This window comes from Aeromonas rivipollensis (assembly GCF_010974825.1).
GTDB classification, from domain to species: Bacteria; Pseudomonadota; Gammaproteobacteria; order Enterobacterales; family Aeromonadaceae; genus Aeromonas; species Aeromonas rivipollensis.
In genome coordinates, this window is the sequence record NZ_JAAILA010000020.1 from 1 (window position 1) to 54,877 (window position 54,877).

Annotated in this window: 41 protein-coding genes and 3 tRNA genes; 17 read left to right on the forward strand and 27 right to left on the reverse strand. The window is 62.1% G+C overall.

Annotation, left to right across the window (positions count from 1 at the left end; all coding sequences use genetic code 11):
• The first annotated feature begins 275 nt into the window (after window positions 1-275).
• Window positions 276-365 (forward strand) — tRNA-Ser (locus tag G4923_RS13120).
• A gap of 480 nt (window positions 366-845) precedes the next feature.
• On the opposite strand, the gene G4923_RS13125 is transcribed toward G4923_RS13120, so the two are convergent.
• From G4923_RS13125 to G4923_RS13140, 4 genes are all read right to left on the reverse strand, one after another.
• Window positions 846-1,907: an NAD(P)-dependent alcohol dehydrogenase gene (locus G4923_RS13125; RefSeq protein WP_163137335.1), complete on the reverse strand. Its 1,062-nt coding sequence runs from the start codon at window positions 1,905-1,907 to the stop codon at window positions 846-848.
• A 100-nt stretch (window positions 1,908-2,007) separates the two neighbouring features.
• Window positions 2,008-3,201, reverse strand: coding sequence for an MFS transporter (locus tag G4923_RS13130; RefSeq protein WP_163137336.1), 1,194 nt, complete (start codon window positions 3,199-3,201; stop codon window positions 2,008-2,010).
• A 32-nt stretch (window positions 3,202-3,233) separates the two neighbouring features.
• Window positions 3,234-4,739 (reverse strand): cyclophilin-like fold protein, encoded by a 1,506-nt coding sequence (locus tag G4923_RS13135; protein WP_163137337.1) that lies wholly within the window; start codon window positions 4,737-4,739, stop codon window positions 3,234-3,236.
• Window positions 4,740-4,839: 100 nt separating this feature from the next.
• Window positions 4,840-5,976, reverse strand: a complete 1,137-nt coding sequence (locus G4923_RS13140; protein WP_163137338.1) for an alpha/beta hydrolase — start codon at window positions 5,974-5,976, stop codon at window positions 4,840-4,842.
• Between the two features lie 207 nt (window positions 5,977-6,183).
• Here G4923_RS13140 and G4923_RS13145 point away from each other — a divergent pair, with 207 nt between their 5' ends.
• Both G4923_RS13145 and G4923_RS13150 read left to right on the forward strand, forming a co-directional pair.
• Window positions 6,184-7,068, forward strand: coding sequence for a LysR family transcriptional regulator (locus tag G4923_RS13145; RefSeq protein ID WP_111910013.1), 885 nt, complete (start codon window positions 6,184-6,186; stop codon window positions 7,066-7,068).
• A gap of 459 nt (window positions 7,069-7,527) precedes the next feature.
• Window positions 7,528-8,355 carry an SPOR domain-containing protein gene (locus G4923_RS13150; protein ID WP_240455341.1) on the forward strand — a complete coding sequence of 276 codons (828 nt, stop codon included), beginning with the start codon at window positions 7,528-7,530 and terminating at the stop codon, window positions 8,353-8,355.
• A 23-nt stretch (window positions 8,356-8,378) separates the two neighbouring features.
• Here G4923_RS13150 and G4923_RS13155 read toward each other — a convergent pair whose 3' ends face one another.
• Complete coding sequence (locus G4923_RS13155) at window positions 8,379-11,816, reverse strand: hybrid sensor histidine kinase/response regulator (RefSeq protein WP_163137340.1); 3,438 nt, start codon at window positions 11,814-11,816, stop codon at window positions 8,379-8,381.
• Window positions 11,817-12,064: 248 nt separating this feature from the next.
• On the opposite strand from G4923_RS13155, the gene G4923_RS13160 reads away from it, so the two are divergent.
• A tRNA-Gly gene (locus tag G4923_RS13160) sits at window positions 12,065-12,140 on the forward strand.
• A 57-nt stretch (window positions 12,141-12,197) separates the two neighbouring features.
• Window positions 12,198-12,271, forward strand: a tRNA-Cys gene (locus G4923_RS13165).
• A gap of 87 nt (window positions 12,272-12,358) precedes the next feature.
• On the opposite strand, the gene G4923_RS13170 is transcribed toward G4923_RS13165, so the two are convergent.
• Window positions 12,359-12,652: a hypothetical protein gene (locus G4923_RS13170; RefSeq protein WP_111910060.1), complete on the reverse strand. Its 294-nt coding sequence runs from the start codon at window positions 12,650-12,652 to the stop codon at window positions 12,359-12,361.
• A 214-nt stretch (window positions 12,653-12,866) separates the two neighbouring features.
• Between G4923_RS13170 and G4923_RS13175 the strand changes: the two genes are divergently transcribed.
• Window positions 12,867-13,067 (forward strand): YbfA family protein, encoded by a 201-nt coding sequence (locus tag G4923_RS13175; protein WP_025327782.1) that lies wholly within the window; start codon window positions 12,867-12,869, stop codon window positions 13,065-13,067.
• Between the two features lie 193 nt (window positions 13,068-13,260).
• On the opposite strand, the gene G4923_RS13180 is transcribed toward G4923_RS13175, so the two are convergent.
• The 4 genes from G4923_RS13180 to G4923_RS13195 form a co-directional block, all read right to left on the reverse strand.
• The gene (locus tag G4923_RS13180; protein WP_163137341.1) at window positions 13,261-16,473 is read right to left on the reverse strand and encodes an ATP-binding protein; all 3,213 of its coding nucleotides are present in this window, start codon (window positions 16,471-16,473) and stop codon (window positions 13,261-13,263) included.
• 161 nt (window positions 16,474-16,634) lie between these two features.
• Window positions 16,635-17,402, reverse strand: a complete 768-nt coding sequence (locus tag G4923_RS13185) for a DODA-type extradiol aromatic ring-opening family dioxygenase (protein ID WP_163137342.1) — start codon at window positions 17,400-17,402, stop codon at window positions 16,635-16,637.
• 247 nt (window positions 17,403-17,649) lie between these two features.
• Window positions 17,650-18,120: a BamJ family beta-barrel-assembly machinery protein gene (locus G4923_RS13190; RefSeq protein ID WP_106886177.1), complete on the reverse strand. Its 471-nt coding sequence runs from the start codon at window positions 18,118-18,120 to the stop codon at window positions 17,650-17,652.
• 139 nt (window positions 18,121-18,259) lie between these two features.
• Window positions 18,260-19,414, reverse strand: coding sequence for a Na/Pi cotransporter family protein (locus G4923_RS13195; protein WP_163137343.1), 1,155 nt, complete (start codon window positions 19,412-19,414; stop codon window positions 18,260-18,262).
• A gap of 250 nt (window positions 19,415-19,664) precedes the next feature.
• Here G4923_RS13195 and G4923_RS13200 point away from each other — a divergent pair, with 250 nt between their 5' ends.
• Complete coding sequence (locus G4923_RS13200; RefSeq protein WP_106886179.1) at window positions 19,665-20,057, forward strand: hypothetical protein; 393 nt, start codon at window positions 19,665-19,667, stop codon at window positions 20,055-20,057.
• 78 nt (window positions 20,058-20,135) lie between these two features.
• Here G4923_RS13200 and G4923_RS13205 read toward each other — a convergent pair whose 3' ends face one another.
• The 4 genes from G4923_RS13205 to G4923_RS13220 all read right to left on the reverse strand — a co-directional run bounded on the left by G4923_RS13205 (window position 20,136) and on the right by G4923_RS13220 (window position 26,462).
• Complete coding sequence (locus G4923_RS13205; protein WP_106887887.1) at window positions 20,136-21,446, reverse strand: APC family permease; 1,311 nt, start codon at window positions 21,444-21,446, stop codon at window positions 20,136-20,138.
• Window positions 21,447-21,881: 435 nt separating this feature from the next.
• Window positions 21,882-23,261: an APC family permease gene (locus G4923_RS13210; protein ID WP_106886180.1), complete on the reverse strand. Its 1,380-nt coding sequence runs from the start codon at window positions 23,259-23,261 to the stop codon at window positions 21,882-21,884.
• Between the two features lie 206 nt (window positions 23,262-23,467).
• A complete protein-coding gene (gabT, locus tag G4923_RS13215) occupies window positions 23,468-24,766 on the reverse strand; it encodes a 4-aminobutyrate--2-oxoglutarate transaminase (protein ID WP_163137344.1) in 1,299 nt (432 codons plus the stop codon).
• Window positions 24,767-24,998: 232 nt separating this feature from the next.
• Window positions 24,999-26,462, reverse strand: a complete 1,464-nt coding sequence (locus G4923_RS13220; RefSeq protein WP_163137345.1) for an NAD-dependent succinate-semialdehyde dehydrogenase — start codon at window positions 26,460-26,462, stop codon at window positions 24,999-25,001.
• Between the two features lie 309 nt (window positions 26,463-26,771).
• Between G4923_RS13220 and puuR the strand changes: the two genes are divergently transcribed.
• On the forward strand, window positions 26,772-27,383 hold the full coding sequence (gene puuR / locus G4923_RS13225) for an HTH-type transcriptional regulator PuuR (protein ID WP_106886183.1): 612 nt from the start codon (window positions 26,772-26,774) through the stop codon (window positions 27,381-27,383).
• A 49-nt stretch (window positions 27,384-27,432) separates the two neighbouring features.
• A complete protein-coding gene (locus tag G4923_RS13230) occupies window positions 27,433-28,710 on the forward strand; it encodes an NAD(P)/FAD-dependent oxidoreductase (protein WP_163137346.1) in 1,278 nt (425 codons plus the stop codon).
• 463 nt (window positions 28,711-29,173) lie between these two features.
• Here G4923_RS13230 and G4923_RS13235 read toward each other — a convergent pair whose 3' ends face one another.
• From G4923_RS13235 to G4923_RS13255, 5 genes are all read right to left on the reverse strand, one after another.
• A complete protein-coding gene (locus G4923_RS13235; RefSeq protein WP_163137347.1) occupies window positions 29,174-30,367 on the reverse strand; it encodes a transporter in 1,194 nt (397 codons plus the stop codon).
• 62 nt (window positions 30,368-30,429) lie between these two features.
• Window positions 30,430-31,089 (reverse strand): hypothetical protein, encoded by a 660-nt coding sequence (locus tag G4923_RS13240; protein ID WP_163137348.1) that lies wholly within the window; start codon window positions 31,087-31,089, stop codon window positions 30,430-30,432.
• A 7-nt stretch (window positions 31,090-31,096) separates the two neighbouring features.
• Window positions 31,097-31,774 (reverse strand): C39 family peptidase, encoded by a 678-nt coding sequence (locus G4923_RS13245; protein ID WP_106886187.1) that lies wholly within the window; start codon window positions 31,772-31,774, stop codon window positions 31,097-31,099.
• A gap of 53 nt (window positions 31,775-31,827) precedes the next feature.
• Window positions 31,828-32,925: a hypothetical protein gene (locus G4923_RS13250; protein WP_240455343.1), complete on the reverse strand. Its 1,098-nt coding sequence runs from the start codon at window positions 32,923-32,925 to the stop codon at window positions 31,828-31,830.
• An 87-nt stretch (window positions 32,926-33,012) separates the two neighbouring features.
• Window positions 33,013-33,591 carry a hypothetical protein gene (locus G4923_RS13255; RefSeq protein ID WP_234570209.1) on the reverse strand — a complete coding sequence of 193 codons (579 nt, stop codon included), beginning with the start codon at window positions 33,589-33,591 and terminating at the stop codon, window positions 33,013-33,015.
• A gap of 369 nt (window positions 33,592-33,960) precedes the next feature.
• Between G4923_RS13255 and G4923_RS13260 the strand changes: the two genes are divergently transcribed.
• Window positions 33,961-35,262 (forward strand): sigma-54-dependent transcriptional regulator, encoded by a 1,302-nt coding sequence (locus G4923_RS13260; RefSeq protein ID WP_106886188.1) that lies wholly within the window; start codon window positions 33,961-33,963, stop codon window positions 35,260-35,262.
• A gap of 134 nt (window positions 35,263-35,396) precedes the next feature.
• Here G4923_RS13260 and ybaL read toward each other — a convergent pair whose 3' ends face one another.
• Both ybaL and ggt read right to left on the reverse strand, forming a co-directional pair.
• Window positions 35,397-37,028 carry a YbaL family putative K(+) efflux transporter gene (gene ybaL / locus G4923_RS13265; protein ID WP_163137349.1) on the reverse strand — a complete coding sequence of 544 codons (1,632 nt, stop codon included), beginning with the start codon at window positions 37,026-37,028 and terminating at the stop codon, window positions 35,397-35,399.
• Window positions 37,029-37,388: 360 nt separating this feature from the next.
• On the reverse strand, window positions 37,389-39,170 hold the full coding sequence (gene ggt, locus G4923_RS13270; RefSeq protein WP_163137350.1) for a gamma-glutamyltransferase: 1,782 nt from the start codon (window positions 39,168-39,170) through the stop codon (window positions 37,389-37,391).
• A 115-nt stretch (window positions 39,171-39,285) separates the two neighbouring features.
• On the opposite strand from ggt, the gene G4923_RS13275 reads away from it, so the two are divergent.
• The gene (locus G4923_RS13275; protein WP_163137351.1) at window positions 39,286-39,900 is read left to right on the forward strand and encodes a GDSL-type esterase/lipase family protein; all 615 of its coding nucleotides are present in this window, start codon (window positions 39,286-39,288) and stop codon (window positions 39,898-39,900) included.
• A gap of 82 nt (window positions 39,901-39,982) precedes the next feature.
• On the opposite strand, the gene rdgC is transcribed toward G4923_RS13275, so the two are convergent.
• Window positions 39,983-40,894 carry a recombination-associated protein RdgC gene (rdgC, locus tag G4923_RS13280; RefSeq protein WP_106886192.1) on the reverse strand — a complete coding sequence of 304 codons (912 nt, stop codon included), beginning with the start codon at window positions 40,892-40,894 and terminating at the stop codon, window positions 39,983-39,985.
• Between the two features lie 180 nt (window positions 40,895-41,074).
• On the opposite strand from rdgC, the gene G4923_RS13285 reads away from it, so the two are divergent.
• The 3 genes from G4923_RS13285 to G4923_RS13295 all read left to right on the forward strand — a co-directional run bounded on the left by G4923_RS13285 (window position 41,075) and on the right by G4923_RS13295 (window position 46,586).
• On the forward strand, window positions 41,075-41,503 hold the full coding sequence (locus G4923_RS13285; protein ID WP_111910028.1) for a GNAT family N-acetyltransferase: 429 nt from the start codon (window positions 41,075-41,077) through the stop codon (window positions 41,501-41,503).
• A 107-nt stretch (window positions 41,504-41,610) separates the two neighbouring features.
• On the forward strand, window positions 41,611-42,837 hold the full coding sequence (locus G4923_RS13290; RefSeq protein ID WP_163137352.1) for an exonuclease SbcCD subunit D C-terminal domain-containing protein: 1,227 nt from the start codon (window positions 41,611-41,613) through the stop codon (window positions 42,835-42,837).
• Window positions 42,834-46,586 carry an AAA family ATPase gene (locus G4923_RS13295; protein WP_163137353.1) on the forward strand — a complete coding sequence of 1,251 codons (3,753 nt, stop codon included), beginning with the start codon at window positions 42,834-42,836 and terminating at the stop codon, window positions 46,584-46,586. The genes G4923_RS13290 and G4923_RS13295 overlap by 4 nt, the downstream gene beginning before the upstream one ends.
• Before the next feature lie 69 nt (window positions 46,587-46,655).
• On the opposite strand, the gene G4923_RS13300 is transcribed toward G4923_RS13295, so the two are convergent.
• The 5 genes from G4923_RS13300 to cysK all read right to left on the reverse strand — a co-directional run bounded on the left by G4923_RS13300 (window position 46,656) and on the right by cysK (window position 51,468).
• A complete protein-coding gene (locus tag G4923_RS13300) occupies window positions 46,656-47,201 on the reverse strand; it encodes a cytochrome b (RefSeq protein ID WP_163137354.1) in 546 nt (181 codons plus the stop codon).
• A 275-nt stretch (window positions 47,202-47,476) separates the two neighbouring features.
• Entirely contained in the window at window positions 47,477-47,986 is a 510-nt protein-coding gene (crr, locus tag G4923_RS13305) for a PTS glucose transporter subunit IIA (RefSeq protein WP_005325875.1), read from the reverse strand.
• 43 nt (window positions 47,987-48,029) lie between these two features.
• Window positions 48,030-49,757, reverse strand: a complete 1,728-nt coding sequence (ptsI, locus tag G4923_RS13310) for a phosphoenolpyruvate-protein phosphotransferase PtsI (RefSeq protein WP_111910032.1) — start codon at window positions 49,755-49,757, stop codon at window positions 48,030-48,032.
• Between the two features lie 44 nt (window positions 49,758-49,801).
• Entirely contained in the window at window positions 49,802-50,059 is a 258-nt protein-coding gene (locus tag G4923_RS13315) for an HPr family phosphocarrier protein (protein WP_005303128.1), read from the reverse strand.
• A gap of 440 nt (window positions 50,060-50,499) precedes the next feature.
• Window positions 50,500-51,468 carry a cysteine synthase A gene (gene cysK, locus G4923_RS13320; protein ID WP_106886198.1) on the reverse strand — a complete coding sequence of 323 codons (969 nt, stop codon included), beginning with the start codon at window positions 51,466-51,468 and terminating at the stop codon, window positions 50,500-50,502.
• A gap of 163 nt (window positions 51,469-51,631) precedes the next feature.
• Between cysK and G4923_RS13325 the strand changes: the two genes are divergently transcribed.
• From G4923_RS13325 to G4923_RS13335, 3 genes are read left to right on the forward strand one after another with little or no spacing between them, the layout of a single operon-like run.
• Window positions 51,632-52,474 carry an AAA family ATPase gene (locus G4923_RS13325; protein ID WP_163137355.1) on the forward strand — a complete coding sequence of 281 codons (843 nt, stop codon included), beginning with the start codon at window positions 51,632-51,634 and terminating at the stop codon, window positions 52,472-52,474.
• A complete protein-coding gene (locus G4923_RS13330) occupies window positions 52,475-53,638 on the forward strand; it encodes a vWA domain-containing protein (RefSeq protein WP_163137356.1) in 1,164 nt (387 codons plus the stop codon).
• A 55-nt stretch (window positions 53,639-53,693) separates the two neighbouring features.
• Window positions 53,694-54,815, forward strand: a complete 1,122-nt coding sequence (locus tag G4923_RS13335; RefSeq protein ID WP_163137357.1) for a beta-ketoacyl-ACP synthase III — start codon at window positions 53,694-53,696, stop codon at window positions 54,813-54,815.
• Window positions 54,816-54,877: the final 62 nt, after the last annotated feature.

Consider the following 54,877-nt stretch of genomic DNA (forward strand, 5'->3'; position numbering starts at 1 on the left):
TCGAGGGAAGCGCTTCCCTCCCCAAAAATGAGCGGAGATTGTCAACCAATCGACCGGGGATTACCAGCGCCGGACCACCCTTCTCCCGGGCTGGCTTGAGGCAGGTTGAGGGGGATTTTCGGCCCTCAGCCCCCGGTTTGTCGGGGAAAGGCGGATAAGCCTGAGTCGGTGCCGGGGTGGTCGGCACAGGCTGACGGTTTAATAGCCAGTCGTCTGATCTGCAACGAGATTTACGTTGATTTCCCGACTCGGGTTGGGTCAATATGAGGGCCCGCGGAGAGATGCCGGAGTGGCCGAACGGGATTGACTCGAAATCAATTGTGGCAGCAATGCCACCCAGGGTTCGAATCCCTGTCTCTCCGCCATTTATCAAACCCAATCTGTCAAACAGGTTGGGTTTTTTGTTTATGTGCTGTTTATGGCGCGCGACCAGAGCGCATGGCATTGAGTCTGGGGCATGACACCTGTGAGGACGTGGCAATACCGGCTCCTGCTGCCGTACTCGGTTCTGTGAAATCCACATGTCTTCATCGCCTGCGCACTCCTCATTCACCTGAGGGCAGCCCCTTTACCATCAGAAAATGGCAAAAAAACAGCCGCAAGGCGGCTGAAAAAGCGAGTCATCGACCATGACCCGGCTGTAGGCATTCGATCACACCGGTTGCACTGCGGCGCTCCAGGGCATCGGCATGCGATGGGGGCCTACTCCAGGCCCCTTGAATATCAGAGATGCCATGACTGCGCAGGTCATGGCTTCACGGCGATCGTCCCTGTGTGACTGGGCGCTCTTCTTCTCATGTGCGAAGACCCGAGCGGCCGCCACCTCGGGAGGCCGCCCGGGATTGTCAGGCTTCCACCTTGAGGGAGGCCATGTCGATGACGAAGCGGTACTTCACATCGCTCTTGAGCATCCGTTCATAGGCATCGTTGATATCTTGCATGGCAATCACTTCCACATCCGACACTATGTCGTGTTGGCCGCAGAAATCGAGCATCTCCTGAGTCGCAGCCATACCGCCAATCATGGACGCCGCTACCGCCTTGCCGCCGATCACCATGGGCATGCTGTCCAGGGCCGGTTCGAGCGGGCCAAGATAACCCACCAGCACCAGGGACCCCTTGAAACGCAGGGTGGGAATGTAGGCATTGAGATCGTGCACATAGGGCACGGTATCGACGATGAGGTGGAAGTGACCCGCAACCTGAGCCATCTGGGCGGCATCGGTCGAGATGACGACCCTGTCGGCGCCGAGCCGATGGGCATCCTCTTCCTTGCCGGGCGAGCGGGTAAACAGCGTCACGTCGGCACCCATCGCCTTGGCCAGCTTGATGGCCATATGGCCGAGACCGCCGAGTCCCACGACGGCGACCCGGCTGCCGGGGCCGATGTCGGCGTTTTTCAGGGGTGACCAGGTCGTGATGCCGGCGCACAGCAGCGGCGCCGCCCCCTGCAAGGTGAGGTTATCGGGAATGCGCACGACGAACGCCTCCTTGACCACGATCTTCTCGGAATAACCGCCTTGGGTCAGGCTGCCATCGATACGGTCGGGGGCGCCGTAGGTGTAGGTCGCTGTCTCGCTGCAATGTTGCTCATGACCCTCTTCGCACGCCTCGCAATGACCGCAGGCGTCCACCATGCAGCCGACCCCGACCCGGTCGCCAACCTTGAATCTGCTGACCTGGCTGCCGATGGCAACCACCCGGCCGATGATTTCATGGCCCGGCACTATGGGATAGTGGGTCCAGCCCCAGTCATTGCGGGCGGTGTGCAGATCCGAATGGCAGACGCCGCAGTAGAGAATGTCGATCTCCACATCATCGGGGCGTGGCAGCCGGCGAGTGATGGGATGAGGTGCCAGCGGTGCCGTGGCCGAGGCGGCCGCATACGCGTTGACGGATTTAATCATGGTGTTCTCTCCGATGGGGTGGCAACAGTTGCCGGGGTATCTCTGTGCAACGCTGGGGCTGCACGGCGTCTTGAGCGGGTTGAGTCACGGGATCGGAACCTCATCCGTTCACCTGGGAGGGGTGCAGCCGCTTGCCGCTGCCGACCACCAGCGTGGCCACCATCAACAGGGCGGCGCTGCCAATCAAGGTGGCGCCTATGGTGTAGTGATCGAGCAGCCAGCCACCGATGCCAGCCCCCAGCATGATGGAGAGCTGGATGGCGGCAACGATGAGGCCGCCGCCACTCTCGGGGGCATCGTGGATCCCCTGGGCTATCCAGGCTGACCAGGCAACCGGAATGGCAGCATTGATGGCACCCCACAGGGTCAGCATCAGCGCGACGCCCCAGAAGGAGTGCTGCATGGCGAGCAGGCCAAGGGTGATGAGTGCAAGCATCAGGGGCAGCCATCGCAGCAGCCGATAGAGGTGACGATGCAGGGTGGCGCTGGCCACAGTGGTGCCCACGAATCCGGCCATTCCCAGTGCCAGCAGCAGGGAGGAGAGTTCCGGCAGGCTGGTTTGGGTACGTGTCTCCAGAAACGGTCGGAAGTAGGTAAACGCACAGAAGGCGCCAGCAAAGGTGAGCATGACGCCGAGCATGGCCATCGCCACATTGGGTCGCTTGAGCAGCCCCAGAACTGGATCAGCACTGTGCTCGCTTCGCATAGAGGGCAGGCTGACGGCCATCCACAGCAGGTTCAGCACCACCAGCGGTGTCAGCAGCCAGAACACGCCCCGCCAGCCGATGATGCCACCCAGATAACTGCCGAGCGGAGCGGCAAAGGCGGTGGCGACGGCATTGCCGGTGTACATGAGGCCGAGGGCCCTAGGCACCGAGTCGGGGGACACCAGCCTCATGATGGTGGCGGTGGCCAGTGCCCAGAATCCACCGACCACCACGCCCAGCAGGGCCCGGGCCAGCATCAGCAGCGCAAAGTTGGGGCTCAGTGCGATCAGGATGAGGGAGAGCAGCATCACCAGTGCCAATACCATCAGCACATGACGCCGCTCATGGTGGGCGCAGACCCGGGTGACCAGCAGGCTGGCGACGACGGCGAAGAGACCCGAGATGGAGATGGCAAGGCCCGCCTGGCCATCGCTGGCACCGAGATCGCGGGCGATCGGGGTCAGCAGGCTGACCGGCATAAACTCGGCGGCGATCAGCAGAGCCACGCAGAGGGTCATGGCCCCCACGGCCCCCCAATGTTCTTGTACTGCGGGGAGGGATTCGACAGCGGCATGATGAGTCTTCATTTTACGACCTGATATTGAAGGATGGAGGTGCGTCATTTGACGGCTTCAATGGTGAGGGTGCCCGAAGGCTGGGCGGTCAAGGCATCCAGACCCGATGCAAGGCGTCCCAGTCGGATGAGGCCGCTCGAGTAACCGAAGTCCCGGTAGTAGATCGCCAGATTGCCCCAGGGTGCGTAGTAAGCGATGTCTCCGACTTGCGGGTCTATCCCCTCTGGCGCCGCCTGAGTCGTCAGCTTGCGCGGCAGGTAGGCAATTTTCTCCGTCTGCGCGTACTCCTCCAGTGCCAGGGTCAGGGGGAGCTGGGAGAAAAAGTCCCGGGCGCTCGGCGTATCGTCGAGCGTCGCCACGGCCGTGCGGCCATTGATGGTCATCTTGATGCGCATGTTGTCTTGTCCGTTGAGGCTGAGGGTGACGTTTTGAGCGAACTCCTGCTGCCACCAGGCCGTGGTGTCGGGGAGGCTAGCCATGGCGAGGGGCTGGCCGATTCGTGGTGTCAGCAAGCGATAGGGCTTGCCGTCGCTGGCAAGGCTGATCCGATCCAGCGGCGCCATCCAAGGGTGGTTGGCCAGGGCAAATTTGCCCAAATGAGCCGGCATCAGGGCACGGGCTTGCAGATCCTCTGCTGCCTTGACAGCCCCCTCCGGGGTCATGTGGATCAGTGGCCAGCGCGGGTCGTATTGCCCCATGTCCAGCACGGCCAGGTCGATTGGCCCCAGGCGCCGGCCGATATCGGCAAAGTGGCGACCGTAGCCGCTGTCACCGCTGAAGAACAGGGTTTGCCGGGCACTCTTAAGGGCGAAGGCGACCCAGAGCGTCTGGTTCTTCTTAAACAATCGCCCGGAGTAATGACGTGCAGGCAAGAGATGGATGGTCAGTTCGGGATCCAGTTGCAGGGTGCTGTTCCAATCCGCCTCATGTATGCGGGCCTGTGGGTAGCCAAAGCGCTCCAGATGAGCGCCGACACCGAGTCCGCTGACTACCGCCTTGACCCTGGGCAGCAGTGCCTTCAGGGTTGGGTAGTCGAGATGATCCCAGTGATCATGGGTGATCAGCAGGTAGTCAATGTCGGGAAAATCCCCGGCGCTATACGGATTACTGCCTGCAAAAGCTTCATTGGCATAGGGCAGGGGGGCAGCATTGTCACTAAAGATGGGATCAATCAGGATGCGCTTGCCCGCCAACTGGACGTAATAGGAGGAGTGTCCGAGCCAGATCAGCAGATCCGCATGGCGGTCGAGACGGTGAAGGTCGGTCTTGACGGCAGCGAGGGGGGCGGCGGGGGTCAGATCTTTAGCAGGATTCAGCCACCCCGACAGGATGATCGAGAGGGTACTGCTGTCACCGGTCAGTACAGGTGTGGGCTCTAGATTCTGAAATTCACCGCCTTGGTAATGGGGTGATCGGGTGATGGCATCAAGGCGTGCGCCGGAAGGGATTGCCCCCATCTGCGGTTGCCTAATAAAGAGCATGGCCGCGACGGCCAGTGCCACCGCGATCAACAGCAAGGCCGGCAGTATGGTGCGTGTTTTAGTGGTCATTGCCGATCTCCCGACATCAGCTTTCGTGCAGCAGACATGTCATGTGACACCGCATCCGATGGAAAACGCGCGGCGGTATGGCCCGCCGCGTGCTTGGTCTTTACTTCAGGTTGGTCTTGAAGAACTGCTCAAACTGACCAAAGGGGATCTTGCCTGCCACGTTATCGTAGAGATCCACATGGTTGGCGCCCGGTACCACGACCAGTTCTTTTTGCTGACTTCCCACGGCCTTGAAGGCATCTTCGGCAAAGTAGCGCGAGTGGGCGTTCTCGCCGGTGACGACAAGCGTAGGAATCGTGATTTCGCTGGCATAGCTCAACAGCGGCATGTTCATAAACGACAGCGGCATGGTGGTGGTCCAGGCTCCGTTAGAGTTCACCGAGCGAGAGTGGAAGCCGCGCGGGAGACGGTAGTAATCGAAGAACTCCTTGAGTACCGGATGCGGATTGTCCGGCAGGGCCTCTGGCAGGGTCCGGCTGGCTGCCGTGACCTTACCCTTCTGGTCGACATAGAGATCGTGATTACTATGGGCAAAAGAGCCACTTTCCGCGTCTTGCCAGCGTTGTTCGTTCAGGTGTTTCAATATGGCGCGGCGATCGGCAGTGGTGTAACGATCCTTGCCATCGCCCACCCCATGCCCCATGGCTCGACTCATGTCATACATCACGCTGGTCGCCACGGCTTTGACGCGAGTATCGGCGGCGGCGGCATTGAGGGCCATACCACCCCAGCCGCAGATCCCCAGCAGACCGATCCGGGTACGGTCCACCTCCTCTTGCAGGCCAAGGAAATCGACGGCGGCACTGAAATCTTCGGTGTTGATGTCGGGTGAGGCCACATCGCGCGGTTGGCCGCCGCTTTCGCCGGTGTAGGAGGGGTCAAACGCCAGAGTGACGAACCCGCGCTCGGCCAGGGTTTGGGCATAGAGGCCGCTCGACTGCTCCTTCACCGCGCCAAAGGGGCCGCCCAGGGCAATGGCCGCCAGCTTGGCGTTTCCCCGGTTCTTCGGCAGATAGAGGTCAGCGACCAGGGTGATGCCATAACGGTTCTTGAAGGTCACCTTGCGATGCTCGACTTTGTCGCTCTGGGCAAAGGTCTTGTCCCATTGGGTCACCATGGAGACGGGTTCAGTGGGATTGGCAGTTTGGGCATGGCTCATGGTGGAGACTCCGGTCAATGCGGCGCCCAGCAGCAGGGCAGACGCGATAGCGGTCAGCTTCTTGGGGATAACATTCATGGTAAAGCTCCTTGAAATCGGATTTCTGATTCGTGGTCCTGAGGGTGGTTTGATGGTGTTGTGAACCATGAGCTGCATTCTAGTTAGAGCTATTGATGATGATTAGATCGGGTTTTTTGATAACATTGATGCGCTTGTGTTCTTAATTAGGGCGTCCAATGGACGTTGAACAAACTCTGGCTGGCTGAAAAATGTGGGTGGAACAAGATGACAAGCCGCGAGAATTACAACGATCTCCACGTCTTCATGCTGGTTGCCCGGGAAGGCAGCTTTACCCGTGCGGCTGCCAGGCTGGGGCTGGCCCAGTCCGGGATCAGCCGCACCATCCGGGATCTCGAGGCCAGGCTCGGGGTGCAACTGCTGGTGCGCACCACCCGCAGCCTGTCACTGACCCAGGCTGGCGAGCAGTTATACCGCACGGCACAAAGCGGCTTTCAGTCTCTGGATGCGGGGCTCGCTACGCTAGCCCATTTTCGCGACATCCCTTCCGGCACTGTGCGGATCAACGCCAGTCAGCACGCCATCGACAAGGTGCTGCTGCCCAAGCTGGCCCTCTTCAGGCAACACTATCCGGATATCCGGCTGGAACTCATCAGCGAGAGCCGCTTCGTGAACATCATCGATGAGCGCTTCGATGCCGGCGTGCGGCTGGGGGGGGAGGTGGACGAAGGAATGGTGGCCGTGCGCATCACCCCGGATATGGAGATGGTGATGGTGGCGACGCCGGATCACTTTCTGCAATACGGCTTTCCGCAGACACTGGCCGAGCTGGCGGTGCATCCCTGCATTGCCTATCAGTTTGCCGATGGCAGCCTCTATCAGTGGGAGCTGTGGCAGGAGGGCAAACTGGTCAAGCATCGGCCAGAGGGGCAGTGGGTCTTCTCCGACAGCTACATGGAAGCGGCGGCAGCAAGAATGGGGTTGGGATTGGCCTATGTCCCTGAGGAGCTGGTCGCCGATGAACTGGTGCGAGGAACCCTGATCCGGGTGTTGCAGCGGTTCAGCCACCGCCTGGATGGCCTCTATCTTTACTACCCCCATCGCAACGTGTCGCCCGCCTTGAGAGCCCTCATCGACACGCTGAAACTGTGAGGAGAGAAGCCAGATGCCTTGGCATATGGCGCCGACAGGGTGAACGCCATGATGCCTCAACCCTGCTCGCAGGATGGACTCGGGCACGGGTGCTGATGGCGACATCGCCCATCAGGGCGTTTTTGGACAAATACCAGAGGAAACAAACTCCTGGTCAGGGTCAAGACCCCTGGATAGGCGCAGGATTCAGGCCAAGTTCAGCGCTACCCCGGTATGGTGCTCGGCGTCGATGGGAGGCAACGAATGGCAAGCGAGGTGGCTGCAGGTTGAGCCCTGCCCGTTTCTCTTCAAGCCCGCCAAGACGCTGAGGGACAGCGGTATGGGGTGACATCCTGACTCGGGCTTGCTCTCACGGACGACGTCCATTTTCTGCCGCGACGAGCGGCCGTCACTATGCCTGTCCATGATCTCTTTCTGCCGCACCGGCGGCCCCCATTCTCATGCCGTCCAGGAGGACATATGACCGAATGCCATCTGCCCAAGTGCAACCCCGCCTCTCTCATTCGCCAGATAGGGATAGGTCTGGCGGCCGGCGCCCTCTGCTTGCTGATGTTGAGCTATGTGAGCCCTGCTCGACAGAGTGCGCCCGAGACGGCCCCCGCGCCAGCAGAAGCCTCCTCGCCCCAATCCCTGACGAGCGGCGCCGCGGCAACCGACCGCCAAGGGGATGAGGCGAGCTTCCCCCTGCCTGCGCTGACGGCCGGGGCTGATGGGGAGAAAGGGGAGGGGATGACAGCCGGGGTGACAGTCACCCCCATGATGGGCGAGCCGAGCACGGCCGTCTTTACAGCGCCGCAAGAGAAGGCGGTCCATCAGCCGCCCATGGGGATACCGGCGAGCCTCCCCCCAGCAGCGCCTCAGCCTGAGGCCAAGGCTGTAGTCCCCTCCGAGCAGGTGCCCAAGCCCGCTGCCAAACCGGCGCCCACGTCTGAGAGCAAGCCCGAGATAAAGCCGGAGGCCAAGGCGCAAGCCACAACGCCCGGCAAGGTGAGTCTGACGCCAGCCAGGGTCCTGCAACAGAAGAACGACAACCACCTCAGCGTTCAACTGATGGGGTCCCGCAGCCTGGCGGCCATAGAGCAGTTTGTGCTCGCCAATCGGCTCGCTGGCCAGGTGTGGGTCTATCAGACCCGGTTCAACGGCAGCCCCTGGTACGTAGTGCTGAAGGGTGAGTATGCCGGCATGAGCCAGGCCCAGGCGGCCATTCGCACGCTGTCGCCAGCCCTGCAGAAGGCGGATCCCTGGCCCAAGTCATTCGCCCAGGTGAAGCGCGAATTGCAGCAGTAGCCCTGCTGCCAGGATGACGGGGCTCAGCCCTTGCGGCTGGCGAGCTGACGCAGCAGCTGGGTACTCTGGTGCAGGCTCTGCTGCTGCACCTCGCTCAGGGGGCACTGCTTGAGCACGTATTCGGCGCTGGCCACCACCGTCTTCCAGCGCGGTGCCTTGGGCAGGGTGTCCAGGCTCAGGTATTTGTCGAGGGTGCGGGTCTGGGGGCTGGATCTGTCCATGTAGACGCGCCACAGCTTGCTCTTCTCCGCCAGCACTATCTTGCCCTTGCCGGTGCTCTGCTGCCAGGTATCCAGGGTGAGGCGCATGGTGTCCACCAGGGCCCGGCGCAGAGGCTCGTCATCCTGCTGGCGAATGAGGTTGTCGGCCAGCGATCTGAACTCCCCCCCCAGCCGGCTCAGTTCACCCAGCAGTTGGCCATCTTCGATGATGGCCTGGCGCGACAGGCTCTTGAGGGCGTTCTCCAGCGCCATCACCCTGTTGTCATCCTGGCGCTGCTCGGTGCTGAGGGTGAGGGCGAAGGCGTGCTGACCCCCCAGGCTGATGGGCAGGGCCCGTGCATTGAGTCCGTCCTTCTGGCCCGCCACCAGGAAGCTCAGATCCTGCTCCGGCCGCGCCGTCATGTCGGGCCACTGGCTCGCCAGCGGGGTCGCCAGCCACTCGTCGAGGGGCAAGCCTTCCATGGCTTCCGGCTCCTGTCCCAGCAGGCGGGCCAGGGCGCGGGAGGCAAACAGCACCACCCCCTGTTCGTCGATGAAGACCATGGGATCGGCCCCCTCCCCGAGCAGCGCCAGCAGCCGCTCCTGATCCTGATGCAGCTGGGCCTGCAGGCGCAGGCGGTGCTCTATCTCCTGCTTGAGCAGGTGATTTTCCACCAGGGAGGCGCGGCCGGCGCTGGCCTCCAGCAGGGCCCTGACCCGGGCAAACAGCTCCTCCTTGCAGAAGGGCTTCACCAGGTAGTCGTTGGCCCCGGCGTTGAAGCCCTCTTCTATGTCCTTGGGCTGGTTGAGGGCGGTGAGCAGCAGCACCGGCAACTTGTCCTTGGGATGCTGCTGGCGCAGGCGGCGGCAGACGTCGAAGCCAGACAGGGTCGGCATCATCACATCCAGCAGTATGAGGTCCACCGGCTCCTGGGCCAGCTTGGCCAGGGCGTCGTGGCCGTCGCTGCTCGGTAGTATGCGATAGCCGCAGGGCTGCAGCAGGTGGCGCAGTATGTGCAGGTTGATGGGCTCGTCATCCACCACCAGGATGAGGGGCGCGTCTGGTGGGGGCGGGGGCAGATCGTCGCTCTCCCAGTCCGGCAGAATGAGGGGCTGTTGGCGCACCAGCTGATGCTCGATCTGGCGGCTGTCGAGGGTCAGGCTGCCCGCCTTGCCGCTGGCGAGCGGCAGGGTGAAGGCGAAGGTGGAGCCGACGCTCGGCTCGCTCTCCACGAACAGCTCACCCCCCATCAGGTGCACCAGCTGGCGGGTGATGGAGAGACCCAGGCCAGCCCCCTGCTTGCTCACTTCCGGGCTCATCTGCACCAGGGGCTCGAAGATGTGCTCCAGGTGCTCTTTGGCAATCCCGATGCCGGTGTCCGTCACCCTGATGCGCAGGAAGTTGCCCTCCACCAGGGCGCTCAGCACCACCTTGCCCTGGGGCGTGTACTTGATGGCGTTGCCCACCAGGTTGTAGAGCACCTGTTCGAGCCGCTGCTCGTCCGCCAGCACCGGCGGCAGCTCCGCCGGGCTTATGTCCACCAGAGTGAGGGGTTTGGCCTGCACCAGGTGCTGGCAGAGATCCAGCACCAGCCGGATCACCCCCTTGGAGGAGACCGGCTGGGGGTGTATCTCCAGCTGGCCGTAGCGCATCTGGTGGTAGTCGAGCAGATCGTCCACCAGTCGGGCCAGGCCGTCGGCGCTCTTGATGATGAGACCGAGCTGCTTCTGCTGGCCCTCGGTGAGATCCTGCTGGCTGGCGAGCATGGACTCGGCCATCCCCTTGATGCCGTGGATGGGGGTGCGCAGCTCGTGGGAGGTGTTGGCCAGTAGTTCGTCTTTGAGCTTGTCCGCCTGCTGCAGGCTGAGGTTCTGCTTGTGGGTCAGCTTGACCTGCTGTTGCAGCTCCTGGGTCTGGCGTTCGATGAGCTCTATCTTGTCTTTCACCGAGCGCTGCATGTGGCGGAATGCCTGGGCCAGCCGGTCGATGTCGTCGTCGGTGCGGGGAATGGTGATGGGGTGCTCCAGGGCGCCATCGGCCACCTGCTCGGCGGCGGCGGTGAGGGATCGCAGGGGCGCCGTGATGGAGTGGGAGAGCCAGCGCGAGAACAGGATCAGCAGCAGCAGGGAGCCCGCCCCCAGCAGGATCACCAGCGTCTCCAGCTGGCGTATGGGGGCATAGGCCTCGCTGGTGGAGACCTCGGCGATGAAGGCCCACTCGGTGTCGAACACCTTGACCTGGGTGTAGGCGGCCAGCACCTCGTCATCGTGATAGGAGAGGAAGGGGCCGACCCCCTGCTCGCCGGAGAGGGCCTTGATGACGAGCGGCGTCTGCAACGGCCGGAAGTTGGGGCTGAAGCTGTTCTCCACGCTGAATTCGGGGGCCAGCCAGGCGTTGGCGCGCATCCGCTTGTCCGGGCCTATGAGGATGGTCTCGCCGGTCTCGCCGAGCCCCTCCCGCTCCGCCATGATCTGGTTGAGCTTGTCCGGCAGCAGCTCGAAGATCACCACGCCGCGCACATAGTCGTATTGCATCACGGGGGCGGCCAGATAGGCGACCACCTGGCCGGTCAGCTCGTTGCGGCCAAAGTCGGTGAACTCGAAGATCTGCTGGGGTTTCTGGCCGCCGTCGAGGCGACGCTTGATCTTGGCGAAGGTGTTGCCAAGGCCGCTGGCCTGATAGGGGCCGGAGAGCAGGTTGGTGGCGAAGTTAGGGTGCTTGGTGACCGAATAGACAACGTCACCGTTGAGATCCACCAGGAATATGTCGCTGTAGTTGGACTTGCGCACCATGTCGGCGTAGCCGCGGTGAAAGCGCTGGTGCACCCGGCCATACATCTCGTCTGCCAGGATCAGGGCGCTGATGGAGGGCTCGATCTCCACCTGGCTGTCCGGCTGTTGCAGCTTGTCCCAGGAGCCGGGCACATAGCGGGCCTGGGCGCGGGCGCGGGCCTCCTGAGGCGTGGTGCCGAGCTTTTCGAAGGCCCCGGTGAAACCGTAGAAGCGACCGATACTGTTACCGGCAAAGTCCTGCTGGGAGAAGTTGATGATCTGCTCTTTGAGGTTGCCGAAGTAGTCTTCCAGCTGGCTCTTCTTGATGTTGCGCACCGAGACCAGATGGTTGGAAGTCTGGGTGGTGAGGTCCTTGCCGTGGCTGTAGAGGAAAAACAGGGTGACGACCAGGAAGGGCACCAGGCCCAACATGAAGAAAGCCAGCATCAGCTGCGGTCTGAGCCCACGAGGCCTGAAGATCCATTTCATTGTGTGATTTTCAATTGAGAATCCAGTTACTAAGCGCAGTGAGTTTCTGACTAAAGACTAACTATTTCAATGGCTTTATCTTAAATTCGCTCGTCGGGTCACAGGGAGTGGCGGGAATTTTGAGCAAGGCGTTTAAAGCCTGAGCAAACGCTCCGGAAAAGCGCGCAAAGTCATAAAAAAGGGTTGTGCCCGGGCTCGGGGTACGTATAATGCGCCTCGTTGTCAGGCAACTGGCACACGGCAGTCAGGCGGGAATAGCTCAGTTGGTAGAGCACGACCTTGCCAAGGTCGGGGTCGCGAGTTCGAGTCTCGTTTCCCGCTCCAATTTTCCATCGCACCAACGGTGGATATCACTTTCAAGACAATCAGTCTTGTCAGCATGGCGCGTTAGCAAAGCGGTTATGCAGCGGATTGCAAATCCGTTTAGTCCGGTTCGACTCCGGAACGTGCCTCCATCTTCTTCCTCAGTTTCATTCTTGTTCCATGCCCTGTTCCATGCCCTGTTTCATCCCGGAAACGTGTTTCGGCATACCCCGTTGCGTTCAATATCCTTGCTGGGTCAATAACAGCTCGCATCCCTGCTTGCGCCACTCTCTTTGCAGATAGTGACTTATCTCGTCGAGGGATTGCCCCCGATACTGAAGTTGCAGCTCGGCGGCGTGGTCGGTCAGATCGGCCATCTTCTGCTTCAGTTGACCGCACTGCCACAGGCTGACGACAGGCACTCCCTGGTACGCCAGCGTGATGGCGTCATCTCGATTGAGTCGCCACTCCTGCCACTGTGACCAGGCGAGCAGACCCAGCACGCTCAGGACAGCAACATCTGCCAGTTTCATGCGCTTCTCCCCCCATTTACCTGCCCATGTTCTAACTCTTGCCCAAGACGTAGCTTTTGCCAGCCTTGTTATTTTTTGGTTAAATAATGTAACCCAGTTTCACTTTCTGGTTTTTAGGCGGTTTTTTTATAAAAAAAGGGGCTTGTTGGTGTAGTAATCCTACAGCTTGTGGAGTAATCTTTGCTCAGTGGTCTTACCAGTGAGGCGTTAAATCATGTTTCATCCCTTCTCCCTGACTCAGATAATCCTTCGCCGCATCTTCGTACTGATGGTGGGTCTGCTCGCTTTCCCGGTGATGCTGTTTCGCCGCGATCGCGCCCGCTTCTACAGCTACCTGCACCGGATCTGGAACAAGACCAGCACCAAGCCGGTGTGGCTCAAGATGAGCGAACGGGGTGAGCGGATCTTCTACTGATCCCCTGCCCACAATGAAAAAAGACAGCCCAGGCTGTCTTTTTTTATGGCCGGCCCCCGGCATGGGCCTCTTTCCCGCATGGCTGAGAAGTCAGCCCCTGGCTTGCACCAGGGCGGGTTTCCACCGCGCTTATCCTCACCCAGAGCCTCTCTCTTCCCCCTTCATACCCGCGATTGCCCCCGATGGCGCCCCGTCATGCCTCCCGGCCGAGTTCGGCCAGCGCCGCGCGCAGGCGGGCTAGGCCTATGGGTTTGAACAGGCAGTCGTTCATGCCGGCGGCCAGGCAGAGCTCTCGCTCCCTGGGCAAGGCGTGGGCGGTAAAGCCCCAGACCGGTAGCTCATGGCCACGGGCGCGCAGGTTGCGCGTCAGTTCGAAGCCGTCCATCACCGGCATCTGGCAGTCGGTGATGACGAGGTCGAAGGGGTGGCTGCCGACGGCGCGCAGGGCCTCCAGCCCGTTGCTGCGCACGCTGACCTCGTGTCCCAGGTGCTTGATCTGCTGGCGCAGCAGGATCTGGTTGGCATGGTTGTCATCCACTACCAGTATCCGCAGCCGGGGCCCTGGTTCCCGGGGAGGGAGGGGCACCGTCACCTGCGGGAGATCCGGGGTGGCCAGGGTCAGGGGCAGCCTTATCTCGAGGCGGGTCCCCCGTCCCGTCTCGCTGTCGATGCCTATCTCTCCTCCCATCATCTGGCACAGGATGCGGGCCAGGTTCAGGCCAAGGCCGCTGCCCGGGTACTGCTGGGGGGAGTGCGCACGGTAGAAGGGGGTGAACAGCTGGGGCAGCTTGTCCGCCGGGATGCCGACCCCGGTGTCTGAGATGACCAGGTGCAGCACAGGGGCGTGCAGGGAGTCTCCCGCCAGGGAGGCGCTGATGCTCACCTCGCCCTGCTCCGTGAACTTGATGGCGTTGCCGATCAGGTTGAAGAGGATCTGGCGCAGTCGAAGGGAATCGATCAGCACAGTCGGCAGGGGGGCGACGGGCAGTTCGACACTATAGGCCACCCCCTTTTGCCCGGCCATGCCATCGAACACCCGGGTGACCGACAGCAGCAGCGGCGTCAGCTCGCAGGGGGTCGGGGTCAGGGTCATCTGGCCCGCCTCTATGCTGGCGATATCCAGGGTATCCCCGAGCAGATCCAGCAGACCGTTCGCCGAGTCCGCGGCGATGCGCAGCAGCTCGGCGCTATGGCGACTGAGGGCGGGATCTTCGGTGGCGAGCTCCAGCATACCGAGGATGGCGTTCATGGGGGTGCGGATCTCGTGACTCATGGTGGCGAGAAAGTCGCTCTTGGCCCGGCTCGCGCTGTCGGCCTGCAGCTTGGCCTGGCGCAGGGCCTCCTCCAGCTGCTTGCGGTCCGTGATGTCGATCCAGCCGTCGATCACCCCGCTGATGACCCCCTCGCCATCGAAGTAGGGCACCATCCAGTGATAGATGTGGGTCTGGCTCCCTTCGCGATTGAAAATCCGATCGGCAAAGATGGGCTGGCCATGCTGCAGCACCTTCGCAAAGTCCTGCTCCAGGGTTGAGATGCTCCGGGAGTCGATCAGCCCTTCCAATCCCTGAGCGAAGGGCTGACCCATGACCTCTTCCGGGCGGGCACCGAGCTGGGCCAGGTATTTGCTGTTGCACAACAATACCTTGCCGCTCTTGTCCCGCACCACTATGGGGTGGGGCTGACTCTCCCCGAGCGCCTTGATGAACCTCACGTGGGCCTCCAACTGCTGGCGGGAGGCCTGCTCGGCGCGGGCCAGCCGCTTGAGCATGAGGTTGCGATAGAGCAGCACCAGGGCCAGGGCGAACAGCACCGCAAACAACAGGTAGAAGGCGTGGGCGTGGCGCTCGATGAAGCCGGGCACCGGCAGTTTGCGGTTGCGCCACTCGTAGCTCGTCATGGCCAGCTCGTTGGGCGGGATGGCGAGCAGGGTCTTGTCGAGGATATTCATCAGCATCTCGTTGCCGGGCTGGCTGGCAAAGCCCATCCGGATGGGCTCGTCATCGGCGGGCCCCGCGATGCGCAGCCGGGTTCGCGGATCATTGTCCAGGGCGTGCCGGGCAAAATAGAGCGGCACTATGGCGGCATCCAGCCTGCCCCCCTCGACGGCCTGCATCGCCTCCTCGGCGCTCTCCATGATGGTGAGCCTGCTGCCCTCAAGCTGATCGGCGAGCGGGGTGTGGCGGGTCATCCCCACGCGCTTGCCCGCCAGACTCTGCAGCGAGTCCATGCTCTCCTCCCCCTGATGGGTGAGGATCACGTAGATGTCGTCCGTGGCATAGGGAACCGAGGGGCGCAGGCCATAGCGCTCGGCCACGGGCCGGGAGATGGCACCGATGAGATCGAGGCGCCCCGAGCGGATGGCCTTGTCCCGCTGCCTGTCGGAGTCGAAGCGGATGAACTCGAAGGAGAGGCCGGTGCGCTTGCTCACCTTGGCCAGCATGTCGACCGTCATGCCGGTGAGCTGGCCGTCGTGATCCATGGCGCCATAGGGGTAGAGGTTGTCCATCAGCCACACCCTGATGGGGGGAGACTGACGCATCCAGGCCAGCTCGGCGGCGTCATAGCGCTCGCTCGCGCTGTCATTCATGTCACGTATGGGCCCGTTCCACTGGCTGAAGATGGCATTGCGGGTTCCGTCGTCGATGGCCTCCAGGCCGCGATTGATGAGGCCGAGCAGGGCCGGTACGCGGGCGGAAACTGCGAAGCGAAAGTCGGCCGGTGCCAGGCTGGGTTGTGCCTCGCCGCGCTGCCTGAGGTGGTCGAAGCGCTCGCTGTTGAGGTAGTGCATGGCGTGGGCGTCGCTGAGCAGTATCTCCTGGCGGCCGAAGAAGACGGCGTCGAAGGCCTCCATGTTGGAGGGATGGGTCACCAGGGTGAGGGTAGGGTAGTAGAGCCTGAACCTCTGGGTATCAATCTGCCCCGCTACGGCGGCGACGCGCTGGCCCGGGGCCAGCAGGGGGCCCTGATAGGGTTTGGGGGTCGAGAAGACCAGGGCGCTGCTGAAGTAGGGGTTGCTCAGCCGGATCCCGGAGGCCTCGGTGTCCGCCAGGGTCAGGTTGCCGAGGTTGACCAGATCGATTTCTCCCCGGCGCAGGGCGAGCAGGGCGCTCTCCTTGTCGGCGAAGAGGTGCAGTGACAGGGGCTTTTGCAGTAGATGGGCGAGGATGCCGAGGTAATCGGCGGAGATCCCCTCGAACCTGTGCTTTGAGACGATCATGCTGAAGGGGCGATAATCCTCTGCGAGAAGGCCGACCCGCAGTTGCCTTGCCTGCCGCAACCAGGCCTGCTCGGCCTTGGACCAGCGGGGAGGGGCTATCTCGGGGTCGTGACGGCTGTGCAGCGTCAGCGCCAGCGCAGGCTGGATGAACAGCAGACAGAGCAGGATCAGTGATCGATAGAGGTTCATCATGCCACCTGGAACGGGACAGCCATCCTTGCCGGGTCTGGGCCAAAGGCGGCCATTCTACCGGAAAATGGCTATAACGAGTCCCTTATTTGGCCGCAGCCAGCATGAAAGGCACAAAGATGGCGGCGTGAGCCGCCATCCATACCCAGGGGTTGCCGGGATCAGCCGAACCGGTAGGCGCCCATGTAGAGGCTGCCATAGTCCCAGCTCTGGTGCAGCCTGGTCGGTCTGTCGCTCCCCGCCGCCCCGAGCGCCACGAACAGCGGACGCAGGTGATCGTCATGGGGATGGGATTCCACGGCGCCAGGGGCCCGGGCCCGATAATCTTCCAGCGCCGCCCTGTCACCCTCATCCATGGTCTGCTCCAGCCAGTGCACAAAATCGCTCGCCCAGCGGGGCACAGGGCTGTCGTCCGGCCCGAGCGCCCTCAGGTTGTGGGTGATGGCGCCGGAGGCGAGGATGGCGATGCCCTGCGCGCGCAGATCTTGCAGCGCCTCCCCCAGTTGCCACAGCTGGGCCGGGGTGAAGCCGGCCGGGATGGAGAGCTGCACCAGGGGGAGCTCGCTCTGGGGATCCATCAGGGAGAGGGGCGACCAGACCCCGTGATCCAGCTCGCGGTGTACCGCAGTGGCGGGCAAGCCCGCCAGCAGCAGCTGATCGCTCACCGCCTCCTGCAGCCACTGCGGGCTCTTGGCCGGCCAGCGGATCCGATAGAGGGGCTCGGGGAAGCCGTAGAAGTCGTACATCAAGGCCGGGCTCGGCTCGACGTTGAGCTGCAGCTCGCTGCGGCTGAACCAGTGGGCCGAGAGAACCACCAGCCCCCTGATACCCTCAAGGCGCAGCTGTTTCAGGAACCGGGTGGCAGGCTGATCCCGCAGAACCAGATCCGGGGCGCCGTGGGAGATAAACCAGACGGGGGCGATAGCCATGACAGACTCCATATGCGTTGTGCCGATGCGTGCTGCGCACCGAAAACCCGAGGTCAGGGCGACATGCCGCTGACGATGTGGTCATTATCTGCCCCAATGGTTGGGTTAACAATCAGGCTTTATGGATAAGCACCGTTCACTTTTGGTTAATAGTCTGAGCTGTAAGGGCGAACGAAATGGCGCAGAAACGACAAAGCCGGCGCACTGCGCCGGCTTTGTCGTCAAGGCCCCGTCGGGCGGCGGCAGCTTACTGGATACCCAGCAGCTCCACGTCGAAGATCAGCACGGATCCTGGCGGTATCTTGCCGGCGGCACGGTCGCCGTAGGCCAGATTGGCGGGGATGTAGAAGCGGGTCTTCTCCCCTTCCACCATCAGCTGCACCCCTTCGGTCCAGCCCTTGATCACCTGATTGAGGCCAAACTCGATGGGCTCGCCGCGGGCGACCGAGCTGTCGAATACGGTGCCGTCCAGCAGCTTGCCCTCGTAGTGCACCTTCACCTTGCTGGTGGCGGTGGGGTGAACAGTGCCGCTGCCCTGGGTCAGCACTTCGTACTGCAGGCCGGAGGCCGTGGTGGTCACCAGGGGCTTCTCCTTGTTGCTGGCGAGGAACTCGGCGCCCTTGCGCACGTTCTCTTCGGCCAGTTTCTTGTTGTTGCTGCTGGAGTAGAAGTAGTAGGCCACCCCGGCGACGAGCAAGGCGATCAGAATGAATTTCATCGGTTTTCCTATTCCCTGAAATGCAAAGAGTGCAATGAGAACGGCATCTTATCCCAGTCGGGGAGGGAGGGCGAGTGGGACGCAGGAGGATATGACTGGGCTGGCAAGGCTCCGGGGGCATCATGCCCCCGGTTCGGATTTACTTGGCGGCCACCATCATCAGGGCGGGCAGGGCGAAGAAGAGCCCGGCCACATAGCCCAGCGCCAGCAGCTTGTTCTCGCTGCCCACCCGGGCCAGGGTCTCGGCGGCCTTGATGGGCAGCTCCCGCAGGAAGGGGACCCCGTAGATGAGCACCACGGCAAACAGGTTGAACAGCACGTGGACCAGGGCTATGGTCAGCGCCAGCTGGGCACCGGCACCGCTGATGGCGGTGGCGGCCAGCAGGGCTGTGATGGTGGTGCCTATGTTGGCCCCCAGGGTGAAGGGGTAGAGCTGGCGGGTGTTGAAGACACCGCCGCCGGCCAGGGGGATCATCAGGCTGGTGGTGGTGGAGGAGGACTGCACCATCACAGTCACCAGGGTGCCGGAGGCGATGCCGGTCAGGGGGCCACGACCCAGGGCCTTGTGCAGCAGCTCCTTGGCACGGCCCACCATGACCCGTTGCAGCACCTTGCCGAGGCTGGTGACGCAACCCAGGATCAGCAGTATGCCGATGACTATGGTGGCGATGGCGGGGCCCTTGCCCGGCAGGAAGGCGACGGCCGAGTCGATGAGATCCAGCGACGGCGAGATGAGGGGCTTCATGAAGTCCATCCCCTTCATCGACATGTCGGCTGAGCCCATCAGCAGGCCGGAGATCCACTCAGCGCTCTGCTGCAGCAGGCCGAACATCAGCTCCAGCGGCAGGAAGATGAAGACCGCCAGCAGGTTGAAGAAGTCGTGTACTGTGGCGGCGGCGAAGGCGCGGCGAAACTCTTCCCTGTCCCGGATGTGACCGAGGGAGACTATGGTGTTGGTGATGGTGGTGCCGAGGTTGGCCCCCATCACCATGGGGATGGCCATCTCCATGGGCAGGCCACCGGCCACCAGGCCGACGATCACCGAGGTGACCGTGCTGGAGGATTGCACCAGGGCGGTGGCCAGGATGCCGAGCAGCAGGGCAACGAAGGGGTTGTTGGCGAAAGCGAAGATCTGGGCCGCGCCCTCGGCGCCGCCGGAGAAGCCCTTGAAGCCGTGGGAGACGGCGCCAACGGCGACCAGGATCAGGTAGATCAGCGTGATCACCGCGAGCCAGTTGAACAGGGGGCCGGGACGGCGGGTCTGCTGGGGTGCGGAAGATGCGGTGCTGTGCATATGGCCTCTTGGGGTCGTTCTGCGTTGAAATGGACGGGCGCATTACAACAAGGCTCCATGACAGAAATATGACAAAGTGACACTTTTATGATGTTTTGGTGACAGGGCGGCAGGGGGCGTCGCAGACAAAAAGTGTCGGAGCAAACGGCGATATGGAGCCATCCGGCTCAGAGTTGGCCCCTGATCTTGCACTGAGATCCCAGGGTTATATGCTGCCAGGCTTTCCTGTCTTCAAACTGAGGAAGTGATGATGCGTGCATGGGTTTTGTGTCTTTCCCTGGGTCTGCTGTCTGCCGGTGCGCAGGCCAGCGTGTTCAAGTCCGAGTGCAACCTCGACAAGGCGGCCAGAAACGAGGCGATGAATGCGACCCTGGGGGTCAAGGGCAACTGCGATGCGGACAAGCTGGTGCGTCAGCAGAAGGAGAAGGCCAAGGCCGAGGTGAAGAACACCACCACGGACGTGCTGGACAAGAAGACGGCGGGCCTGAAAGAGGCAAAGCAGAACACCAATGCGGCCCTGGACAAGCAGACCGCCGATCTGAAACAGACTCAGGACAAGGTCAACCAGACTCGCAAGGATGTCAAAGCCGTAGCCAAGGATCCGGTCAAGGCGGCCGCCACCGCGGTGATCAACCAGGGGTGAGGGATAGTCCTGCGCAGGTCTGCATGCAAGAAGGGGAGCCATGGGCTCCCCTTCTGTTTGGCTGTCATCCGGCCGGACTTACTGGCCGTCGGCCGTTTCCTCGTACTGACGGAAGGGGATGCGGAACACCGCCAGGCGCAGGAAGAGGTAGGTAACCCCGATCCCCGCCCAGATGAGGCCAAGCTCCAGGGAGCTCTGCTCCAGGTTGATCCAGAGCGCGCCTATGGTGGCGGCCCCCAGCAGCGGCAGCACCAGGAACAGCAGGTGATCCTTCAGGCTCTTGTTGCGCTTCTCGCGTACCCAGAACTGGCCGATGACCGACAGGTTGACGAAGGTGAAGGCCACCAGGGCGCCGAAGTTCACCAGCGCCAGCGCCATGTCCAGATCGAACGACACCGCGGAGAGGGCCAGGGCCCCCACCAGCAGCACGTTGATGGCCGGGGTGCGCCAGGTGGGGTGGATATAGCCGAACACCCGCTCCGGGATCATGCGATCGCGCCCCATCACGTAGAGGATGCGCGACACGCCAGCGTGGGCCGCCATGCCGGAGGCGAGCACGGCCGCCGTGGTGCACACCAGTACCACGCTCTGGAACAGGGTGCCGCCGACGTAGAGGGCGATCTCCGGCAGCACGGCGTCCGGCTCCTTGAAGCGGGCCAGATCCGGGAAGAAGAGCTGCAGGCTGTAGGAGACGGTGACGAAGATGATGCCGCCGATGAGCGCTGTCAGCACTATGGCGCGGGGGATCACCTTGCCGGCGTTCGGGGTCTCTTCCGACAGCGAACTCAGGCCGTCGAAGCCGAGGAAGGAGAAGCAGAGAATGGTGGCGCCGGTGAACAGCGGCAGCATGCCGGCGGACTCCAGGTGGAAGGGGCGGCTGCTCAGCAGGGTGCCTGTCCCTTCGCCGTGCAGCAGTCCCCAGGCGATGAGGCCGAGGAAGGTGAGGATGATGGCAACCTGGATAAAGACGATGAAGCCGTTGAGGTTGGCCACCAGCTTGATGCCGCGCAGGTTCAGGAAGGTCATCACTGTCACCAGGCCGAAGATGAAGATCCAGGGATCGACGTTCGGGAACATGGCGGTCAGATAGATCTTGGCCAGCAGTATGTTGATCATCGGCATGAACATGTAGTCGAGCAGGGAAGACCAGCCCACCATGAAGCCCACATAGGGGTGGAACACCTTCTGGGCATAGGTGTAGGCGGAGCCCGCCGAGGGGAAGCGACGCACCAGGTGGCCGTAGCTGAAGGCGGTCAGCAGGATGCCGCCCAGTGCCAGCAGGTAGGCGGTGGCGACCCGGCCCTCGGTGATGTCACCGACGATGGCGAAGGTGTCGAACACGGCCATGGGGGTCAGATAGGCCAGGCCCATCACCACCACTTGCCACATGCTGAGGGTTTTTATCAGACGAACGGGTTGCTGGCTCACTCAGGCTTCCTCCTTGCACGGCAGGCAGGAGGTGGAATGGCGTGAGGCCATGGGACTGGTTTCTCGCATCCGCAGCGGATCGGTATGCAAACCACAGACGTTGGTCGCGCGGCGACCAAAGCAGGTTCCGGCGACAACCGGAGACAAAGCCAATAAGAGCCCCATGTTTTTCCTCATTGCGGCATTAGGTCCATCTGAACCTAGATATCATTTCCGGAATGCTTCCGGCCTCGAAGTAGACACTTGTTTTCAAAATGAAAAATAACCGATGTGAGGATCACATCGGTTATTCAAATCGGCGCGCATTTTGCCCCAGATGGGGGGGGATGACAAGCCAGGATCGGCATTCCCGGCAAGAGAATGCACAAGGACAGGGTTTACATCAAAAAACCGCGTCTATTCCGGTGTGGACGGCAGTGGGGCCAGCCCGCTGCTGGCAAGGCTTTGCGCCGGTTGGCTCGGCAGCGAGACGCGCCAGACGGTGGTGCGCAAAAACAGGTAAATTCCGCCGATGGCGGCCCAGATCAGCCCCAGCATCAGGGAGGTCTGCTCCAGGTTGAGCCAGAGTATGGCCACAGTCCCGGCTCCGAGCAGGGGCAGCACCAGGTACTGCAGGCGATCCTGCCAGGTTTTGTTGCGCCCCTGACGCAGGTAGTAGCAGGAGATCACCGACAGGTTGACCACGGTGAAGGCCACCAGAGCGCCGAAGTTGATCAGCGCCAGGGCGATCTCCAGATCGAAGCTGATGGCCGACAAGGCCAGCAGGCCCACCAGCAGTATGTTGAACACAGGGGTGCGCCACTTGGGATGGATATAGCCGAAGGTGCGCTGGGGCAGCACCTTGTCCCGTCCCATCACGTAGAGGATGCGGGAGACCCCGGCGTGAGAGGAGAGCCCCGAGGCCAGCACCGCCACGCAGGCGCAGACCAGCACCACGCTCTGGAACAGCTTGCCGCCGACATAGAGGGCGATCTCCGGCAGCACGGCGTCCGGCGCCTTGAAGCGGGAGGCATCCGGGAAGTAGAGCTGCAGGGCATAGGCCACCACCACGAAGATGAGGCCGCCAAGCAGGGCGGTCAGGATGATGGCTTTGGGGATCACCTTGCCGGCCTCCGGGGTCTCCTCGGAGAGGGCGCTCAGGCTGTCGAAGCCGAGGAAGGAGAAGCAGAGGATGGTGGCCCCGGTCAGCAGCGGCAAGATCTCTGTGCTGCTGCTGTAGATGGGCTGCAGGCTGAGGGTGCCGACCCCTTCCCCCTGGTAGACCCCATGAGCGATCAGGCCGAGGAAGACCAGCATGATGGCCACCTGGATGAAGATGATGAGGCCGTTGAGGTTAGCCACCAGATCGATGCCGCGCAGGTTGATGGCGGTCATCAGCACCGTCATGCCGAGGATGAAGATCCAGGGCTCGACGCCGGGGAAGAGGGCGCTCAGATAGATCTTGGCCAGCAGCATGTTGATCATCGGCAGGAAGATGTAGTCGAGCAGGGAGGACCAGCCCACCATGAAGCCCACCACGGGGGAGAACTCCCGCTGGGCATAGGTGTAGGCCGAGCCCGCGATCGGGTAGTGACGCACCATCTTGCTGTAGCTGGAGGCGGTGAAGAGCACCCCGACCAGGGCCAGCAGGTAGGCGGTGGTGACATGACCCTGGGTGATGTCGGTGACGATGCCGAAGGTATCGAACACCACCATGGGGGTCATGTAGGCCAGGCCCATCACGACCACTTGCCACAGGGTCAGGGTTTGTTTCAGTCGCGCAGGGCGTGGGGCCATGGGGCCGTCTCCTAAGAATGCAGTGGTGAAGGGCCCGCCTGCCGGGCAGGGATAGGGCCCCATGACAGGGTGACTGGTCACTGAGGGAGCCAAGTGCTCCTGCCATCATTTTTGGGGGCGAGATGATACCGTATAAGCAGGCCATCCGCGATGGACGGCCTGTCGTTATCTGACGATATTGTTCGTGCCAGCGAGAAACGCGGGCACTAACCCTGACTGGCGGCTGCCAGCGCCTGTTCGAGCAGGGTTAATCCCTCGTCGACGATGGCCGGCGAGGCGGTCAGCGGCGCCAGGAAGCGGATCACGTTGGCTCGCACGCCGCAGGCCAGCAGCACCAGGCCGCGTTTGCCGGCCTCGGCCACCAGGCGCTTGGTGAGGTCGGGGTCGGGGCGGCTGGCGTCACCCTCCTTGACCAGCTCCATGGCCACCATGGCGCCGGGGCCACGGATGTCGCCGATGCAGTCGACGTCCTGTGCCAACCGGTGCAGGCGCGCCTTGATCTGCTCCCCCTGGGCCAGGGCTCGTTGGTTGAGCTTCTCCTCCTCGATCACCTCCAGCACCGCCAGGGCGGCGGCGCAGGCGATGGGGGAGCCGGCGTAGGTGCCGCCCAGACCACCGGGCTTGGCGGCGTTCATGATCTCAGCTTTGCCCACCACAGCGGAGAGCGGGAAGCCCCCCGCCAAGCTTTTCGCCAGGGTCATGATGTCCGGCTCGACGCCGCTGTATTCGGTGGCGAAGGTCTTGCCGGTGCGACAGAATCCGGTCTGGATCTCGTCGCAGATGAGCAGGATGCCGTGTTGATCGCAGATCTTGCGCAGGCTCTGCAGGAAGCTTGGGCTGGCCACATAGAAGCCCCCTTCGCCCTGCACCGGCTCTATGATGATGGCCGCCACCCGGGCCGGCTCTATGTCAGCGCTGAAGCAGAGATCCAGCGCCGCCAGGGCATCGGCCTCGCTCACCCCCAGGTAGTCGGCCGGGAAGGGGAGGTGATAGACCTCCCCCGGGAAGGGGCCGAAGCCGGTCTTGTAGGGCACCACCTTGCCGGTGAGGGCCATCCCCATCATGGTGCGGCCGTGGAAGCCGCCCTTGAAGGCGATGGTGCCGCTGCGGCCGGTGTGGGCGCGGGCTATCTTGATGGCGTTCTCCACCGCCTCGGCGCCGGTGGAGAGGAAGAGGGTACGCTTGGGGGTCGGGCCCGGCACCAGGGCGTTCAGCTTCTCGGCCAGCTCGATGTAGCCGGGGTAGGGGGTGACCTGGAAGCAGGTGTGGCTGAACTTCTCGAGCTGCTCGCGCACGGCGGCGACCACCTTGGGGTGGTTGTGGCCGGTGTTGAGCACGGCGATGCCGGAGGCAAAGTCGATGTAGCGGTTGCCCTCCACGTCCCACAGCTCGGCGTTTTTCGCCCGGTCGATGAAGACCGGCAGCAGGGTGCCGACGCCCTGGACTACGGCCGCTTCACGGCGCGCTTGCCACGCCTGGTTTGAATGCTGTTCTGACTGACTCATCTTTCCTCCCTGAGGGGCATGGGCCCCTGATATTCCTGTGCAATCTGCTCATCGATTGAACCGCGCACTGCCATCTGGCAGGGCGGCATGTCTGGTGCGGGGCGCGGGTGGCGTACCCCAGGGCGCCGTCGAGGCTCTCGTGAGGCCGAGCTGGCGCCCATGTCTATCTATAAAAACGATGGACTGGTGTTAGAGGCATCTTTTTCAGCGATGCCTCTGAGGGGCATGGGCATCAACGGATGCCGCCAAAGCAGAGGTATTTGGTCTCGAGGTACTCCTCCAGCCCCTCTGCCGCCCCTTCCCGACCCAGTCCTGACTCCTTGATGCCGCCAAAGGGCGCCAGCTCGGTTGAGATGATCCCCTCGTTGATGCCCACCATGCCGTATTCCAGCTGCTCGGCCACCCGCCACACCCGGGCAATGTCGCGGCCATAGAAGTAGGCGGCCAGGCCATAAGGGGTGTCGTTGGCGATGGCGATGGCCTCGGCCTCGGTCTCGAAGCGCACCAGGGGGGCGACGGGGCCGAAGATCTCCTCCTGCAGTATGGGGTTGTCCCGGGTCACGCCGGTCAGGATGGTGGGGTGGTAGAAGAGCGGGCCGGCGGGGTGGGCTTGCCCCCCCACCAGCACGCTGGCACCGGCGGCCTCGGCCTGGCTGACCAGGGAGGCGACCTTGTCGGCGGCGGCGGCATTGATGAGGGGGCCGATCTGGGTGCCATCACCCATGCCATCACCCACCTTGAAGGCGCGCACCGCGGCGGCCAGCTTCTCGGCGAAGGCGTCATGGACGCTGGCCTGCACCAGGATGCGGTTGGCGCAGACGCAGGTCTGGCCGGCGTTGCGGTATTTGGAGGCGAGCGCCCCGGCCACGGCGGCGTCGAGGTCGGCATCGTCAAACACGATGAAGGGGGCGTTGCCACCCAGCTCCAGAGAGAGCCGCTTCATGGTGTCGGCGCACTGGCGCATCAGCAGCTTGCCGATGCGGGTGGAGCCGGTGAAGGAGAGCTTGCGCACCTTGGGGTTGCGGCACAGCTCGTCGCCCACGACCGAGGCCTGATGGGAGGTGACTATGTTGATGACCCCGGCGGGAATGCCCGCCTGCTCGGCCAGGGCTGCCAGCGCCAGCGCGCACAGGGGCGTCTCGGCGGCGGGCTTGATGACTATGGTGCAACCGGCGGCGAGTGCAGGTCCCGCCTTGCGGGTGATCATGGCGATGGGGAAGTTCCAGGGGGTGATGGCGGCCACCACGCCCACCGGCTGCTTGATGGTGGCCAGGCGCCGGTCGCCGGAGAAACCGGGAATGGTGCGGCCATAGGCGCGCTTGCCCTCTTCCGCGAACCACTGGATGAAACTGGCACCGTAGGCTACCTCGCCCTTGGCCTCGGCGAGCGGCTTGCCCTGCTCGCAGGTCATGATGCGGGCGAGTTCATCCTGGTTGGCCATGATGAGTTCGAACCAGGCGTGGAGCCTGCTGCCGCGCTCCTTGGCGGTGAGGGAGGCCCAGGCGGGCTGGGCACTGTGAGCCGCCGCGATGGCGAGCCGGGTGTCCGACTCGTCCATGTCGGGTACCTGGGTGATGAGCTGGCCGGTCGCCGGGTTCAGGACCTCGAAACTTTGTCCGCCATGGGCCTCGCACCAGCGGCCATCTATATAGGCAAGGGACTTGATCAGGGAGAGTGCGGGTTGTGATGCTGACATAGATAGGAAGCCTCGATTGTGGGTCTGGGTGGCCAACTCATCCCGTGGTGCCACCGTATAGAATAATAAGCACGTAACGACCATAAAGTGAGCCTAAATGTTTTTCAAGTGTTAAATATATTTGAGTGAATGGTGCGGCGCATGCTAGAAATGGGGCTCTCAGGACGATTCTAGCGTTTCTCATTTGGTGAGGTGTGCAAAATAATGAACGCTCTCGGCTGTGCAGGATAGCGAACAGAGTGCCGGGATTGACGCATTATTTTAACCAACCGCCACAAGGTATTCGAATGGCCATACAAGGAGGTGGGGATGCAGCAACCACAAGGTGAGGTCCAGTGGCAGACCATGACGGATAACCCCTTGTCTGACAAAGGGATGGATAAAACCATGGGGGAGCGGCTCGCCCTCCTGCGCCGTCGCCTCGGGCTCTCCCAGCGCCGGGCCGCCGAGCTGAGCGGCCTGACTCACGGCGCCATCTGCATGATAGAGCAGAACAAGGTGAGCCCCTCGGTCGCCTCGTTGCAGAAGCTGCTCAGCGTCTACGAGCTGCCGCTCTCCCGCTTCTTCGCCGAGGAGGAGGCGCGGGCGCCGAGCGTGGTGATCAGGGCGGAGCAGCTCATCGAGCTGGGCAGCCAGGGGGTCTCCATGAAGCTGGTGCACAACGGCAACAATCGTCGCCAGCTCGGCTTCATGCTGGAGACCTATGCCCCAGGCACGGACACCGGGGGGCAGGTCAAGCATCTGGGGGAGGAGGTGGGTACAGTGCTGGAGGGCTCTGTCGTGCTGAGCCTGGCCGGGCAGACCTATCAGCTGTGCGCCGGGGACAGCTATGTGATCGACACCGGTGAGCCCCACAGCTTCAGCAATCCGTCGGGGCAGGTCTGCCGCATCGTCAGCGCCCACACCCCCGCCAGCTTTTGACATTGAACAGCGCGAATATTGGAAACGAACCGGTAAGGAAGCAGGGATCATGACCGAACATGTAAAGAGTTACTACGCAGCCAGTGCCAACCAGCACGCCCCCTACCCGATGCTCACCGAGCAGCTTGAGTGCGACGTCTGCGTCATAGGGGCCGGGTATACCGGCCTCTCCAGCGCCCTGCACCTGGTGGAGAAGGGCTACAAGGTGGTGGTGCTGGAGGCGGCCAGGGTGGGGTTTGGCGCCAGCGGCCGCAACGGCGGCCAGATAGTCAACTCCTACAGCCGTGACATCGACACCATAGAAGCGAACTGCCCGCCGGATCAGGCCAGGCTGCTCGGCTCCATGTTGTTTGAGGGGGGAGACATCATCCGCGAGCGGATCCAGCGCTACAACATCCAGTGCGATCTGCAGCAGGGCGGTGTCTTTGCCGCCGAGACCCAGAAGCAGCTCCACGAACTCAAGGCACAGCATGCCCGCTGGCAGAAGTGGGGCAACGATCAGCTGGAGCTGCTCGATGCCGAAGGGGTGCGCGAGGTGGTGGCCAGCGATCGCTACATCGGCGCCCTGCTGGACAAGCGCGGCGGCCATATCCACCCCCTCAACCTGGCGCTGGGGGAGGCGGAAGCCATCCGCACCCTGGGTGGTCGCATCTTCGAGCAATCCGCCGTCACCAGCATCACTCCGGGCCAGATTGCCCTGGTGAAGACGGCCAAGGGGGCGGTGAAGGCGCGCTTCGTGGTGGTAGCTGGCAACGCCTATCTCGGCAACCTGGTGCCTGAGCTGGCGAGCAAGAGTATGCCGTGCGGCACGCAAGTCATCGCCACCGAGGTGCTGGGGGAGGAGCGGGCCCGCGCCCTGCTGCCGCAGAACTACTGCCTGGAAGATTGCAACTACCTGCTCGACTACTACAGAACCACAGGTGATCACCGGCTGATCTATGGCGGCGGCGTTGTCTATGGGGCGCGGGATCCGGCAGACATAGAGCGGCTGATCATCCCCAAGATGCAGAAGACCTTCCCCCAGCTGGCGGACGTCAAGGTGGAGTACACCTGGACCGGCAACTTCCTCTTGACCCTGTCGCGCCTGCCGCAGTTTGGCCGTATCGGTCACAACATCTACTACATGCAGGGTTACAGCGGCCACGGCGTGACCTGTACCCATCTGGCGGGCAAGCTGCTTTCGGAAGTGCTGAGTGGCCAGGCGGAGCGCTTCGACGCCTTCGCCAAGCTACCACACTACCCCTTCCCGGGCGGGCGTCTGTTCCGCATCCCCTTCACCGCCGCTGGGGCCGCCTGGTATACCCTGCGAGACAGGCTGGGGGTGTGACGCCCATAAACGCCGTTCGCGTTATGGTGTCATGACGGCCGAATGGTGAAGGACATAAGCTTCTGGTGATTCGGCGGCCGAATACGGGTGGAGTGGCAAGTCATCCCCTGTACCGCAGAGGTGCCGTCTACCCTGCAAGAAAAACTGGGGTCGCTCATAAACGATGATCGCACTATGACGTCATGACGGCCGAATTGTGAAGGGCATGAGCTTCTGGTTATTCGGCGGCCGAATAGGGGGAAGATGCTCCCTGTTGGGTGGATGTGCGTTGAGTACGAGGGCGCCGCAGGCACTTCTTTTCACGGGGAAGCGGCTGCTCGCAGGTGGTCGCTGGCAGCCAGGAGGCAGATGAAACGACAGAGGGAGGCGTCATGCCTCCCTCTGTTCTGGGTGAACAACCTGGATCAGCTTCAATGGTGTGGCGCCATCATCAGCCCGCTCAGGCTGCATCGACTCGCCGGTCTCAGAATCTGTAGGGGAAGCGCAGCCCTATGCTGTAGTCGGGCGCATCCGTGGTGAGCCCTGCCGACCAGTTGACCGCCATGGAGAGCTTGTCCGTGATGGCCCAGGTTGACCCCATCCCGAAGCTGGCAGCGTTGGCATCTGAGCCGGTGACCTTCTCCATGTCAAAGCCTTCTGCTCCCTGGCTGGATTCAAGGGTGATGCGCTGGTTGATGTTGAAGGAGAGGCTGAAGCGCTCGTTCAGTGCAAACGCGACCCCCAATCCATATTCATACCAGTCACCGAGCTGGATGCTGCCTGGCTGATCGCCGGGCTGGTAGGAGACATCGTCAAAGTCTTGCTTGAGGCTGTGGCCATAGTTGAGGTTGGCGAACAGTATGGCGGGGTCCATGGTCTTGACCAGGGAGAAGCCGGTGGACAACTGCCAGAGCCCGTTGCCGGTGGCGAGATCCTTGGGGACCATCAGGTTGCCGGACTCCGAGGTAATGATCTCTATCCCGTAGGGATCCTTGCCGGTCGGCGCCTTGGCCCGCAGGTTCCAGACCAGATCCGGCCAATCTTCATCCTCGGCCAGGACTCTGTAGTAGATGGCGAGGCTGAGATCGCCGAGCCCGCCATCGCTGACGGTCTGCTCCTCAAACTCACGGCTGGAGTTCTCCTTGCCGGTGCTCTGGTAGTTGGTGTTGCGGTACATATAGGGCACGGCCAGTTCCAGCTGCCAGCGATCATTGAGGGTGTAACGGGTCACCAGGTCTGCCGTCCATTGATCGGAGCGGACTCTGTCGAGATTGATTTCGCCAAGGAAGATGGCGTCCAGGGCAAGAAAACCGCGCAGGGCGAGATCCTTGCGATTGTAGTGCTGATAAGAGAGGCCAAAATCGAGGGTCAACGCACGATCGAATACGTTGTGCTGCTCGATCATCAGGTCTTCGGTACTGCGACCGACTTCGGGGGCCCGGCGAGCCGGGTCAGGTTGGGAGGGGGCCGCGGCGACAGCCCCTTCTGCGGCGACCGCGGTCGCACCGGTGGCCTTGACGGCCTCCAGGCGGGCCTGTAGCTGATGGAGTGCCTGATTTTGCTGGATCAATTGCTGACGCAGCTGATCAAGCTGTTGTTGTAGGGCCTCTTCCTCTGCGGTCGCGCCCCAGCAGGCGAAAGGGGTCAGTGCAATCAACAGCACGGTAGACTGTTTCATCGAGATACGTCCTTGTTGTTTATTATCCTTTTTATAGTTCAGTCCATGGGATTCATCTGTTCTCAGCGAGAAAGCCAGATCCTGGTCTGATTGAGCGTCTGCAAACCGTCACCCCTGACTCTATTGAGTTGCAGCAGACCCCGACTGAAATCGGTTCCTCTCAGACTCTGTTCCAATCGGACTCGTCCATCGGACGAGTTTAGTTGCAGCCCGGCATAATTGCCTGAAACGCGGTAACTGGCAGTACCAAGGTTCCCCTGATGCTCGTAGTTGCCCGCGGAGACGATCTGCCCCGTCATTTCGGGGGCCGTCAGTGTAATACCCGCCTGGTTCACCGAGCTGTTGCCGCTCCCCTCCAACTGCACGACCTGCACCAGGCCAGCGCCTTGTACGGGAGCACTCGAAGGCGTCGTTGTTACTGTCTTGACCTCATCCTTGATGCGTACATCCAGTTTGGGTTTATTTTGCACCACGCTCAGTGCCAGGTTCATGGCGGCAGTTTGCTGGGCCTGAGCTGTCGTCAGGGTTGAAATGAACTCGATGCCGAAATAGCTGATCCCGTGGGTACTGACATAGCGACCGCGTAAATGGGCCAGCTCTCCATCGGCCAGTTCAGGAGCAAAATGGTCTGACAGCAGTGCCAGAGGATCCGAATCGGCCAGCAGTGGGCAGGCAAAGCCACCCAGACTGCAGATGAGGCATATAGCGGGTCGGGTATTCATGATGACCTCACATTAGCTCTTTGTGCTGAAAACCAAATTCCAGCAAGGATGTTTCATTGACGGGGGCGAACAGCCCATCTTTTCCTCTGGCTGAGAGTGGAGGAGAAGGATTGGCCAGAGGCGCATCCGGGCGATAACCGGCACCAATAACGGCGAGCAGTATGCCGTTCCAGCTTTCCTTGAATTCCTGGAACGTAATGACACGATTTCCGAGGGCCGGATCTGCCAGATAGACACGGTCGTGGCGATCGATGGCACGCAGCACGGCAAAGTGCTGATAGCCGCGAATATTGAGCAGCACTATGGTGGGTACTCTCACCTGCCGCAATTTTTCATCTCCCAGGCGATACCCTCTGACGCGCATGCCGAGCATTTGCAAATATTGCTTCATGTCGAGCATGGAGAAGCCATAGTGTTTGACCTGTGCCGGGTCTGCCATGGCCAGCATGCCATCCATCACCCAGCGTTCATTCGTTACATGGCCGTAGGAGTAGCGCAGTATGGTTGCGACGGCGGCAGCCCCACAGCTGAAATCAGTATGTTGGCGCTCGATATTGGCATAACGGCGCTCCAGAATGCTCTGTACCGGTTTGTTGAGATCCCCCAGTGCCGGGAGATGTTCTCCCAATGGCATATTGGCCGACCAGGCAGCAGGGCAGAATAACAACAGCAGTAGCCAGCGCATTGAGACCTCCATGTCCTGAAAAAAGGGGGCGCAAAGGCCCCCTCTGAAGTGCATTACTTGGCAAAACCTGCGGCCAGCGAGAGGTTGTTCGCTTGCAGGTTGTTGGTGCCCGACGACACGTTCACCCCGATGTTGCCCACGGCACCGTTGAAGGCGCCGCCATCGATGGTTGCCCGGTTGAAGGTTTCGCGGCTGGTGTAGGTATTGACCACGGGAATGAAGCCAGTTGCATAGCCACTGAGCTTGATATCACCCTCTTCCTCGAACTTGAACTTGGAGTCCTTGCTGCCATCATCATCCTGATTGTCATAGTCGATGTGGCCCCAGAGACTGCCGCCATTGGGATGATCACCATCTTTCCAGATTTCCGGATAGACGTTGTTGGTCTGCTTGCTCGTCCCTTCGTACTCACCCTCGGCTTTGAGCTTGAGGAAGATGGGGTTGTAGTCCACGGTTCTGGTGGCGCTCAGACTCTTGTTCTCGGTCATGTTCTTGGACACGCTCTGGCTGTTTGCCACTGTGGCCACGGCCATGTTGCCGGTGGACACCGAGGCCGCCATGTTGTTGGCCTGAACGTTACCCGAGCCAGACGTCACGTTGGCACCTATGTTGCCCGCGGCATCCTTGAATGCCCCATCGCCGATCCCGGCCTTGTTCTGATGACCGTGGTTGGTAGTCCAGTTTTGGCTGGCACTTTGGGTGGAGAAGATCTCGGCATCCGAAGATCCACCAGGCATGCCTTGTTGTTGGCCGCGGCCCATGATGAACTCGGCATCGACTTCGTCATAGGCTGCCAGGGAAGCGCTGTTGCCTTGTACGTTGGAATCACCGGCTGCTACGTTGGCGCCGACGTTACCGGATGCACCCTCGAACGAGCCGTCAATCTTGCTCGTGTTCTCCGTTCTTGTGTTACCAGTGCCGATCATGGAGCTGGATTGCTGGTTGTCCACCACCGCCATGCCGAGTTTGTTGACATTGATGTAGCCGCCGACACGGACAGTGCCTTCGTACTCTACATCGACCTCTGCCTTGACCTTCTTGGTCAAGGTTGCCCCTGTCTCATCCCTGTCACCGCGGTAATCGGCGGAGGCGGTGCCCGACATGGCCATGACAACCGCAGCGGCTAATGAGCTATAAATAAGTCCACGCATAATGAGTCTCTCCATTGAACTTTCTGTGGAAGATTTGCCCATCGGCTGAACCTACGCCCCCGGACTCGGCTTCCGATCCCTGCGACATCATGGGGATGTCGTTACTGCGCCAGCCAGAGGCAGGGAGACCATGTTGACTGCCTGGTTTCCCTGTCCCGTGACCTGGTTCACCTGAATGACGCCTTTACTGCCCGTCAGGGCGTTGTCATCCAGGTAGATACTGGTGGTTGTGTTGGGAGGCACCTTGCCTGAAGGTGTTTTTGCAACACTGGTGCTGAGGTTGATGTCGGTCACCACGCCGATGCCGCTGTCATCCAGCGACAAGGCGAAGGCATTGAGCTGCTGGTTGGCTTCACCTGCGCCCTGATTGATCCCGACCAGCCCCTGACTCTGGCTCAGCGCCGAGCCCAGAATGGCCACGCTCTGGTTGCCATTGAGATTGGTAGTGGATTGATTCTGCTGGCTAAATTGAACGATGGCCGGCCCTGATAGCGCTATGGCGGCGAGGTTGCCCTGCTGGTTGTTATTACCGGCAACCATATTGACACCCATGGCGCCACGAATATTGCTGAGCGCTTGCGAGCCGAGATCAACACGATTCTCTGCTTGTGACTGCTGTGCGAATGCGGAAAGGGAAATAATTGCCAGTGCAATATATGTTTTCATGCTCTGTCTCCATATGCCAGGAGGGCTTATTAGAGAGAGCAATGAATGTGCCAGTTAGTAACTTATTGATATATATTGTTTTTGTGTTTGAGCTATTTGTGTTTAAGTCTCAGTTTTGATAATGAACTTTTATATGATCCATCAACATATTGTTTATCAATGACTTTATTGTTTCTCACCGTTAATTTTGCTGTCTCATTATTGTGGTGTCATCAGTCTAAATGCGGGATGGTTTATAGTTATCATCGTCTGGTTACCTTGAGTTGGCGTCATTTGATGATCGCTATGCCCTTGCCAGATGAAAGAGTGAGCCTCAAAGAGCAATGGTCAGACTCTCTCATGCAGAGGCTATAACAAGGAGTTTTCCCTATGACAGAAACGGCATTGTTACTTATCAACTCATGTGCCGTGCTGGAAAGCCTGCTGATAAAAAGCGAATGGCAAGTGGAGCAGGCAAGTTCCCTGGCGGTGGCAGAACAGAAATTGCAGGAAAAGACTTATCCCCTGGTGCTGGTGGCCATCAAGCCGGATCAGCATGACGCCTTGTATTCCCTGATTGGCCAACACTCCAGCAGCCTGTGGATTGGCCTGATCGAGCGTGATTGCCTGGCCAGCGAGGCCCTGCGCAACCTGCTTGCAGCCTGTTTCCATGATTTCCACACCTTCCCGCTCGATCAGGAAAGACTCTCCCACAGCCTGGGTCATGCGTTGGGAATGGCGCAGCTCATCCGGCGCCATCGCCCCAAGATGCCGGCTCAGCTGCGCTTCATCCAGGGTGAGAGCAGCGCCATTCGCCAGTTGCGCGAGCAGATCATGCGGCTGCAACATTGTCGCCTGCCCGTGCTGGTGACCGGGCCCAGCGGAACCGGCAAGGAGCTGGTGGCTCGTGAGTTGCACTACAGCACCTTCGGCGAAGACAGTCCCTTTGTGGCCGTCAACTGCGGCGCCATGCCCCATCAGCTGATCCAGTCCGAGCTGTTCGGCCACGTCAAGGGCGCCTTCACCGGTGCCCAGAGCCGCAAGATAGGCAAGATTGAAGCGGCCGATGGCGGCACCCTGTTCCTCGACGAGATCGGGGAGTTGCCACTGGAGGACCAGGCGACCCTGCTGCGCTTCTTGCAGGAGCAGAGCATAGAGGCCGTGGGCAGTCATCTGACTCGGAATGTGGACGTAAGGGTCATCGCCGCCACCAATATCGATGTGGAGCAGGCGGTGGCCAGCGGTGGATTTCGCATGGACCTCTACTATCGGCTCAACGTGGTGCGGTTGCGCACCCCTGCCTTGTGCGAACGGGCGGAGGACATCCAGCTGCTTGCCGACGATATACTGGCAGAAGTGCGGGGAGGGCGGATGCTGAGTTTTACCCACAAGGCGCGTCAGGCCATGCAGTCCTATGGCTGGCCTGGCAATGTCAGGGAGCTGCGCAACCGGGTGCAGCGGGCAGCCGTCATGAGTTCTGGCCCCTTCATCGAGGCCGATGACATGGAGCTGACCAACATGGACTCCCTGTTGCTCGATGGCTCGCTCAAGGCCGTGCGTGAGGCGGCAGAGCGCCAGGCGCTGCAACGGACGCTGGCCCGTTTCCCTGACCAGCTGGAGGAGGTGGCGCGCACCCTGGACATCTCGCGCGCCACCCTCTACCGGCTGCTGGACAAGCACGATCTGCTGTAGTTCCTGTCATTGCGGGCATGGCGGCCTTTGCCCCTGCCGTTCAGTGCCAAGCCCGGGCAACAGGCCCGGGTTTTTATTGGTGCAAATGTGCACAAACCGGTTTGGCGGCAGATGCGCTAGGGGGTATGTCGCCGTCAGGGGGCGTGCGTTGCCAGCTGGCACAGACGGCGCGCCGCTTCCTCTTCACTTTGGACCACCTGATGGGCACCGCGGATCAGCAGGTGATGCACCTCTTCCGCCTGGTGACCACAGGCGGCAATGCGCAGCAGGTCTCCCTGCTCACGGGCTCTCGCGGCAATTTCTCCGGCCAGCAGGCTGTCATCCAGGGTGATGAGCAACCAGCTGGCATCGGGGAGCGCCACCGAGAGCAGGTCGTTCTGGATGGGGTGGCCTGCGAGACAGCGGATCCCCTGAGCGCGCCAGGGTTCCAGCAACTGCTCATCCGGATCTATCACCACCATCTCCCTTCCTTGCTCATGCAACTGCCGAATCAAATGGCTGCCGATGGCGTCGGCCCCGACCACCACCACATGACCCTGCAGGGGACAGAGGGAAGTACCGGGCTCGACCCGGGGCTCAGGCTTGCTTCTTAGCCAGCGCTCGACCTGGTTGAACACCAGCGGATTGAGCATGATGGAGAAGCAGGCGCCCACCAGCACCAGATCGCGTGCCACATCGGGCACCAGACCGAGCATGGCACCCAGCCCCATCAGGATGAAGGAGAACTCCCCCACCTGGGCCAGGCTGGCCGAGATGGTCAGTGCCGTGCGCACGCTGTGGCCAAACAGGCGCACTATGGCGAAGGCCGCCACCGATTTGCCGATGACGATGACAAAGATGGTTGCCAGCACTGCCAGCGGTTCGCGCAGCAAGATGGTGGGGTCAAACAGCATGCCCACAGAGACGAAGAAGAGCACGGCGAAGGCATCCTGCAGTGGCAGGGTATCGTTGGCAGCCTTGTGGCTGAGGTGGGAGCTGTTCATCACTACCCCGGCGAAGAAGGCGCCGAGGGCGAAGGAGACCCCGAACAGCTTGACCGCCCCGAAGGCGATGCCCAGGGAGCAGGAGAGCACGGCCAGGGTAAAGAGTTCGCGGGAGCCGGTGGCGGCGGTGCGGGCCAGCATCCAGGGAATGAGGCGGCGGCCCCCTATGGTCATCAGTGCGATGAAGGCGGCCACCTTGGCCAGGGTGAAGCCCAGATCCCGGAGTACATGGGACAGGGTCAGGGTCTCGCCTCCGGTCTGCAGGTTCGCCAGTATGGGGAGCAGCACCAGGGCCAGCACCATCACCAGATCCTCGACGATGAGCCAGCCGATGGCGATGCGCCCCTCCTTGGTATCCAGCTGCCCCCGGCTCTCCAGCGCCCGCAGCAGCACCACTGTGCTGGCGGTGGAGAGTGCCAGCCCGAACACCAGGCCGGCGGTGATGCTCCAGCCGAGCAACTGGGAGAGACCGAGCCCGAGCAGGGTCGCCAGGGTGATCTGCACTATGGCGCCCGGGATGGCGATGTGTTTGACCGAGAGCAGATCCTTCAGGGAGAAGTGCAGGCCGACGCCAAACATCAACAGAATGACGCCGATCTCCGCCAATTCGGGGGCGAGTCTCAAATCGGCCACATAGCCGGGGGTGAATGGGCCGCACACGACCCCGGCCGCCAGATAACCCACCATGGGGGAGATGCGCAGACGTTGCGCCAGCATGCCAAAGAGATAGGCGAGCACGAAGCCGCCAACCAGGGTTGTGATAAGGGGGAGTGAGTGGTCCATGTCGTCACCTCGCTAATGGCAGTCAGGGGCTACCAGATCACCAGGAGGCGAAGAGGGCAGCTGTCAATGAGCAGGGGGCGAAAGAGACAGAAGTTGGCCGCATCAAGCACAATATCTTGGGGGCAACAGATGCCGTTTCCATTGAAAAATAATGTATTTTTATTGCTCGAGCAACACTTATCCAAGTTTCAGATCTAATTTGACATTAAACACATATAAACCATTGTTTTGTGAGTGGTTAAAAAGTCTTTCCCGGTAAATATTGGCAGGAGTAATCAATCCTTGATGGGTTTTGGCTCGCCGGGGAGCCCAGATGATTGAGGCGGCCTCCGGGCCGCCTCCGTTGATGCGCGCCAGGGTTCACTCGCCCCTGGCAACCCCCTCCCGCCTCGGGTCTGCGGCGCCAAACCAGCCACCGGCATTGCGTTGCACTCCCTGCAAGCCCGAGGTCTGCTCGCTGAGCATTATCTCGTGCCCCCTGGCCTTGAGCCCCTGGATAACGGACTCGGGCGTGCGTCCCTGCTCCAGCTCGGTGGGGCCGTTGCGGCTGCCGAAGTTGGGCAGGTTGATGGCCTGCTGCAGGTTCATCCCCCAGTCCTGGGTGCCGAGCAGCGCCTTGCCCACGTAGTTGATGATGGCCGAGCCACCGGGGGAGCCCAGGCTCATATCCAGCTGCTTGCTCTGCTTGTCGAATACCAGCAGGGGCGACATGGAGGAGCGCGGGCGCTTGCCGGGCTCCACCCGGTTGGCCACCGGCAGACCGGCGGCATCCACCGAGGTGAAGGAAAAATCGGTGAGCTGGTTGTTGAGCAGGTAGCCGTTGACCATCAGCCGGGAGCCGAAGCCGTCCTCGATGGAGCTGGTCATGGAGACCGCCATGCCGCCCCCATCCACTATGGAGACGTGGCTGGTGGAGGGTAGCTCGGGGGTGGCATCCTGACCACGGGCCAGCGCCAGTGGCGGCGTGCCCGGTTGGGCGACGCCCATGGACTTGGCGCCGATGAGCCGGCCCCGCTCGGCGAGATAGTCCTTGTCCAGCATGCCGCGCACCGGCACGGCGACGAAGTCTCCGTCCGCCACATACTGGTTGCGGTCGGCGAAGGCGAGGCGCGCCGCCTCGCTGTAAAGGTGGATTGCCTCGCTTGAGGCGGCCAGCCGGCCGTCCGCCCCTTGCACCGGCCTGAGGGCCGCCATGTCACGGCTCTCCAGCATGCCGAAGATCTGGCCGAGGGCCAGGGTGCCCGAGGAGGGGGTCGGGAAGCCGCACACCTCGCTCTGGCGATAGTCAAAGCAGAGGCCGTCCCGCAGCCTGGCGCTGTAGCTGGCCAGATCCGCGGCGCTCAGCACCCCGGGGTTGGTGGGATGGGCATGGACTTTGGCCACCATTGCATCCGCCAGCGGGCCGCGATAGAAGGCGTCGGGCCCCTCGCTTGCCAGGGTGCGCAGTACCTTGGCCAGGGCGGGGTTGGTGAGCCGGGTGCCCGCCGCCTTGGGGCTGCCATCCGCCTGATAGAAGTAGGCCCTGGCCTCGGGGTCTTTGGCCAGATAGGGATCCTTGGCGAGCAGGGTGGCCAGACGAGGGCTGATGATGAAACCCTGCTCGGCGAGCGTGATGGCGGGCTCGAACAGGCTGGCCCAGGGCAGCTTGCCATAGCGGGCGTGGGCCAGCGCCAGGGCGCGTACAGTGCCGGGGGCGCCGACCGAGCGACCGCCCACCACGCCGTCATAGAACGCCATCGGCTTGCCATCCTTCATGAACAGCTGATCCGTGGCTGCCGCCGGTGCCGTCTCCCGGCCATCCACGGCCGCCACCTGCTTGCCATCCCACACCAGCATGAGGGAGCCGCCGCCGATCCCGGAAGATTGCGGCTCCACCAGGGTCAGTACCAGCTGGACGGCGATGGCCGCATCGACGGCGCTGCCTCCCGCCTTGACGATCTGGTAGCCCGCATCCACCGCCAGCGGGTTGGCCGCGGCCACCATGAAGTCGCGCCCCTGCCAGCCCGGCTTGTCAGTCCAGCCGCTGGCCGCCTCGGGGGCTGTCAGGGTCTGGGGAGGGGGAACATAATGAAAGGCGCTCTGGGGGGCGCAGCCGGTGAGCAGGCCGAAGGCCACCAGCAGGGCGAGGGGTTTGAGGGACATGACAGGCTCCTTGTCGGTTTCTTGTACAGTCATCGAAATGTGGCACAGTTGGAGCCCGATTGAAAGATTGTCTTTATACTCATATGGTTACAAAAATATCAAGGAGGGGCCCAGGATGCACAAGGAGGGACTGGTGAGGCGTTGCGTGACGGGGCTGCTCTGCCTGCTGCTGACCGCCTGTGGCGAGCCGGGGTTCAGACCCCTGGCGGCGGGGGAGACCATACTGGCCTTTGGTGACAGCCTGACCGAGGGGCGCGGAGTCAGTCCGGCACAGAGCTACCCCAGCGTACTGGCGAGCTTGAGCGGCCACCCCGTCATCAATGGCGGGGTGTCGGGGGAGTTGAGTCAGGCGGGCAGGGCCCGCTTGCCGGCGCTGCTGGCCGAGCACAGGCCCGCCCTGGTGATCTTGTTGGAGGGAGGCAATGACATGCTGCGCGGCAGCGGGGAGGTGGCGCTCAAGGCCAATCTCGCCGCCATGATAGAGGCGGCGCAGGGCAGCGGCGCCCAGGTGCTGCTGGTGGCCGTGCCTCGCAAGTCCCTGTTTGCCGATGGTGCGCCCCTCTACGGGGAGCTGGCACAGCAGTACGGACTGGTGCTGGACAACGACAGCATTGGCGAGCTGCTGCGCACTCCCGGGCTCAAGTCCGACGCCGTGCACTTCAACGCGCAGGGATATGGCGCCCTGGCCGAGCGGCTTCACCGGCTTTTGCAGGCCCGCGGCGCTCTATGAGGCCGATGCTCCTGCCGCGTCGGCGGGCCGCCCGGGATCAAAAAAAACCGCCGAGGCGGTTTTTTTACAGGCAAGGGACAACTTAGAGGGACTGCTCTTCGCCACCCAGGGCGGCAAACAGCGCCGGGATGAACTGGGCCAGCTCGGCTGTCACCAGGGCAAAGTCCGCATCCAGGCGGGCGGCGGGATCCTCGCTGGTGACGTCGTCGTTCTGCTCGCGCAGCTCTTCGCTGAATTTCAGGCGCTTGATGGAGAGATCGTCCCCCAGCACGAAGCTCAGGGTCTCGCCCCAGTTCAGGGCCAGCTTGGTCACCAGCTTGTCGTTGGCCAGGTGATTCTTGATCTCGTCGCTCATCAGATCCTGCTGCTTGCAGCGGATGATGCCGCCGTGTTCCATGGCACTGCGCAGCTCGGCCTCGTCTTCCAGGGTGAAGCTGGCGGGCAGATTGCCCTCGTTCAGCCACTCGGTCATGGTGATTTCGGGCGGGTTCTTGAGGGCCACCGGCACCACGGGCAGGGTACCTATGCTCTTGCGCAGCAGCGCCAGCAGATCGTCCGCCTTCTTGGCGGAGCCGGCGTCCACCACCATCAGGTTGTCGGCCGGATTGATCCAGGCGAAGGTCTGGCTGGTGCGGCTGAAGGCTCGGGGCAGCAGGGTATGCATGATCTCCTCCTTCAGCGCCTCCTTCTCCTTCTTCTTGAGGGCGCGGCCCTGCTCGAATTCGATCGCTTCGACCTTCTCCGCCAGCATCTCCTTGACCACCGTGCCCGGCAGCATTTTCTCTTCCTTGCGGGCGCAGAGCAGGATGTGGCCAGAGGCGCTGTGAGTCAGGGTGGAGCCGAATTTACCGAGGGGCTTGACCCACCCGAACCGGGAGATGTCCTGACTGCCGCACGGGGTGAAGGCACAGGCCTCGAGCTGGGTTTCCAGCTGATCCACGGTCAGGTCAAAGGGGCGGGTAAAGCGATAAATCTGCAGGTTTTTAAACCACATGGCGTCCTCGGTCTCATAGATTGTCCGGCGGGCATTGTACTAGAGAGGCGCTTTGTGATCAGCCAATCATTCTCGCTAAATAAAGGGCGATCGACTTCACATGGCCTCATCTTGACCGCCCGTCTTGTCATCGAACTCCCCTAGACTGCGAGTGTTCAAATTGTTAACAAGGATGCGAATATGTTGAGAGCGAGCCGGCCGGAAGACATGGAAGAGATCGTCGAGATCTGGCTGCTGGCATCCTTGCAGGCTCATGATTTCGTTGACGCTTCCTGCTGGTGGCAGGCTCAGGAGGAGCTGCGTACCCGCTACCTCGACCACGCCCGCATCTGGGTGTTTGAAGAGCGCGGGGAGCTGCTCGGTTTCATGGCCCTGGTGGATGACTACCTGGCCGCCCTCTTCGTGCGACCCGACCGCCAGGGGCGCGGGGTCGGTCATGCCCTGCTGCAGGAGGCCAAGCAGCAAGAGGGGGCGCTCCATACCCGGGTCTTCGTGGAGAACGAGCCGGCGGTGCGCTTCTATCGCCGCCACGGGTTCAGGATAGGGGGTGAGGTCTCGGATCCCCTGACCGGTCATCCCCAGTACCAGATGCATTTCCAAGCCGTCTGAATCTGACGTCACCGGCCTGTTTTGCTTGAAAAAAGAGGGGCGTATCCTCATCTTGTCCTCATCGGGTACCACTGGCACCCCCCCTCTTATCTCTCGAGCCGCTTTTCATGAAGATCCTGCACACTGCCGACTGGCATCTTGGCCATCAACTCCATGGTCATGAGCGCCGCTTCGAACACGATGCCTTTCTCGACTGGCTGACCGACACCATCAAGACGCGGCAGATCGACGCCCTGCTGGTAGCAGGGGATCTGTTCGATACCGCCAATCCTCCCGCCAGCGCCTGGCAGCAGCTCTATCGCTTCCTGGCCAGGCTGCGCGCCGAGATGCCCCGCCTCAACATGGTGCTGATCGGTGGCAACCACGACTCTCCCTCCAAGCTGGACGCCCCCCACGAGCTGCTGCGGGCCTTCGACCTGCATCTGGTGGGCAGCATCAGCCGGGACGGGGAGGGCAGGCTCGAAATCGATCGCCTGCTGGTGCCACTGCAAGACAGGGAGGGCAAGGTCGCCGCCTGGTGCGCCGCCGTGCCGTTTCTTCGCAGCAGCGACCTACGGGTGGAGCCGCTCGAAGAGGGGCAGGATCGGCTGATCGAAGGGGTTCGCCAGATCTACCAGGAAGTGCTGGCGCAAGGCCGTGCGCGCTGCGAGCCCGGCCAGGCGCTCATCGCCATGGGCCACGCCTACCTGGCTGCGGGCCAGCTCTCCGAGCTTTCCGAGCGGCGGGTGCTCGGCGGCAATCAGCATGCCCTGCCCGCCGACATCTTCGCCACCGCCGACTACACCGCCCTTGGCCACCTCCATCTGGCCCAGAGCCCGGCCGAGGGGGTGCACTACAGCGGCTCGCCGCTGCCGCTCTCCCTCGCCGAGGCCAACTACAACCATCAGGTGCTGGAGGTCAGGTTTGAGGGGGGCAAGTTGGCGGGGCTGGAGCGGATCCCTGTGCCCCGTGCGGTGGAGATGATCCGCCTGCCCCAGAGCACACTCGAGGAGGCGCTCACCGCCATAGAGGCGCTCTCCCTGCCCGACTGTCCCCAGGAGGCACAACCCTTCCTCGAGGTGCGGCTGCTGCTGCCCAAGCCCGAGGCCCGCATCCGCGAGCGCATTCTGGCGGCCATGGCGGGCAAGCCGGTGCGTCTGGCCCGCATCAGCACCCAGTATCAAGGCTCGGGGGAGGGGCTGGCCGATGGCCGCGAGCGGCGCAGGCTGGATGAGCTATCCCCCACAGAGGTGTTCCGCCTCTGCTATCAGCGGCAGTTCGAGGGGGAGCCGGCGGCCGAATTGGTGGCGTCGTTTGAAGAGATCCTGGAGCAGGTCAAGGAATCCAACACATGAAAATCTTGTCTCTTGCAGGGGAAAACCTGGCCAGCCTGACCGGCGCTTTCACCATCGACTTCGCAGGTGGCACTTTGGGGGCTGCCGGGCTCTTTGCCATCACGGGCAACACAGGCGCGGGCAAGAGCACATTGCTCGACGCCATCTGCCTCGCCCTCTATGACGAGATGCCGCGCTTTATCGCCAATCGCAAGCACGTGGCCGAAGTGGGCAGGGCGGATGACGAGGAGAAGCTCAAGGCCAACGACGTGCGCGGCATTCTCAGCCGCGGCCACGCCAGCGGCTATGCCGAGGTGCAGTTCCGCGGCTGTGACGGCCGCATCTGGCTGGCGCGCTGGGCGGTGCGGCGGGCCCGCAATCGCTCGGAAGGGCGCTTTCAGGCCCAGGAGCGCAGCCTGACCGACGTCGAGTCGGGGCAAGTTTTCTCCGGCAGCAAGCGGGAGCTGCAGGATCGCATCGACGAGCTGGTGGGCCTCTCCTGGGAGCAGTTCCGCCGCGCCGTGATACTGCCGCAAGGGGAGTTCGCCGCCTTCCTCAAGTCGAGCGCCGATGAGCGCTCCGCCCTGCTCGAGCGGATGACGGGCACCGAGCTCTACTCCGCCATCTCCATCCAGACCCATGAGCGGGCGCGGGCCGAGCAGCAGACGCTGGCGACCATACAGCAGCGGCTCGGCGATGTGGCCCTGATGGACGACGAGACGCGCGAGCACTGGGTCGCCCGGCAGCTGAGCCTCTCCACCAGCCTCAAGCACGAACAGCAGCAGCGTCAGCTGTTGCAGGACTTGCGGGATCTCAACGGACGGATTGCCGCCCAGTTGCAGGCCTGCCGGGAGGGGCAGGAGGCGCTGGCCGCCGCCGAGGCGGCCCACGGCGAGGCAGCGTCCGGGCGGGAAGAGTTTGCCCGCGCCGAACAGGCTCAGGTGGCCCGCGCCGATCACGACGAACTCGCCCGCCTCACCCTGGAGGTGCAGCAGCAGGAGCTGCAGATAGGCCAGCTTGCCCCCCAGCTGGAGCAGGTTGAACCTGTGTTGCAGCAGGCCGCGCTGCGCGAGCAGCAACTGCTGGCCGACAAGATTGCCGCCGAGCGGGAGTGGGGCGCCCTGCAACCCGAGCTCAAGCGGGCGCAGGAGCTCGATACCCGGCTCAAGGAGAAGGGCCAGCAGTTGCAGGAGACCCGGCAGCAGGGGACCCAGGCACGGGCCCTGCAACTGGCGCTGCAGCAGGAGTGGCAGCAGCAGGCGAGTCGGGTCGAGGCCCTGACGGTGCGCCGTCAGCAGTGGGCTCTCTGGCTCGAGGAGCGCAAGGCCCTGGCCCCGCTGGCGCGCCAGTGGCAGCCTTTGCTGGCGGCCATCCAGGACTGGGCGGCGGACAGGGAGTTGTTGCAACGGGTGCTGCAAAGCCGTGAGCACAAGGGCCATGCCCTGAAGGATCTTGCCAGCCGGCTGGAGCAGGGGCAGCAGGAGCGCGACTACTGGCAGCAGGAGCGCACCCGATTGCAACAGCTGCACGATGAGCTGCAGGCGCAGGAGTGGGACGCCGAAGTCGCCAGAGCGCAGGAGCAGCGTCAGGCCCAGACCGAGCAACTGGCCCGGATTCGCCAACTGCTGGAGCTGGCCCAGGCGGGCCGCAACCACAGCGAACAGCAGGAGCGGTTGCAGCAGGAGATGGCGCTGCTCGAGCAGCATCTTGCCCGGCTGAAGGCCCAGCATGAGGAGCTGGCTCCGGCGCTGGCGCGGCTCGCCACCCAGCGCGGCGAGGCGCGCCATGCCCTGGAGCAGGCCCGCGCCGTGGCCAGCTTCGAGCAGTATCGCCACGTGTTGAGCGATGGCACGCCCTGCCCGCTCTGCGGCGCCGAGGAGCATCCCTACACCCGGAGCCAGCCCCAGGTGGCCGGCATACTGGCGCAACTGGCCGAGCGTGTCCGCCAGCTGGATCTGGAGTGGGAGCAGCTCAACCATCAGCATATTCAGGGGGAGAGCGAGCGGGTCGAGCTGGCGCGTCAGCTGGTCGCCCGTCAGCAGCATCAACCCGAGCTGGAGGCGCGCTCCGAGCAGATGGTCCAGCGCTGGCTGCAACTGGGAGGGGATGCCCTGCTGGGGCAGGGGCTGCCCTTGCGGCAAAGCCCGGCGCAGTGGACCGAGCTGCTGGCTCGCCTGCTGGCGCAGGGGGAGGCTCTGGAGTCGGATCTCGTGGCCGGGCAGCGACGACTGCAGCAGGCCCAGCAGGGGCAGCAGAGGCTGCTGGGGCTGCGCAGCCAGCTGACCGAGCTGACCGCCCGCCATCAGCAGTTTGAGCAGCAGTGGCAGGAAGCCGAGCGGCAGAAGATTGAGTGGGAGGCCGAGCTGAAGGCGCTGGCCGAGCAGGAGGCGTCACTGCGCCAACGCCTGGCACTGGGGGAGGCCCGTCTCGATGAACAGATGGGGGCCGAGCCCTGGCGCCAGTGGCTTGGCAGCCGACAATGGCAGGAGTGGCAGCAGACCTGCGAGGAGTATCTGCGCGGACAGAGCGAATGGGAGCAGCTAGGGGGTGAGCTGGCCACTCTGACCCCGGCCCTGAGCGCCCAGGAGGCGCGGGTACAGAGCCAGAACGAGCTGCTGCACAAGCTGGAGCGCGACTACAAGGATCATGAGCAGCAGCGTCAGGGGTTGCTCGCCAGCCGGGAAGCCTGCCTCGGAGGCCGTGCCATCGCCCTGGTCGAGCAGGAGTGGCAGCAGCGGCTGCAACTGGCGGCCAGTCAGCTCGAGGAGGCGGTGACCGCGCTGCGGGTCGCCCGGGAGAAGCAGACCGAGCTCAAGGCCAGGTTGACCCATCTCGAGCAGGACAGGCAGGTGAGCAGCCGTCGTCGCCGCGAGGCGTTGGGGCGCTGGGCGGCCCATGCCGGCACCCTCGGCATCGCCGAATATGATCTGCGTCGGCTGTTGGCCATCACGCCGGAGGAGCTCAGGCTTCGCCGCAGCGCCTTGCAGCGTCTGGACGATGCCCTGGCCGAGGCCCGCACCCGGCTGACCGAGCGTCAGCGGGCGCTGGCTCAGGAGGAGGCCAAGCTGGCGCGCTATCGGGAGCATCATGGGGAGCTGGCCGCCCTCACGGCCGATGCCCTTGCCGAGCGTCTGGGGGCCTGCGAGGCCCGCTGCGGCGAGCTGGAAGAGCAGCTGTTCCAGTGCAAGAGCACCCTGGCTCAGGCCGAGGCGGCGGCGCTGAAGGCGGGGAGCCTGCAGGAGGCGCTGACCGCCCAGCAGGCGGTGGCGGATCACTGGCTGCAACTGTCCGAGCTTATCGGCTCCGCCAGCGGCGCCAAGCTGCGCACCTTCGCCCAGAGCCTCACGCTCGAACGTCTATTGTTGGAGGCCAATGCCCAGCTTGGCGAGCTGTCGCCGCGCTATCGGCTGGAGCGGGTGCCCGGCACGGATCTGGCGCTGCAAGTGGTGGATCTGGACATGGGGGACGAGGTGAGGTCTGTGGACTCCCTCTCCGGCGGCGAGAGCTTCCTGGTGTCGCTGGCGCTGGCGCTGGCCCTATCCAGCCTCTCTTCCCGCCAGACCCAGGTCGAATCGCTGTTCATCGACGAGGGGTTCGGCACCCTGGATCCGGACAGCCTGGATCTGGCGCTCTCCAGCCTGGACTCCCTGCAGGCAGCCGGTCGCCAGATCGGGGTCATCTCCCATGTTCAGACTCTGGTGGAGCGGATCGGCGTGCAGATCCGGGTCGAAGCCCTCGGCGGTGGCGAGAGCCGGGTGGTATTGCCTTGAGGGTGACGCTTCAGCCATAACAAAAAGGCTCCGGTATCGGAACCTTTTTGTTGCTGTTGTCCGCCCGGGCTATTTTTTCTCGGGCAACATATTGGTCAGTGTGTTGTCCTTGAGCACATGATGGTGATAGATGGCCGCCGCAGCATGCAGGGCTATCAGGGCATAGCCTATGTTGGCCAGCGTCTCGTGCAGCTCTTTTATCGTTCCCTTCAAGCCATCATCCGGCGCGATAAGAGCGGGCAGTTCTAATCCGAAGAAGGGGATGGGCTTGCCACCCGCGCTCAGCAGCAGCCACCCCAGCAGCGGCGTCAGGAGCAAAAAGCCGTACAGGGCCAGATGGGCGAGGTGGCCGAGCTTGAGCATCAGGGGCGAGGGGGCGGGCACTATGCGCGGTGAGGGGCTGCCAAAGCGCACCAGCAGTCGCGCCACCACCAGCGCCAGAATGAGCAAGCCCACCATGAAGTGGCACTCCTTCATCAGGTCGCGTCCGGCCGAGCCCTTGGGGAAAATATCCCTGAACTCCATCAGCCCATAGACGGCCACCATCAGCAGCAGGGTCAGCCAGTGCAATCCTATGCTCAGGCTGCCATAACGTTGTTCCGTATTCTTCAGCATCTTCATCTCCTTCCGGAGGGCGCATTGCATCGCCCTGGTCCATCCCGTCACGCACGGCGCCGGGATCCCGTGGTTTCCACACCCATGCTACAAGGCTGGCCGGACAATGCCTTGATCTCGAACGCGCTTTTGCATCGGATTGCCCTTGCCCGGTCAGGGAACCAGCTAGCCCCAGATGGCTGAGAGGCTGGCGGGCCCAAGGTGTTGCCCATAAAAAAACCGAAGCCCAGGGCTTCGGTTTTTTGTTGCAGCAGCTGGCACCAGCCAGCGTCGCATTATTTCTTGATGCGGATAACCGGGGTCTCGCCCACGGTCACTGCGCCAGTCATCTTGATCAGCTCTTTGATCTCGTCCATGTTGGAGATGACGACCGGAGTCAGGGTAGACTTCGCCTTGGCTTCCAGTACGGCCAGATCGAACTCGATGATGGTATCACCGCGCTTGACCTTCTGACCTTCCTGGGCGATGCGGGTGAAGCCTTCGCCTTTCAGCTCGACGGTGTCGATACCGAAGTGCACGAACAGCTCGATACCAGAGTCGGATTCCAGAGAGAACGCGTGGTTGGTCTCGAAGATCTTGCCGATGGTGCCGTCGCACGGAGCAACCATCTTGTTGCCAGCCGGCTTGATGGCGATGCCGTCACCGACGATCTTCTCGGCGAAGACAACGTCAGGCACATCTTCGATGGGCACGATTTCGCCAGACAGCGGAGCGAAGATTTCGATGCCGCCGGTGTCAGAACTGTCATCGGAGACCAGTTTCTTCAGTTTATCAAACAGACCCATAGTAAAAGCTCCTAGAGATGATTGTCGCTGTTTGCAGCCGATCTTAGCAGACTGCCTTCTGCTTAATAAAGTTATCTACACAGGCTTCGATTTCGGCGGCGGTCGCATAGCTCAGAGCCTGGTCTGCCATTGCCTTCACATCTTCGAAGTTGGTGTTGCGGATAAGCTTCTTGATACGCGGTACAGAGATGGCGCTCATGGAGAACTCATCCAGACCCATACCCAGCAGCAGCAGGGTGGCGCGTTCGTCACCAGCCAGTTCACCGCACATACCGGTCCACTTGCCATTGTCATGGGAAGCGTCGATTACCATCTTGATCAGGGTCAGGACGGAGGGTGACAGCGGGTTGTACATGGCGGAAATCATCTCGTTACCACGATCGACAGCCAGGGTGTACTGGGTCAGGTCATTGGTACCGATACTGAAGAAATCCACTTCCTTGGCCAGATGATGAGCCATCACGGCAGCAGCCGGGGTCTCGATCATGATACCCACTTCGATGGATTCATCAAAGGCTTTGCCGTCGGCACGCAGTTCGGCCTTCAGCTGTTCCACGGTTGCCTTGAGGCTGCGGAACTCTTCGACGGAGATGATCATCGGGAACATGATGCGCAGTTTGCCGAAGGCAGAGGCGCGCAGTATGGCCTTCAGCTGGGCGTGCATGATGTCTTCGCGATCGAAGAAAATACGCACGGCACGCCAGCCCAGGAAGGGGTTCATCTCTTTCGGGAAATTCATGTAGGGCAGTTCTTTGTCGCCGCCGATGTCCATGGTGCGGACGATGATCGGCTGATCCGGCATGGCCTCTGCCACTTCTTTGTAGGCCTTGAATTGCTCATCTTCGGTCGGCAGTGCATCGCGGTCCATGAACAGGAACTCGGTGCGGTACAGACCCACGCCTTCGGCGCCATTGCGGATGGCACCCTCGGTATCCTTGACGGTACCTATGTTGGCGCAGACTTCGACCTGATGACCATCCAGCGTGATGGCGGGCAGATCTTTCAGCTTGGCCAGTTCGTCCTTCTCGGCCTGGAACTGAGCCTGGAATTTCTTGGCTTCAGCCAGCTGCTCGGCGGTCGGGTTGATGATGATCTGGTTGTTGATGCCATCCAGAATCAGCATTTCACCGTTGTTGACGCGCGCAGTGATGTCGTTGGTGCCCACTATGGCCGGCAGCTCCAGGGAGCGGGCCATGATGGAGGTGTGAGAGGTACGGCCACCGATGTCGGTGACAAAACCCAGCACGTATTTCAGGTTGATCTGAGCGGTTTCGGACGGGGTCAGGTCTTTGGCGACCAGGATGACCTCTTCGTCTATGGTGCTCAGGTTGACAACGGCGATGCCCAGCACGTTCTTCACCAGACGGGTACCGATGTCACGGAAGTCGGTGGCGCGCTCGCGCAGATAGGGGTCATCCAGCTCGGCCATCATCTTGGCGTACTGTTCGATCACCTCATAGATGGCTTTGTCGGCGGATGCCTTGTTGTCTTTGATGAAGGATCTGATATCCCCTTCCAGCTCCTCATCTTCGAGCAGCATGATGTGGCCTTCGAAGATGGCCTCTTTTTCTTCACCGAAGGTACGACCGGCCATCTCTTTGATGGCTTCCAGCTGTGCGGCTGACTTGGTGCGGGCTTCGAGGAAGCGGTTGATCTCGACGTCAATCTGGTCAGCAGAAATCTTGCCCTGATTGATAACGATTTCATCTTCTTTCAGAAGAAGCGCCTTACCGAATGCGATACCGGGGGACGCAAGAATGCCAGATATCATAATCCTTCCTATTAAAACGACTGTGGGGGAGGAGTAAAGCTGGATTACTCCAGCTCGTCCATCAGGGCAACCAGCTTCTCAACGGCTTTCTGAGCGTCCGGGCCGTCGGCCTGGATGGTCACGTTGGTGCCTTTGGTCAGGCCCAGGGTCTGCAGCTTGAACAGGCTCTTGGCGCTGGCGGATTTGCCACCGGAGACCACAGTGATCTCGCTTTGGAATTCTTTGGCTTCTTTCACGAACTGAGCTGCGGGACGGGTGTGCAGGCCGTTTTCAGCAGTAATAACAACAGACTTCTCGTACATGGTTTCACCCCATATTATTGATATTGTGTGGAGAGATGGTCGCTAATGAGGCTTCCTGTCTCACCGTGTCAGTATGGATATGTTGTAAAGTAACGAAATCAGACCCGCAATGGTTTAATCCAGGTCAATTTTCTGTGCAGTATTCGGCGTCCAGGCTAAGTCTTTTCGTTATCGGGCTGAAAGCCGCGTCAGGACTGGCCTGAAATTAATTTATAACGAAAAATAACACTTTGTTACCTTGTGATACCTAGCCGGTAAACACCTCGTGACGCGGCACAGGATATGAGATTTATCACAGAATGTCTGCTTTTTTTGTCAGGCCCAAGTTTGTTATTTTACCCCAAAAAATAAGGGGCCGACTGACACTGATGGCTACTGAGTTTAGCGCATAATGAAAACGGCGCCCCAGGGGCGCCGTTGTTTTGATGTAAGACGATCAATTACTGCTGCAGTTCCTGCTCGCTGAACACGCCGGCGAAGAGGGCGCTGGAGAGGTAGCGTTCGGCGGCGCTTGGCAGCACGACGACGATGGTCTTGTCCTTGAACTCCGGCAGCTCGGCCAGACGGGCTGCAGCCACCACGGCGGCGCCTGAGCTTATCCCCGCCAGTATGCCTTCCTCTTCCATCAGGCGGCGAGCCATCTCGATGGACTCCTCGCTGCTCACCTGTTCGACGCGGTCCAGCAGGGTCAGATCCAGGTTGCCCGGAATGAAGCCGGCGCCAATGCCCTGGATCTTGTGGGGGCCGGGCTTGATCTCTTCACCCGCCAGTTTCTGGCTGATGACGGGGGACTCGGCCGGTTCGACCGCGACCGAGATGATGGCCTTGCCCTTGGTCTGCTTGATATAGCGGGAGACCCCTGTGATGGTGCCGCCGGTGCCGACACCTGCCACAAACACATCCACCTCGCCGTCGGTGGCATCCCAGATCTCGGGGCCAGTGGTCTGCTCATGGATCTCGGGGTTGGCGGGGTTTTCGAACTGCTGCAGCAGCACATACTTGCCCGGCTCGGATTCCAGGATCTCGTTGGCCTTGGCGATGGCGCCTTTCATGCCCAGGGGCCCTTCGGTCAGCACCAGGTTGGCGCCGAGCGCCTTGAGCAGCTTGCGACGCTCCAGGCTCATGGTGGCCGGCATGGTCAGGGTGATGGGATAGCCACGGGCAGCCGCCACGAAAGCCAAGGCAATACCCGTGTTGCCGCTGGTAGGCTCGATGATCTCCTTGCCCTGGGTCAATACACCGCGTTTCTCGGCATCCCAGATGAGATTGGCACCGATCCGGCACTTGACGCTGAAGCTGGGGTTGCGGCTCTCGATCTTGGCCAGCACGCGGCCCTTGGTAACACGGTTGAGACGAACCAGCGGGGTGTTGCCTATGGTCTGGCTGTTGTCCTCAAAAATTTTGCTCATGGTGCTATCCCTGTGTTTGTTAAGGCGATGAAACAAGATTACCCTGTGGTTTCTGAATGAGAAGTGACGAATCGTTATAACAATATGTTATTACAACATATAGAACTTATTCTCTCTCGCCGAAGGACCTTGAGGTTCTCCTGCGACCAAAGGAATGGATCTCATGGGATTTGCAGGAAGCGATCGCTATCTCGCATCAAGGTCACTGAGTATGGCCGTCAATGCCGCCATAGTGCTGGAGAAGCCGCTGCTGATCAAAGGTGAGCCGGGCACCGGCAAGACGGTGCTGGCCGAGGCGGTCGCCGAGTCGCTCGGTGCCGACCTCATCAGCTGGCACATCAAGTCCACCACCAAGGCCCAGCAGGGGCTCTATGAATATGATGCGGTGGCCCGGCTGCGGGACTCCCAACTCGGGGATCCCCGGGTGGGGGAGATCCACCACTACATTCGCCGGGGCAAATTGTGGCAGGCGTTTTGCGCCGAGCAGCGCCCTGTGCTGCTCATCGACGAGATCGACAAGGCGGACATCGAGTTTCCCAACGATCTGCTGCTGGAACTGGATCGGATGGAGTTCGACGTCTACGAGACTGGCGAGCGGGTCAAGGCGCGCCAACGTCCCGTCGTCATCATCACCTCCAACAACGAGAAAGAGCTGCCGGACGCCTTCCTGCGCCGCTGCTTCTTCCACTACATCCGCTTTCCCGACAAGGCCGAGATGCAGGCCATTGTTAAACTCCACCATCCCAACCTCAAGGAGAGCCTGCTCTCTGAGGCGATGGATCTCTTCTTCGAGCTGCGTAATGTGGAGGGGCTGCGCAAGAAACCCTCCACCTCAGAGCTCTTGGACTGGATCCGCCTGCTGCTGGCCGATGACATAGCCCCCGAGGCGCTGCGCAGCCGGGAGCCGGGCAAGCTGGTGCCCGCCCTCTATGGCGCCCTGCTCAAGACGGAGCAGGACTTGCACCTGTTCGAGAAGCTGGCCTTCCTGGCGCGGCGCGGCGGCTGAATGCTGATCGACTTCTTCACCCATCTGCGTCGTCACAAGTTGCCCTGCAGCCTGCGCGAGTTGCTGGATCTCCATGGTGCCCTGGCGGCCGGACTCGCCAGCGTGGACATGGACGACTTCTATCGCTTGTCCCGCTGCCTGCTGGTGAAGGACGAGGCCCACCTCGATCGCTTCGATCGCGCCTTCGCCGAATACTACCAGGGGCTGGAGGCCATCCCCCTGCTGCCCGAGACGCTGCCGGATGACTGGCTGCGCCAGGAGTTCGAGCGGCTATTGAGCTCTGAGGAGAAAGCCTTGCTCAACTCCCTCGGCGGGCTCGACAAGTTGCTGGAGACCCTCAACCAGCGCCTGCGCGAACAAAAGGCGCGCCACGCCGGCGGCAACAAGTGGGTGGGCACAGGGGGCAGCAGCCCGTTCGGCCATGGCGGCTTTCACCCGGAGGGGATCCGCATGGGAGGGGAGGGCCAGCATGGCAAGGCAACCAAGGTGTGGGAGGCGCGCTACTACCGCAACTTCAGCGACGACTCGCCGCTCGGCCAGCGGGCCATCCAGCTGGCCCTGCGCAAGCTCAGGCGCTGGGTGCGCAAGGGCAATCCCTCGGAGCTGGATCTCGACGACACCATCAGCAGCACTGCCCGCCAGGGCTGGCTCGATGTGAAGCTGCGCCCCGAGCGCCACAACGGGGTCAAGCTCTTGGTGTTCTTCGATGTGGGGGGCTCCATGGATGCCCACGTAGCCGAGGTGCAGCGGCTCTTCAGTGCCCTGCGCCACGAGTTCAAGCACCTGGTGTTCTTCTATTTTCACAACTGCCTGTACGACTTCGTCTGGCAGGACAACAGCCGCCGCGCTCAGGAGCGCGTCGATACCCTGAGCTTGCTGCGCACCTACGGCAGCGACTATCGGGTGATTTTTGTGGGGGACGCCAAGATGGGCCCCTACGAGATCACCTGGCCTGGCGGCAGCGTGGAGCAGTGGAACGAGGAGCCGGGCCAGGTGTGGCTCGAGCGCCTGCAGCACCACTTCCCCAGGCTGGTGTGGATCAACCCTGTACCCAGGCAGGAGTGGCTCTGGCACCCCTCCATCAAGTTGATGAATGACGTGATTGGCGGGCGCATGCACCCGCTGACCCTGGCTGGTCTCGCCGGAGCGATCGATCAGCTATGAACCTCTGAACCCAAAAAAACAGACAAGCCGGGATTGCACCCGGCCAGGAGCAAAGATGACCTCTATCGTAATCAGTGGCTCAGGCCTCTATACCCCGCCCTTTGCCGTCAGCAACGAAGAGCTGGTGGCGGCCTTCAACCAGTATGTGGATCTCTACAACGAGGAGAACGCCTCCGCCATCGACGCCGGCCAACTGCCCGCCAAGCAGCATTCGAGCTGCGAGTTCATCGAGAAGGCCTCGGGCATCAAGAGCCGCCATCTGGTGAGCAGGGAGGGGGTGCTGGATCCCGACATCATGCAGCCCCTGCTGGCGGAGCGCCCCGATGACCAGCCCTCCATCATGGTGGAGATGGCGGTGGCCGCCGCCGAGCAGGCGCTGATCGCCGCCGGTCGCGAGCCGGGGGAGATAGATCTGGTCATAGTGGCGGCCTCCAACATGCCGCGTCCCTATCCGGCGCTCTCCATCGAGTTGCAGCACTATCTGGGGGCGAGCGGCATGGCCTTTGACATGAACGTGGCCTGCTCCTCCGCCACCTTCGGCATCAAGACGGCGGCGGATCTGCTGGCGGCCGGCACCGCCAGACTGGCCCTGGTGGTGAACCCCGAGATCTGCTCGGGTCACCTCAATTTCCGCGACAGGGACAGCCACTTCATCTTCGGCGACGCCTGCACCGCAGTGCTGCTGGAGCGGGAAGAAGATTGCAAGGTAGCCAACCCCTGGCAACTGGTGGCGAGCAAGCTGGTGACCCAGTACTCCAACAACATCCGCAACAACTTCGGCTTCCTGAACCGCTTCAGCCCGCGCACCCGCTATGGGGATGACAAGCTGTTCCGCCAGCAGGGGCGCAAGGTGTTCAAGGAGGTGCTGCCCCTGGTGTGTGACCAGATAAGCACTCAGCTCGATGGGCAGGGGTGGGCGGCAGACTCTTTAAGCCGGCTCTGGCTCCATCAGGCCAACCTCACCATGAACCAGTTCATCGGCCGCAAGCTGCTGGGCCACGACGCCAGCCAGCAGGAGGCGCCGGTGATCCTGGACAGCTACGGCAACACCAGCTCGGCGGGCTCCGTCATCGCCTTCCACCTGTTCAACCAGGACTTGCCGAGCGGGGCCCGCGGCGTGCTCTGCTCCTTCGGCGCCGGTTACTCCATCGGCAGCCTGTTGTTGCAGCGCCTCTGAGTGCCGCCATCCGGCGGCAGCAAAAAACCACCCGAGCGGGTGGTTTTTTTAGGCTATGTCCC

Excerpts from the sequence above, each read along its gene's own strand:
- G4923_RS13125 (WP_163137335.1), bottom strand. The coding sequence starts at position 1,907 with ATGATTAAATCCGTCAACGCGTATGCGGCCGCCTCGGCCACGGCACCG.
- G4923_RS13130 (WP_163137336.1), bottom strand. The coding sequence starts at position 3,201 with ATGAAGACTCATCATGCCGCTGTCGAATCCCTCCCCGCAGTACAAGAA.
- G4923_RS13135 (WP_163137337.1), bottom strand. The coding sequence starts at position 4,739 with ATGACCACTAAAACACGCACCATACTGCCGGCCTTGCTGTTGATCGCG.
- G4923_RS13140 (WP_163137338.1), bottom strand. The coding sequence starts at position 5,976 with ATGAATGTTATCCCCAAGAAGCTGACCGCTATCGCGTCTGCCCTGCTG.
- G4923_RS13145 (WP_111910013.1), top strand. The coding sequence starts at position 6,184 with ATGACAAGCCGCGAGAATTACAACGATCTCCACGTCTTCATGCTGGTT.
- G4923_RS13150 (WP_240455341.1), top strand. The coding sequence starts at position 7,528 with ATGACCGAATGCCATCTGCCCAAGTGCAACCCCGCCTCTCTCATTCGC.
- G4923_RS13155 (WP_163137340.1), bottom strand. The coding sequence starts at position 11,816 with ATGAAATGGATCTTCAGGCCTCGTGGGCTCAGACCGCAGCTGATGCTG.
- G4923_RS13170 (WP_111910060.1), bottom strand. The coding sequence starts at position 12,652 with ATGAAACTGGCAGATGTTGCTGTCCTGAGCGTGCTGGGTCTGCTCGCC.
- G4923_RS13175 (WP_025327782.1), top strand. The coding sequence starts at position 12,867 with ATGTTTCATCCCTTCTCCCTGACTCAGATAATCCTTCGCCGCATCTTC.
- G4923_RS13180 (WP_163137341.1), bottom strand. The coding sequence starts at position 16,473 with ATGAACCTCTATCGATCACTGATCCTGCTCTGTCTGCTGTTCATCCAG.
- G4923_RS13185 (WP_163137342.1), bottom strand. The coding sequence starts at position 17,402 with ATGGCTATCGCCCCCGTCTGGTTTATCTCCCACGGCGCCCCGGATCTG.
- G4923_RS13190 (WP_106886177.1), bottom strand. The coding sequence starts at position 18,120 with ATGAAATTCATTCTGATCGCCTTGCTCGTCGCCGGGGTGGCCTACTAC.
- G4923_RS13195 (WP_163137343.1), bottom strand. The coding sequence starts at position 19,414 with ATGCACAGCACCGCATCTTCCGCACCCCAGCAGACCCGCCGTCCCGGC.
- G4923_RS13200 (WP_106886179.1), top strand. The coding sequence starts at position 19,665 with ATGCGTGCATGGGTTTTGTGTCTTTCCCTGGGTCTGCTGTCTGCCGGT.
- G4923_RS13205 (WP_106887887.1), bottom strand. The coding sequence starts at position 21,446 with ATGTGGCAAGTGGTGGTGATGGGCCTGGCCTATCTGACCCCCATGGCC.
- G4923_RS13210 (WP_106886180.1), bottom strand. The coding sequence starts at position 23,261 with ATGGCCCCACGCCCTGCGCGACTGAAACAAACCCTGACCCTGTGGCAA.
- gabT (WP_163137344.1), bottom strand. The coding sequence starts at position 24,766 with ATGAGTCAGTCAGAACAGCATTCAAACCAGGCGTGGCAAGCGCGCCGT.
- G4923_RS13220 (WP_163137345.1), bottom strand. The coding sequence starts at position 26,462 with ATGTCAGCATCACAACCCGCACTCTCCCTGATCAAGTCCCTTGCCTAT.
- puuR (WP_106886183.1), top strand. The coding sequence starts at position 26,772 with ATGCAGCAACCACAAGGTGAGGTCCAGTGGCAGACCATGACGGATAAC.
- G4923_RS13230 (WP_163137346.1), top strand. The coding sequence starts at position 27,433 with ATGACCGAACATGTAAAGAGTTACTACGCAGCCAGTGCCAACCAGCAC.
- G4923_RS13235 (WP_163137347.1), bottom strand. The coding sequence starts at position 30,367 with ATGAAACAGTCTACCGTGCTGTTGATTGCACTGACCCCTTTCGCCTGC.
- G4923_RS13240 (WP_163137348.1), bottom strand. The coding sequence starts at position 31,089 with ATGAATACCCGACCCGCTATATGCCTCATCTGCAGTCTGGGTGGCTTT.
- G4923_RS13245 (WP_106886187.1), bottom strand. The coding sequence starts at position 31,774 with ATGCGCTGGCTACTGCTGTTGTTATTCTGCCCTGCTGCCTGGTCGGCC.
- G4923_RS13250 (WP_240455343.1), bottom strand. The coding sequence starts at position 32,925 with ATGCGTGGACTTATTTATAGCTCATTAGCCGCTGCGGTTGTCATGGCC.
- G4923_RS13255 (WP_234570209.1), bottom strand. The coding sequence starts at position 33,591 with ATGAAAACATATATTGCACTGGCAATTATTTCCCTTTCCGCATTCGCA.
- G4923_RS13260 (WP_106886188.1), top strand. The coding sequence starts at position 33,961 with ATGACAGAAACGGCATTGTTACTTATCAACTCATGTGCCGTGCTGGAA.
- ybaL (WP_163137349.1), bottom strand. The coding sequence starts at position 37,028 with ATGGACCACTCACTCCCCCTTATCACAACCCTGGTTGGCGGCTTCGTG.
- ggt (WP_163137350.1), bottom strand. The coding sequence starts at position 39,170 with ATGTCCCTCAAACCCCTCGCCCTGCTGGTGGCCTTCGGCCTGCTCACC.
- G4923_RS13275 (WP_163137351.1), top strand. The coding sequence starts at position 39,286 with ATGCACAAGGAGGGACTGGTGAGGCGTTGCGTGACGGGGCTGCTCTGC.
- rdgC (WP_106886192.1), bottom strand. The coding sequence starts at position 40,894 with ATGTGGTTTAAAAACCTGCAGATTTATCGCTTTACCCGCCCCTTTGAC.
- G4923_RS13285 (WP_111910028.1), top strand. The coding sequence starts at position 41,075 with ATGTTGAGAGCGAGCCGGCCGGAAGACATGGAAGAGATCGTCGAGATC.
- G4923_RS13290 (WP_163137352.1), top strand. The coding sequence starts at position 41,611 with ATGAAGATCCTGCACACTGCCGACTGGCATCTTGGCCATCAACTCCAT.
- G4923_RS13295 (WP_163137353.1), top strand. The coding sequence starts at position 42,834 with ATGAAAATCTTGTCTCTTGCAGGGGAAAACCTGGCCAGCCTGACCGGC.
- G4923_RS13300 (WP_163137354.1), bottom strand. The coding sequence starts at position 47,201 with ATGCTGAAGAATACGGAACAACGTTATGGCAGCCTGAGCATAGGATTG.
- crr (WP_005325875.1), bottom strand. The coding sequence starts at position 47,986 with ATGGGTCTGTTTGATAAACTGAAGAAACTGGTCTCCGATGACAGTTCT.
- ptsI (WP_111910032.1), bottom strand. The coding sequence starts at position 49,757 with ATGATATCTGGCATTCTTGCGTCCCCCGGTATCGCATTCGGTAAGGCG.
- G4923_RS13315 (WP_005303128.1), bottom strand. The coding sequence starts at position 50,059 with ATGTACGAGAAGTCTGTTGTTATTACTGCTGAAAACGGCCTGCACACC.
- cysK (WP_106886198.1), bottom strand. The coding sequence starts at position 51,468 with ATGAGCAAAATTTTTGAGGACAACAGCCAGACCATAGGCAACACCCCG.
- G4923_RS13325 (WP_163137355.1), top strand. The coding sequence starts at position 51,632 with ATGGGATTTGCAGGAAGCGATCGCTATCTCGCATCAAGGTCACTGAGT.
- G4923_RS13330 (WP_163137356.1), top strand. The coding sequence starts at position 52,475 with ATGCTGATCGACTTCTTCACCCATCTGCGTCGTCACAAGTTGCCCTGC.
- G4923_RS13335 (WP_163137357.1), top strand. The coding sequence starts at position 53,694 with ATGACCTCTATCGTAATCAGTGGCTCAGGCCTCTATACCCCGCCCTTT.